Origin of the sequence: Microscilla marina ATCC 23134 (assembly GCF_000169175.1) — a bacterium.
GTDB classification, from domain to species: domain Bacteria; phylum Bacteroidota; class Bacteroidia; order Cytophagales; family Microscillaceae; genus Microscilla; species Microscilla marina.
In genome coordinates, this window is record NZ_AAWS01000067.1 from 1 (window position 1) to 42,016 (window position 42,016).

The 42,016-nt window shown below is 40.9% G+C and carries 26 protein-coding genes and 1 pseudogene; 13 read left to right on the plus strand and 14 right to left on the minus strand.

The features are described from left to right. Window positions 1–76: 76 nt before the first annotated feature. The 5 genes from M23134_RS41535 to M23134_RS33785 form a co-directional block, all read right to left on the minus strand. A complete protein-coding gene (locus tag M23134_RS41535) occupies window positions 77–532 on the minus strand; it encodes a hypothetical protein (RefSeq protein WP_002704629.1) in 456 nt (151 codons plus the stop codon). Beyond that, complete coding sequence (locus tag M23134_RS41540) at window positions 529–999, minus strand: IS110 family transposase (RefSeq protein ID WP_002704631.1); 471 nt, start codon at window positions 997–999, stop codon at window positions 529–531. Before M23134_RS41540 ends, M23134_RS41535 begins: the two co-directional genes overlap by 4 nt. Before the next feature lie 367 nt (window positions 1,000–1,366). Beyond that, window positions 1,367–1,912 carry a transposase gene (locus tag M23134_RS40680; RefSeq protein WP_002705974.1) on the minus strand — a complete coding sequence of 182 codons (546 nt, stop codon included), beginning with the start codon at window positions 1,910–1,912 and terminating at the stop codon, window positions 1,367–1,369. Next, complete coding sequence (locus M23134_RS40685; protein WP_002702293.1) at window positions 1,819–2,742, minus strand: IS110 family RNA-guided transposase; 924 nt, start codon at window positions 2,740–2,742, stop codon at window positions 1,819–1,821. Before M23134_RS40685 ends, M23134_RS40680 begins: the two co-directional genes overlap by 94 nt. A gap of 734 nt (window positions 2,743–3,476) precedes the next feature. Further along, window positions 3,477–5,309 carry an alkaline phosphatase D family protein gene (locus M23134_RS33785; RefSeq protein ID WP_198145129.1) on the minus strand — a complete coding sequence of 611 codons (1,833 nt, stop codon included), beginning with the start codon at window positions 5,307–5,309 and terminating at the stop codon, window positions 3,477–3,479. Between the two features lie 1,099 nt (window positions 5,310–6,408). On the opposite strand from M23134_RS33785, the gene M23134_RS41545 reads away from it, so the two are divergent. From M23134_RS41545 to M23134_RS39370, 7 genes are all read left to right on the plus strand, one after another. Further along, window positions 6,409–6,582 carry a transposase gene (locus M23134_RS41545; RefSeq protein WP_002704637.1) on the plus strand — a complete coding sequence of 58 codons (174 nt, stop codon included), beginning with the start codon at window positions 6,409–6,411 and terminating at the stop codon, window positions 6,580–6,582. A 283-nt stretch (window positions 6,583–6,865) separates the two neighbouring features. Continuing rightward, window positions 6,866–7,534, plus strand: coding sequence for a succinate dehydrogenase cytochrome b subunit (locus M23134_RS33790; protein ID WP_002704640.1), 669 nt, complete (start codon window positions 6,866–6,868; stop codon window positions 7,532–7,534). A gap of 6 nt (window positions 7,535–7,540) precedes the next feature. Continuing rightward, a complete protein-coding gene (locus M23134_RS33795) occupies window positions 7,541–9,451 on the plus strand; it encodes a fumarate reductase/succinate dehydrogenase flavoprotein subunit (protein WP_002704642.1) in 1,911 nt (636 codons plus the stop codon). A 7-nt stretch (window positions 9,452–9,458) separates the two neighbouring features. Further along, the gene (locus M23134_RS33800) at window positions 9,459–10,202 is read left to right on the plus strand and encodes a succinate dehydrogenase/fumarate reductase iron-sulfur subunit (protein ID WP_002704644.1); all 744 of its coding nucleotides are present in this window, start codon (window positions 9,459–9,461) and stop codon (window positions 10,200–10,202) included. Window positions 10,203–10,279: 77 nt separating this feature from the next. Beyond that, window positions 10,280–10,423 (plus strand): hypothetical protein, encoded by a 144-nt coding sequence (locus tag M23134_RS40240; protein ID WP_002704645.1) that lies wholly within the window; start codon window positions 10,280–10,282, stop codon window positions 10,421–10,423. Between the two features lie 13 nt (window positions 10,424–10,436). Then, window positions 10,437–11,855, plus strand: a complete 1,419-nt coding sequence (aspA, locus tag M23134_RS33805; protein ID WP_045114880.1) for an aspartate ammonia-lyase — start codon at window positions 10,437–10,439, stop codon at window positions 11,853–11,855. Between the two features lie 914 nt (window positions 11,856–12,769). Then, window positions 12,770–15,043 carry a WD40 domain-containing protein gene (locus M23134_RS39370; protein WP_262492930.1) on the plus strand — a complete coding sequence of 758 codons (2,274 nt, stop codon included), beginning with the start codon at window positions 12,770–12,772 and terminating at the stop codon, window positions 15,041–15,043. A 182-nt stretch (window positions 15,044–15,225) separates the two neighbouring features. Here M23134_RS39370 and M23134_RS33815 read toward each other — a convergent pair whose 3' ends face one another. From M23134_RS33815 to M23134_RS33845, 7 genes and pseudogenes are all read right to left on the minus strand, one after another. After that, window positions 15,226–17,409 (minus strand): tetratricopeptide repeat protein, encoded by a 2,184-nt coding sequence (locus M23134_RS33815; protein WP_002704655.1) that lies wholly within the window; start codon window positions 17,407–17,409, stop codon window positions 15,226–15,228. A 251-nt stretch (window positions 17,410–17,660) separates the two neighbouring features. After that, window positions 17,661–18,485, minus strand: coding sequence for an MBL fold metallo-hydrolase (locus M23134_RS33820; RefSeq protein WP_002704657.1), 825 nt, complete (start codon window positions 18,483–18,485; stop codon window positions 17,661–17,663). 60 nt (window positions 18,486–18,545) lie between these two features. Next, window positions 18,546–19,535, minus strand: coding sequence for an AAA family ATPase (locus M23134_RS33825; RefSeq protein ID WP_002704659.1), 990 nt, complete (start codon window positions 19,533–19,535; stop codon window positions 18,546–18,548). 100 nt (window positions 19,536–19,635) lie between these two features. Further along, the gene (locus tag M23134_RS33830; protein ID WP_045114881.1) at window positions 19,636–21,150 is read right to left on the minus strand and encodes a GH3 auxin-responsive promoter family protein; all 1,515 of its coding nucleotides are present in this window, start codon (window positions 21,148–21,150) and stop codon (window positions 19,636–19,638) included. A 614-nt stretch (window positions 21,151–21,764) separates the two neighbouring features. Beyond that, a pseudogene (lptB, locus tag M23134_RS33835) lies at window positions 21,765–22,490 on the minus strand (LPS export ABC transporter ATP-binding protein); the annotation flags it as partial. Between the two features lie 406 nt (window positions 22,491–22,896). After that, window positions 22,897–24,606 carry a single-stranded-DNA-specific exonuclease RecJ gene (gene recJ / locus M23134_RS33840; protein WP_002704666.1) on the minus strand — a complete coding sequence of 570 codons (1,710 nt, stop codon included), beginning with the start codon at window positions 24,604–24,606 and terminating at the stop codon, window positions 22,897–22,899. 339 nt (window positions 24,607–24,945) lie between these two features. After that, window positions 24,946–26,604, minus strand: coding sequence for a leucine-rich repeat domain-containing protein (locus M23134_RS33845; RefSeq protein ID WP_002704669.1), 1,659 nt, complete (start codon window positions 26,602–26,604; stop codon window positions 24,946–24,948). An 803-nt stretch (window positions 26,605–27,407) separates the two neighbouring features. Here M23134_RS33845 and M23134_RS33850 point away from each other — a divergent pair. Continuing rightward, entirely contained in the window at window positions 27,408–28,967 is a 1,560-nt protein-coding gene (locus M23134_RS33850) for a hypothetical protein (protein WP_002704670.1), read from the plus strand. Between the two features lie 333 nt (window positions 28,968–29,300). Further along, entirely contained in the window at window positions 29,301–30,233 is a 933-nt protein-coding gene (locus M23134_RS33855; RefSeq protein WP_002704673.1) for a radical SAM protein, read from the plus strand. 136 nt (window positions 30,234–30,369) lie between these two features. Here the strand turns inward: M23134_RS33855 and M23134_RS33860 are convergent, their stop codons facing one another. Continuing rightward, a complete protein-coding gene (locus M23134_RS33860; protein WP_002704675.1) occupies window positions 30,370–31,212 on the minus strand; it encodes an SDR family oxidoreductase in 843 nt (280 codons plus the stop codon). A 375-nt stretch (window positions 31,213–31,587) separates the two neighbouring features. Between M23134_RS33860 and M23134_RS33865 the strand changes: the two genes are divergently transcribed. Then, window positions 31,588–32,037 (plus strand): type I restriction enzyme HsdR N-terminal domain-containing protein, encoded by a 450-nt coding sequence (locus tag M23134_RS33865; protein ID WP_002704677.1) that lies wholly within the window; start codon window positions 31,588–31,590, stop codon window positions 32,035–32,037. A 487-nt stretch (window positions 32,038–32,524) separates the two neighbouring features. Beyond that, window positions 32,525–32,947 (plus strand): T9SS type A sorting domain-containing protein, encoded by a 423-nt coding sequence (locus tag M23134_RS33870; protein ID WP_002704679.1) that lies wholly within the window; start codon window positions 32,525–32,527, stop codon window positions 32,945–32,947. A 322-nt stretch (window positions 32,948–33,269) separates the two neighbouring features. On the opposite strand, the gene M23134_RS39375 is transcribed toward M23134_RS33870, so the two are convergent. Then, entirely contained in the window at window positions 33,270–38,756 is a 5,487-nt protein-coding gene (locus M23134_RS39375; RefSeq protein WP_053337442.1) for a PAS domain S-box protein, read from the minus strand. A gap of 544 nt (window positions 38,757–39,300) precedes the next feature. On the opposite strand from M23134_RS39375, the gene M23134_RS33880 reads away from it, so the two are divergent. Together M23134_RS33880 and M23134_RS33885 are read left to right on the plus strand one after the other, a co-directional pair. Continuing rightward, on the plus strand, window positions 39,301–41,178 hold the full coding sequence (locus M23134_RS33880; RefSeq protein ID WP_045114888.1) for a M1 family metallopeptidase: 1,878 nt from the start codon (window positions 39,301–39,303) through the stop codon (window positions 41,176–41,178). A gap of 592 nt (window positions 41,179–41,770) precedes the next feature. Beyond that, on the plus strand, window positions 41,771–42,016 hold a 246-nt coding region (locus M23134_RS33885), incomplete at its 3' end, for a hypothetical protein (protein WP_002704686.1).

Here is a 42,016-nt window from a genome sequence, read left to right on the forward strand (position 1 = left end):
TTTCCATGACTCATATCAATTCCTGTTTCTGCTAAAATGTTGATAATCGTATTTTCTGAAAAACCATCTACTTCTGTTAAATCGACCCCAGTAATATCTTTGAGATAAGAAGCAGAATCAAATGAATATTCATTCTTCCTCTTTGTTTTTTTTTTACTCGGCTTTGCCAATCTTCCTTTGCCACAATTTCTCCTGTATCCCATTTATGGAGTATTTGCTCTATTTCTGTCTCACATTCATTGATTTGTTTCAGGACAAAATCATAGGCACTAAGCGCTTGTTGGAGAGAAAATAAGTGCGCTTTACGAAAGTTCCCTTCAAGTGATAAAGTAAACTCTTCTTTGGTGGCTTTGAGTGTTTTATTATGAAGTTTTGCCAGTTCTACACTGGAGTGCTCTCCTGCTGCAATAGCACGAATAACCTTCATTCCTAGTTTACCTTCAATATCTGAAATCACATTCTGTATTTTGACATTCATCAGCTGCAAGGCTTTACCTACATGTTGCATGTGTTGCACTTTTTGCTTGGTCATTGTTGCCGCTGGCGTACATAGGTGCGAAACTCTCTGACATCCTGTGTAGGAATAAAAGAAGCAGGCAATAATCCATAACTATGTAATGTATGTATCCAACTACAATCAGAAACATCACTTTTGCGTCCACTTACATTTTTAGGATAACGAGCGTTTACTAAGACCACATCAAAACCTCTGTCCTCAAGAATTTCATATAAACTTTGCCAATATATACCTGTGGCTTCCATTGCCACACTTTCTATCCCCAGTTCACTAAACCAATCTGCCATGCGATGCAAGTCTGCGGTAAAAGCACCAAAGTTTCTGATGTTATCTTTTGTCAGGTGTGGTGAAACAGCTGTATAATGTATATTGTTTGCAATATCTACCCCGGCCACTTTTAACCTAACCTTGGTTAGCTCATCAGACAAATTCACCTTTTTAGAGGCTTTGCTACTTTTTATTTTAGTCTCCGATTTTTTCATCACAGATTAATGCACTAAATTGAACCTTTATTGAGTAAAAAGAGGGTTTGACAATAGGTTATATACATGTAATATTCTTTTAAGCGGGGTAAAGTCTCTGTCAAGACTTTCCACCATTAGGGAATCATTGAACCTATTTGCACAAGCTTTTAAGCGAGCTTTAAAGCATCACTGCACTAACGGTGTCTGACAAACCCTCTTCTTTACAAATATCTATACTATTTGAAGTAATCAAATAATACTGCAACTTAATAAGCTACTTGTCTTGGCTATACGAATCCTTAGGTAGTTGCCTGGGGAACAGGCAAACCTGTCGGGGCTTTTAACTACCGATTTCATAAGTACCCTGTTTATCAGCACTTTAATTTTATATTTTTTCTAGTTTCAAGCCCATTTTTCGGGCTTGTCTTTCTAAGGCTTTGAGTTTTCGTTTTCTGTTTTGCTCTTGATATTCCTCTGCTGTTTTTCCCCGATATGGTGTTTTGTATTTCATCATATTGTAAAAAATAGTAGCTAGTTTTCGGGCAACTGCCTGAACAGCAATCCCTGAACCTTTTCTAAGACTTAGGTTCCGATATAAGGCTCCCAAGTGACATTTGCTATTATTGAGCCCCCAAGCAGCTAATTTAAATGCTTGATGTATCCGACTGTTATTCATATTTTTAAAATGCCCCAAGAGTTTATCTCCTGATATTTTTCTTCTGGGTGCAAGCCCTGCCCAACTCGTGAAATGTTTAGCATTTTTCCAATGACTCATATCAATTCCTGTTTCTGCTAAAATGTTGATAATCGTATTTTCTGAAAAACCATCTACTTCTGTTAAATCGACCCCAGTAATATCTTTGAGATAAGAAGCAGAATCAAATGAATATTCATTCTTCCTCTTTGTTTTTTTTTTACTCGGCTTTGCCAATCTTCCTTTGCCACAATTTCTCCTGTATCCCATTTATGGAGTATTTGCTCTATTTCTGTCTCACATTCATTGATTTGTTTCAGGACAAAATCATAGGCACTAAGCGCTTGTTGGAGAGAAAATAAGTGCGCTTTACGAAAGTTCCCTTCAAGTGATAAAGTAAACTCTTCTTTGGTGGCTTTGAGTGTTTTATTATGAAGTTTTGCCAGTTCTACACTGGAGTGCTCTCCTGCTGCAATAGCACGAATAACCTTCATTCCTAGTTTACCTTCAATATCTGAAATCACATTCTGTATTTTGACATTCATCAGCTGCAAGGCTTTACCTACATGTTGCATGTGTTGCACTTTTTGCTTGGTCAATTGTTGCCGCTGGCGTACATAGGTGCGAAACTCTCTGACATCCTGTGTAGGAATAAAAGAAGCAGGCAATAATCCATAACTATGTAATGTATGTATCCAACTACAATCAGAAACATCACTTTTGCGTCCACTTACATTTTTAGGATAACGAGCGTTTACTAAGACCACATCAAAACCTCTGTCCTCAAGAATTTCATATAAACTTTGCCAATATATACCTGTGGCTTCCATTGCCACACTTTCTATCCCCAGTTCACTAAACCAATCTGCCATGCGATGCAAGTCTGCGGTAAAAGCACCAAAGTTTCTGATGTTATCTTTTGTCAGGTGTGGTGAAACAGCTGTATAATGTATATTGTTTGCAATATCTACCCCGGCCACTTTTAACCTAACCTTGGTTAGCTCATCAGACAAATTCACCTTTTTAGAGGCTTTGCTACTTTTTATTTTAGTCTCCGATTTTTTCATCACAGATTAATGCACTAAATTGAACCTTTATTGAGTAAAAAGAGGGTTTGACAATAGGTTATATACATGTAATATTCTTTTAAGCGGGGTAAAGTCTCTGTCAAGACTTTCCACCATTAGGGGAATCATTGAACCTATTTGCACCAAGCTTTTAAGCGAGCTTTAAAGCATCACTGCACTAACGGTGTCTGACAAACCCTCTTCTTTACAAATATCTATACTATTTGAAGTAATCAAATAATACTGCAACTTAATAAGCTACTTGTCTTGGCTATACGAATCCTTAGGTAGTTGCCTGGGGAACAGGCAAACCTGTCGGGGCTTTTAACTACGCTTTTTGTAAGTTATTGAAAATCAACGTGATACAAAAGTGTAGTTACCTGTGGAACAGGGTCTAGCTTGCGACTTGTCGCTTGAAGCTTGCCCCCTGTCGGGGCTTTTAACTACGCTTTTTGTAAGTTATTGAAAATCAACGTGATACAAAAGTGTAGTTACCTGTGGAACAGGGTCTAGCTTGCGACTTGTCGCTTGAAGCTTGCCCCCTGTCGGGGCTTTTAACTGACTACCCTATCATATAAACAGTTGAAGGCTAAGGCAGCAAATCAGCCCTGCCAGGTATCGAAAGCCTGACAGGGCTAGATAATACCTTCTCGAAGCTGCGTTTCCCCAAGCCAAGTGAGCAAGGCAGGCAATGCAATAGAAAACTGCTTTTTACTTCAAACAAGGTGATTGTACTACTTTACCAACATGTGTTTGACTACCTCTTGCCCATCGGCCAATACTTTTATGTAATATTTACCTGTGGGAAGGTTTTTTATTTTTAGGTTGACCCTTTGAGTGTCTTGTGCACTTTGTTTAAACACCAGTTCTGCCTTATCGTTGTATACCTGTATTTTGATTTGGCTAAACTGTTGGGGTAACCTAATAAAAAACTCCCCTTCATTAGGGTTAGGGAATAACTTTACCTGGCTTCGTTGCAACTTTTCAGTTTGTTTATTAAGCAATGTTTGGGTTGTTCGGGTGTTTTTTAACAAACGTTGGGCAAAAGGAATCTCGGTAGTAGGCGAGTTTACATCGTTATCTTGCCATTTGTCTTTCCCGCTTTTTACCTTTAGGCCTTTGGCAAACTTCTCATTATCTGTCACTTTGTCTTTGTTTACATACCAAAACTCTGCAACGCTTCTATCTGGACGCACATCTAAGATACCATAGCCATGCTTTTGCAAGTCTACATACTTTATGTGGGGGTTAATGGTACGTAAGATTACTTCTGCTGCCCTTAAAGCTGCTACCGCTACCCCTTTTTCATCGCCATTGTCACTGGTAAGACTGGTAGGCAAAAATTCTACTGCTTGCGATTTGCGTTTATCGCTCCAGATGGGAGCCGTATGATCAATAGGTAAATCGTTGGCAATAGACACGTGAGCATCGCCTGTTACTATCATGTTATTGCCCTTGGTGCGCTTTTTAAGGGTACGCATGATTGAGCGGCGCTCCGCAGGGTAAGCGTCCCATCCCTTGTTGTTAAACCACTCAAAGTCATCCCCTACTGCCAAGGTTCCAAACAGTTTTTGGTTACCAATGATTCGCCATTTAGTGGTTGAATTCACCAATTGTTCTTCGAGCCAGGCGCGTTGTTCCTGTCCTAGTGTGGTGCGCTTTTCAGGGTTGGCTACATCTTCTGGGTAATCTCGCTTAGTTTTAATGTCAATCATGACAATGTCGAGCAATGTACCATAATTCAACTTACGGTAAATAATATCAGCTTTGCCCGGCACATCGCGTACAGGTACCCATTCTCGAAAAGCCCGAATAGCATCTCCTATGTTATCTGGGGAGGTTTTGCCGGTAGAGAACAAGTCGTGATTATCCCATACTATAATAAAAGGGTGGTTTTGTTTCGCCCAACGTAAGTCAGGGTCTAACAGATACAATTGATGTCGGGCTCTCCATTCTGCCAAAGTTTCGGGTTTGGTAGGTGCAGGCACCGGAGCTCTAAAATCATCTGGTTTGTTGTAAATATAATCTCCCAAATGAATGACTGCATCAATATCAGTGCGGTGCCCAATACGACGGTACCCATTAAAATACCCGGAAAAAAGATTGGTGCACGATACTACCGCAAAGCGTAGGTTGTTTAACGACTGATTAGCCGCAGGCGCAGTACGTGTTTTACCTGTAACAGAAGTACGTCCGTCAGCGGCAATAAAACGGTAATAGTAATTGTGATAAGGTGCCAGTCCTGTTACATCTACCTTTACGGTCCAGTCACGAGCTGCTGTAGTTTGGGCAGTTCCTGAGCGTACTAATTGAGTAAAATTTGGATCGGTGGCTACCTGCCAGGTCACTGTTTGCTGTGTAACTGATAGGTTGGCTGGCATAACATGTGTCCATATAATCACCCGATCGCTTAACGGGTCACCTGACGCCACCCCATAATAAAAAGGAGCTTGGCCTGGATACATGTTATCTGGCAATGAAATAACACCATCTGGCAGAGGTGATTGTGTATAACCTGTTGCAATGCTTGCTGCCATTAGGCAAAGGATTAAAATGAGCTTTTTCATAAAAAATCTTAAAATGTAATTGTTTTTAGTAAAAATTGGGTAATACAACTTTTGCTTATTTTTTGAAAAAGCGCGCATATTAGCAAAAATTAAACAAGCTATCGAAGTATCGAGGGAGAAACTTTGGGTGTTGACCATTTTTTGAAAGAAAACTAAAACAAAGCACTCTTAGGGTTCAATATAAAGATAGATAGAGTACTAATGCTTTAGTTTCTACTCAATAAGTGTACAATAATTTGGGATGAATTTTGGCAATTGATGCACTTTAAAAAAGCACATAGTTCATTTTCTGAATGCCGATGTATATTGGAACTGTGGCTACATAATTTTTTTGGAGCAAAATGAGTGGTAAATGTTTGCAAAGTGGAGTTGTACAACATAATGGAGGGGGACACTTCAAGGGAGAAATCTTAGCCTGGTATTATCTAAATAATGAATCAGAAGGTCATTTGTACACTATGCTGATAGCATCAGCATCTATGTCGAGTTTATTCAAACGGGCTCATACCTTTACATAGATATTATTTTTCCGATTGTTAGCACAGTCCTTTCTATTTTAAAATGCCTCATTTACGCCAAAATACAGCCCCCACCTCTTGTCATTTATATTATATCCATAAGTCTTGTATTAAACAGGTGAATTTTGTTTTTTTGATCCCCAAAAAGAAGCTATACCAACAAATCATTGCCCGAATAGTGACCAACATTCGCATATCAAATAATTGAGGGAAAAGTTTTCAATTAAGTAATGGTTGAAAAATAAGGTATCCATTTGGAGATAGAGATTTACCACTGAGGCGAGATGGCAACACCCTGTGGATGTTGAGCCAGACCGTGTGACGGTTTTACGAGCAATAACCGATGGCTACAGCTTTGCCAAAGGCTAAAAGTAACGAAGTATCAGTAATAAAGGTCATTTCCTGCATCGAAAGCTTACAGTCCGATGAATCGGGGATTATTTTTTGTCCATTACTAAGCTATAGTTGCCTCAGAAAAGATAGAAACTCAAACCCTCAATGGCATTGCTGTACGAGATATGACACGTGATTTAAAGATGAACAAAATACGGTGGTCAATTATTTGAAAAAAATAGCTAATAATGGCAAACCTCTATCTAATTGGTCAACTGGAAACTGGACAATTAAAAAGTTTAGATGTTGCTCTTTACTATAGTGATGAATTAGATAAGTTTTGGAGGTATGTGGGTAATAAATCTAACCAACGTGGGACTTGGTATGCCATAGAACGGCACAGGGTGCTGCTTACTATTTAAGTAAAAGAACTAACCAGTATTACTATTACCTTGTCTGTAAGTAAAGATAATACCTGGGAAATAGAGCGTGAAAATCTTAATTTTCCGCATTCACATGAAGCACTTGCAACAATGGACTATTTGTTTTTCCAAAAATGACATAATACCTGACAATATCATTGGAATGTATATCAATAAATATTATTTCTGGAAAGGCAGGTTCAGCGAGTCAGTGCCTGTGTAAACAACTCTTTTGATACATTACCAATTGAGCATATACAATCAACTTAAAATCTACGCCCGAATGATGTTAAATAAGCTTTTTTTTAGAAAGTGGATATTGGCAGTCACTGGTCTGTTTCTTTGCTTATTTCTGGTAGTCCATTTGTCTGCCAACTGTTTGCTGTTGCTTCCTCAAAATACAGCAAAAAGCCTATATAATAGCTACTCTGCTACCCTCAGAGAAAGTCCACTTATTAAGGGCATAGCTTACTTGTTATACTTGTCTATTTTACTACATGTGCTATATGCACTTCTAATTACACTAAGTAATCGTAAAGCCAACCCCGTAAAGTATGTAGTAAACAAAACCAGCCAAAATAGCACATGGTCTTCTCAAAATATGGGCATGTTAGGTACATTGGTTCTTATTTTTATTGTGATTCACCTTGTCAATTTTTGGGCAAGAATAAAGCTAGGGCTAGGAGAAGAAGTAACCTATGATAAGTCTGGTAACAAAGATGTATACCAAGTGGCTTATACACTATTTCACAACTTTTATTTTGTGCTGTTTTATACCCTTATGGCTGTCCCATTGGCTTTTCATCTGTATCACGGACTCAAGAGTGGCTTTAAAACATTAGGTTTTTACCATCACCGGGGTTTGCAACTTCTAGCAAAGCTATCACTTTGGTACGCAGTAGTTATGGGCATAGGCTTTGGCATTATTCCGTTGGTAGTCTATTTCAAGTAATGTAATATGAAATTAAATTCAAAGGTTCCTGAGGGGCCATTAGAAGACAAATGGCGTAATTATCAGTTAAAATCCCGACTAATTAATCCCGCCAATCGCAAAAAACTCAAAGTAATAGTAGTAGGTTCTGGTCTCTCAGGAGCGGGGGCAGCTTCTACCCTGGCTGAGTTGGGCTATGATGTACAGTGCTTTTGCTATCAGGATTCTGCCCGGAGAGCTCACTCAGTAGCTGCTCAAGGAGGAATCAATGCTGCTAAAAACTATCAACACGATGGTGACAGCATTTACCGAATGTTTTATGATACACTTAAAGGGGGCGACTTTAGATCCAGAGAAGCCAATACCTATCGTTTGGCTGAGTTATCGGCCCCACTCATTGATCATTTTGTACAGCAAGGAGTGCCATTTGCCAGAGAATATGGAGGCACACTGGTCAACAGGAGTTTTGGAGGAGTGCAGGTACAGCGAACGTTTTATGCCAGAGGGCAAACGGGACAACAGTTATTAATGGCTGCTTATTCCCAACTCTATAAAATGATTCATGCCAAGAAAGTACAAATGTTTACCCGCTGCGAGATGCTGGATTTGGTAGTGATTGATGGACAGGCGAAGGGCATTATTGCCCGGGACTTAACCAATGGCAACCTCAGACGCTTTGCTGCTGATGCAGTGGTGTTGGCTACTGGTGGGTATTCACGAGTATTTCGCTTATCAACTTTAGCCATAGGTTGTAATGGAAGCGCTATTTGGAAAGCCCATAAAAAGGGGGCTTTCTTTGCAGCCCCCAGTTTTACCCAAATACATCCCACTGCTTTGCCTCAGTCTAGTGATTCTCAGTCCAAACTTACCCTAATGTCTGAATCGTTACGAAACGATGGACGTATTTGGGTACCCAAAAGACAAGGTGATACCAGAGAAGCTAATAAAATTCCTGAAAGCGAGCGGGATTATTACCTGGAAAGGCGCTATCCTAGTTTTGGCAACCTTGCCCCCCGTGATATAGCATCCAGAGCAGCCAAGGAGCGGATAGATGCTGGTTATGGGGTGGGTAGATTAAAAAACGCGGTTTATCTCGATTTTAAGCATGCCATAGAGCAATTTGGTCTTGACACCATCAATGACCGGTATGGTAACTTGTTCAAAATGTACCAAAAGATCACAGGCATAGATGCTTACAAAGAACCCATGATGATCTCGCCAGCGGCTCATTTTTCTATGGGGGGGCTTTGGGTAGATTATGAGCTCATGACTACTATACCAGGATTGTACGCTATAGGAGAATGTAATTTTTCGGACCATGGAGCCAATCGTTTAGGGGCAAACTCTCTGCTACAAGCCAGTGTGGATGGTTATTTTATTCTGCCTAATACGATTAATAATTACCTCGCAGGCAAACCCAATGCTCAGGTTCCATCGGTTGAAGCCCCTGCCTTTGTGATTGCTGAGGAAAGAGTACAAGCCCACATTGATCGGATATTGAAAGTAAATGGCAATAAAACAGTAGATCATTTTCACCGTGAGTTAGGAAAGACCATGTGGCAAGAATGTGCCATGAGTCGAAACAAAAGCGGGCTGGTAGAAGCCATTGCCAAAATCAGGCAACTGGAAACAGCGTTTTGGAAAGATGTCCGGGTAACTGGCCATGACAAAGAAGTAAACACAGAGTTAGAAAAGGCCTTACGTGTCATAGATTTTATTGAATTGGCGGCTTTGATGTGTACAGATGCCTTGCAAAGAGAAGAGTCCTGTGGAGCGCATTTTCGGGAGGAGTACCAAACCAAAGAGGGGGAAGCAGTACGGGTAGACGAAACTTTTTTATATGTATCGGCCTGGGAATACAATCAGGGTGATTTTAAGTTACACAAAGAACCCCTCCACTTCGAGTTTGTACAGCCAACCGTAAGGAGCTATAAATAACTATACTATGAACATAATATTTAAAATATGGCGTCAAAATGGCCCAACTGAAAAGGGAGAACTCAAGGAGTACCTAATAGAAGGGCTTACCGAGGACATGTCTTTCCTGGAGGCGCTTGACTATCTCAACGAAGCTTTAGTACTGAAAGGAGAAAAAGTGATTGCCTATGAATATGATTGTCGGGAGGGAATTTGTGGTCAATGTGGGATATTTATTAATGGTCGAGCTCACGGACCTCATGACCACATGACTACTTGTCAACTACACATGCGAAGTTTTAAAGATGGCGAAACGATTGTAGTAGAACCCTGGAGAGCAGCTTCTTTTCCCATCATTAAGGACCTCATTGTAGATCGATCTGCGTTTGATCGTATCATTGAAAAGGGGGCATATATCAGTGCAAGAACCGGAACGGCTCCTGAAGCAAATGCGCTACCGATTCCTAAATTGGTAGCTGATAAAGCAATGGATGCGGCAGCTTGTATAGGCTGTGGAGCTTGTGTAGCTACTTGCAAAAACTCATCTGCGGCCTTGTTTACTGCCGCAAAAATTAACCACCTCAATAGTTTGCCTCAGGGAAAGGCCGAGCAGCACCAACGAGTACAACACATGACTGCTCAAATGGAAGCAGAAGGTTTTGGGAGTTGTACTTTTACGGGAGCCTGTGAAGTAGAGTGTCCTGAAGCAATTTCTATTGCCAATATTGCCGAAATGAATGCCCGAAAGCTTAAGGCCAATCTATTGGGTTAGTTTATAAACCTATAGCCGCTGCTATTGCGTCATTTGCAGCGGTAAGTGCGCTTTTTGTATTACCAACTTATCCCACATTGCTTGCCGCAGTAGAAATGAATGACACAGGTACCACTAAAATTGGAAAATACGTTTTTGACCATTCCTTTATTATTCCTGGTATTGCCACCATTATAGCGGCAGTGATTATTGGATTTGCCCTGGGAAGCATCACTTTATAACAATAAAAAACTTATGACTACAAGAAAAGAAACTGATTTACTAGGAGACCTTGATATCAACGATACACTTTATTATGGGGTACACACCCAGAGAGCAATTGATAACTTCAAAATATCTCATTCTAAAATTGGTGATTACCCCTTTTTTGTAAAAGGGATGGTAATTACCAAAAAGGCCGCTGCTTCGGCCAATAAAGAAATAGGTACCATTCCTGCCGAAAAAGCCGATATGATTATACAGGCCTGCGACGAAATTTTGGACAACCTTGACCAATATGTGCAATATTTTCCCTCAGATGTTTTTCAAGGTGGAGCTGGTACCTCAGTAAACATGAACACAAACGAAGTAATTGCCAATGTGGCTCTTACGCTCAGTGGACATGCTAAAGGGAGCTATGACATATTACACCCCAACGATCATGTAAATATATCCCAATCGACCAATGATGCTTACCCCACAGGTTTTCGGGTATCCATTTATTTTTATATCAACTATCTGCTGGAAAAAATAAACATTCTCAACAATTCGCTGGATAAAAAAGCGGCTGAATTCAAAAAAGTCCTAAAAATGGGTAGAACTCAACTGCAAGATGCAGTACCAATGTCGTTGGGTGATGAGTTTGCGGCCTGGTCGACTAATCTGAAAGAAGAGACCAAAAATTTGAAAAAATCCAGAGATTTGATTCTTGAGGTAAATTTGGGTGCTACTGCGATTGGCACCGGAGTAAATGCTCCCGCAGGTTATTCTGCGTTAGCCATCGGTTATTTGCAACAATTTACCAAAGCAAGCTTTGTAAAAGCAGAGAATTTGATAGAAGCTACCTCTGATTGTGGGGCGTATGTGATGATCTCTGGTGCTTTGAAACGAACAGCCGTAAAACTGTCCAAAATATGCAATGACCTGCGATTATTGTCTTCCGGTCCCAGATGTGGATTAAATGAAATTAACCTTCCTGAAATGCAGGCTGGGTCATCTATTATGCCAGCCAAGGTAAATCCAGTCATTCCCGAAGTAGTCAATCAGGTTTGTTATAAAATTATTGGCAATGATGTTACGATTTCATTTGCAGCCGAAGCCGGGCAATTGCAATTAAACGTGATGGAACCAGTGATAGCGCAGTGTATGTTTGAATCTATCGAGCTGCTCTCGAATGCCTGTGTTACACTGGCCAACAAATGTGTCAAAGGAATTACTGTCAATGCGGAGCATACCAAACAAATGGTGCTCAACTCGGTAGGAATTATCACCTTTCTGAACCCCTTTATTGGTCATCATATGGGAGATGTGATAGGGAAGGAAGCAGTAGCAACTGGTAAAAGCATACGTGAATTGGTACTGGAAAAGGAATTGCTTTCCGAAGCAGAACTGGACAATATTTTAGATCCAAACAACCTGATGAACCCTGAATATAAGGGGGTTTTACATAAATAACAGGTATGAAAAACTTCAGTTACTGGTTGTGTCTGTTATTTTTAGTAGCTAAGCGCTTGTTTAAGTTTTCGTTTATACCATTGCTGGTTCAGCATCTGCGACTACTTCGTCAAGCGACTCATCAGGACAGGTAGGTATACAAACCATGGTCAAGGCAGTGCCTGGGATCAAGAAGATTGCCAACATATCAGGAGAGTAAGTAGGCTCCAAGATATGACAGTAGCTATCTGGCTAAAACTCGCCAATAGAATCAATGGCCTGTTGCCAAGAAATGATGTAGATGAAATTGCGGCGACATAGAGTACAGATACTCAATAAAAAACTGCTTAGGAGCAGTATTTAAATAGTAAATTCATAGCATAGTATTCATCTCTGTGAGAAAATAAGGTAGTGTATAGCTTGATGGTGGATGCTTTAAAATTTAGCAACTACCATTAAGTTACATTATGATGAATAAGTAGTAAAGGTGACCAAAGTAAAAAAAGTATGGGTAAGTGATTGGTAGGGCTATAAAAAAACAAATCCCACCTCTTTGAGGTAGGATTGTCTGCTATTATTTAAAACATTTAAAACTTTCCTTCACTTTTTGGGAGAAAAATGAAGTTTATAAAAGTGCTAACCAGCCTTTGGAGAGTTATACGGCAAGCTTTTTAAAAGGTTGCATTTATTTTAAAAAAAAGGTGAATATTTTTCATTTTTTTAGCCTAAAGCCCAAATTCCCTGTTTTTTATACCAACATTTTCTTACAGCCGAGCAATGTTTTTGTCCTGCCTACCAACTTAAGAGGGCAACGTCTAAAATGTGCCTTTTTGCGCATGCTTATACCTTATCATGCAAACCTATTGTATACTTATGCGTTGTTCAAGTCAAGAAGAGATGTTATTTTTACAGAAAAATGTTTGCCAACCGATACCATGACAAAAACTATCAAACTAAAATTGCTCGCACTCTGCTGTTGCCTGGGTATGATACAGCACTACACCTACGCCCAACAATCATTGCTTACCCTCAGGGGGCACCAAGCCAAAGTTTATTCGGTAGTTTTTAGCCCCAATGGAAAATACCTGGCAAGTGGTGGGGCAGACCGAACCCTGAAGTTGTGGGATGCTGTCAGTGGAAAACTGTTGCATACCTTTGCCGGGCACCGGGGCAGTGTGCTTGCCGTAAAGTTTAGCCCTGACAGTAAAAACATTGCTACCGCAAGCGTGGATGGTACCATTAAAATATGGGGAACCTCAAGTGGGGTGATTATAAAAACCCTGGAGGGGCACGCCGACATGGTAGGCACTATTGACTACAGTGCCGATGGTAAATGGTTGGTGAGTGGTAGCCGCGATAAAACCGTAAAGTTGTGGAATGTAAACAGTGGCCACGTGGTACACACATTTGGCAACCACCCGCGTTTGGTGTATGGGGTTTGTTTTGACCCTACTGGCCAAAGAATTGCAAGTACCAGTGATGTAAACATTAGTGTATGGAATACCAGCACTTTTCAACTAGAGAAAACCTTGAAAGGGCACAAAGACCATGTAATGGCAGTGAGCTTTACTACAGATGGCACCTACCTGATGAGCGGGAGCCGCGATGGTACGCTTAAAAAGTGGGAGGTAGCTTCGGGTAGAATTGCCAAAGAATATGCTGAGCCTTATGCCCTGATTACTTCGCTTGCCATTAGCCCCAATGGATTTTATCTGGTGCGGGGTGGCAAAAACCTGAAGCTATGGGATGCTAAGAATGCCCAAAAAATAACCAGTTTGCGTGGACATTTCAAAAATGTAAACTCGGTAGCTTTTAGCCCTAATGGGCAAATGATTGCCAGCGCCAGTGACGACCAAACCATTAGGCTATGGCGTACGATTGCTTACACCCACCTTGTAAAGTTGTACATAGAGCCTCGCATTAATAAATGGCAAAAGAAAGGCAAGTTTGAGAAAACCGATGATTACCTGGCAAGGGTAAATGAAAGTTCTCGCCGCGAAAAAGTATATGAATATACCCAACAGGCAGTTACCAAAATAGGCCTGGAGCATATAGACTGGGCAAGCGGTAAAAACGAATATGATGCCGATAACGAGAGTTTTAAAATTACCTTCAAAGACTTTCGTCCAATATATGTACATGTGCCTCTTGCCGAAGCAAAACAGTTTGACCAAAATTTCAAGAAATTAAAATATAAGAACGCCAGCTTTACTTTGGCCAACGCCTATGAGTTGGCGGTTTTGCATGTAGACATTGTCAACCCTGCCAATGGTAAAAAATATGTGTACGACAGTCAAAACTATGTAGCATATAATGCATCGAAGCTTACGTTTAATTTTGACCCTATCAGTGTAAACACCAATGGACGCAACAGTGAGGTAGGTAATGCCGATTTTGTGGGTGGCTTTTCGGATGTAGATGTAAAACTACCTAAAACCCAAATGAATAACCCCAATGCTATAGCAGTAGTCATTGGCAATACCAATTATCAGAAAACCAAACGGGTAAAGTATGCCATTAATGATGCCCGTAGCATTAAAAACTACCTGGTAAAAGTATTAGGCTACAAGCCGGGCAATGTGTTTTTGATCAATGATGCTACTTTGGCTGATTTTAAAACGTTTTTTGGCAACGAGCATAACTATAAAGGCAAACTGTATAATTCTATCAAAGCCGATCAGAGCGATGTTTTTGTGTATTACTCAGGACATGGGGCACCCAGCCTTAAAAACAATGCGGCTTATTTTGTTCCTGTAGAGGCCGACCCACAGTATGTAGAGTTGAGTGGCTACCACAGCGATATTTTTTACCGCAACCTTGCCAAGCTTCCGGCAAAGTCGATAACGGTGGTGTTAGATGCTTGTTTTTCGGGAGCAACCGTGTTTGACAATATTTCGCCTATTGTGGTGAAGTCTAAAGGAATCAAAGGAGTAAAGAATGGTGTGTTGTTGTCATCGTCTAGCAAAGACCAGGTGTCGTGCTGGTACAACAAAAAACTGCATGGCATGTTTACTTATTTCTTTTTGAAGGCAATTCATAACAAGAATGCTGACAAAAACAAAGACAATCAATTGACTTATGCAGAAATTTATAAGTATCTGGTAGACAACAACGAAGGGGTCCCTTATTTTGCCCGACGTATCCACGGTATAGAGCAAGTGCCTCGTATTCAGGGCAAAGATTTCCAAAAAGTTTTTGTGAAGTATTAACCGAAGTTAAAGAAAGAAGGTGGCTGTATTGTTTGGTGTTGCATCATAGAGCAATACAGCTGCTTATATAGCTAATGAGTAAATGTAACTATTATCTTTGAATTATCCTTACTTGTAATTTATAGCTAATTGATTGCACCAACACGTATCGGTATCCAAGACTTGCCGCTACTTATAAACCCTTAATCCAACCTTACTCCGCATACCAATACATCATCGGTTTGGGGCATGTTGCCCTTCCATTGTGTAAACTTTTGTTCGACTGATTTTTGTTGAGTTTCCATAGGCAAGTGATGAACCTCGTCCAGTAGTTGGGTCAAGCGTTGTGAACCCATTTTTTTACCGTGTTCACCTCCAAATTGGTCTTGGTAGCCATCCGAAAATAAATAAAAACTAAGTGGGCGATGTAGGTACAACAGGTGTTTGGTAAACCGTCGTTCACTTTCGCGTTGTTCGCCTCCAATAGGCAGTCTGTCGCCTTTAATTGTATGCAAATGCTGGTCTTGTACATACACCAGAGGTCGGCGGGCACCCGCAAACTCCAGGGTGTGGGTTTCTGGCTCTACTACCACCACTGCTATTTCCATTCCGTCGCGGTTATAGTTTTGTTTTTGTTTCAGTGTTTGGCGAATGTTGCGGTGCAGTTCGTTCAATATGAGTTCGGGCGAGTGAATATGCTTGAGTAGTACGGCTTCTTTGAGCAACACGGTGGCTATCAGGCTCATAAAGGCTCCGGGTACCCCATGCCCAGTACAATCGACTACCGCCAACACCTTTTTAGTATAGCTTTTTGTCTGGGCAGTGTTTAGCTCAGCCAGCCAATAAAAATCACCACTTACTATTTCTAAAGGCGTAAAATAAACAAAACTATGGGCAAACACTTGTTGGAGTTTGCCTTCTGCCGGAAATATTGCCTGTTGAATATGTTGGGCGTAGTCAATGCTTGCTGTAATATGTTCATTTTTGGCTTCCAGATTGAGGTTTACTGTTGCCAGTATTTCGTTGGTGGTGAAAATTTCTTCATTTTTTTGCTTAAGCAAATTATTGGTTTTTTGTTTTTGCTGTCTCTGCCTAAACAAGGCAAAAGCAAGCAGGGCAGTGGTCAGTAGACCTATCACTACCAGCAAGGTAATAATTTTTTGCTGCCTGATGGTAGCCTTTTGAGCATTGAGCAGCATTTTTTGCTGGGCTTGTTCGTCTTTCAGCACCTTGTTTTCCAGTTCTTTTTTTTCTGTTTCATACAGTACCTGCATTTTGGCGATTTGCTTCGATGTTTGGCTGTTAAACAAGGAGTCTTTCAGTGCCGTATATTTTTGATGATACTGCAGTGCTTGTTCAAACCTTCCCTGGGCTTGAAACCATTCTGCCAACCCTTGATAACTATCTTGTACCAACTCTCTGGCGTTTATTTTTTGCGCCAGTTGCCTACCCTTTTGTAGCCAGTCTTTGGCTGTGTTGTATTGTTTGAGCTTAGTGTATGCAACGCCCAGGTTGATAGACGTTTCTGTGATGCCGTATTTTTCTCCTATATCTTGGTCTATAGCCAAAGACGCTGTATAGTATTTGATTGCCTGGTTATACTTGTGTTGAGCTAAATATAACTTTCCTATTTGCCCGTAAGAGTTGGCGAGGCCTTTTGGGTGCTTTACTTCTTTTTTTATCTGGGCCGCCTCAAGCGAGTACTTCATGGCGAGGTCATATTTACCTTGTGCCCCATATACTGCCCCAATATTATGAATTGTATTGGCAGTACTTCTTTTGTTGCCCAATGTTCTCTTTATTTTCAGGGCTCTTTGGTAATACTTCAGCGAAAGCGGATAGTTTTTTTGTGTATTATATACCACTCCAATGTTATTGCAGGTAAAGGCTATGCCCCTTTGATCGTCCAGTTTTTCCGATAGTTTCAATGACTTAAGCATATACGCCAAGGCTTGGTTATACACAGCTTGTGAACGGTATATCAGTCCTATATTTAGGTAGATTCTTGCCATTTGTTTTAGTTCTCCGGCGTCCTTGGCAGCCTCCAGGGCAATGTTGTAGTAATGAAGTGCTTTTTTAAAATCACGGGCTGACATATAAGCCAAACCAGTGAACCGATAAGCTTTGATAATGCCTCGTGGGTAATTAAGTTGTTTAGCCAGTTTTAGGGCTTTTTGGGCGTAAGCCCTGGCTTGTTTGGGTGAAGCATGATTGTAAGCCACGCTGCACAGCAAGTCCACTTTTTTGCGGTCGTTGGCAGGGTGTTTTTCTAATTTGGCAAGCAACTTGTCTACGGGGCGTTGCCAGGCAAAGGCAGGCAAGCAGGGTAAAGCACAAAAAGCAATGAGTAATATACCCTTCAGAGCCAGGGGTTTGTTATACAACATATGTCATCATTAAGTTAGCAGTTTTACCAAAATAACCTATGCTATCCAACCTGAATGTTGGTGGTGGCATTTCTTCAAAAAGCACAACACTACATTTTGCTGTGGGGGGCAATAAAGTTGATAGTTACACATAGTGGTAGGGACAAAAACTGAGTATTACAGAGGGTTGCGCTTAAAATACTACTTTTTGCTTGCTATAGCAAAAAACGAGTCAATGAGTTCGATAGCCATTGGTCTTTACTGCGAGGCGGTTAAGTTTGTTCATGCAGTACTTTGTCTTTTAGTATCGAGCGTACCAAATAGTCAACGCCTATGTCGTTAGAAGTGATCAACTTGCCTAGACGTATTTCTTTGCGGTGTAATTTTTTAATAATCTGTTGAACGCCATTGCCTTGGGCGTGCAGTTGATGTATTTTACCACTGAGGTCTTCAAGGTACTGGAGCTTATGGCGCATGTGTTGTTTGCCACTGGTAAGTCGGGGGTGATGGGCACAAAACAAAGTATCGAAATCGTACTGTAATACCTTTTTGATAGAGGCGATCATTTGGGGCACGTTCTCGTCTTGCCTGATATATTTGATCTTTCCTAAGTACAAGTCACCCGAAAAAAGCCAACCTTGTTGTGCCTCATAAAAAGCATAATGATCCTGGGCGTGTCCTGGAGTAAAGATAGGAGTCAGTTGGTATTTATCGGTAGTAATTTGGTCGGGCAAGGGGAGGAGCTGATCGGTAGGAGGCATATTGCCAAATACAAATTTTTGGTAGTTCTTTATTTTGAAGCCACTTGCTACCAATTGACGGGTTTTGTCGCCAGCCCATACAGGAACTTGATAATATTGCTGCAATGCTTTAATATTGCCTGAGTGGTCTTCGTGGTGGTGAGTAAGGGCTATTTGCTGCATAGGTAAGTCTTTGAGCAAAGCCAGCAAATACTTTTGCATTTTTCGTTGTCCACTATCAATGAGTAGCCCATCGAGCCAATACACATGTACCCAAATCAGGGGTTTGCCCCAATAGGCGTGCCCCAACTTGAAAGCTTTTACTCCCTGGTGTTCAAAATGTTTTACCTTACTCATACGGTGCTGCAATTGTAAGATAGCGAATCTATCATTTTGCAATTTTATTATTCAAAAAAACTAATCGTCTTCCTTGGTAATAGGTACTTGCTTTAGAATATTTGCCACAATCTCTGAGGTGCTAATGCCATCGGCTTCAGCCTCATAATTAAGCGAAATACGGTGGTTAAATACATCGTTGGCAATTTCTTTAATATCTTCGGGCAACACATAGTCACGTTCGTCCATATAAGCCAATGCTTTGGCGGCAAGGTTTAAATGGATAGTAGCACGTGGCGACACACCAAACTGAATATAACCAGCTTCTTTTTCCAGTCCGTATTCTTTAGGGCGGCGGGTAGCAAATACCAACTCAATGATGTACCTTTCTAAAGAAGAAGAAATGGTTACTTTGTTGATCTCATCTCGGATGCCAAAAATGTCTGATTTATTCAAAATGGTGCCCACTTGTCCGGCAAAACTCATGTTAGACATTCGGCGCATCATATCCAGCTCTAGTTCTTTGCTGAGGTAGTCTATAGATACCTTCATCATAAAACGGTCTACCTGAGCTTCGGGCAGTGGGTAAGTACCTTCGTGTTCTACGGGGTTTTGGGTGGCAAGCACCAAAAAAGGAGCGTCCAGATAATAGGTAGTTTCGCCAATGGTTACTTGTTTTTCCTGCATAGACTCCAGCAAGGCAGATTGTACCTTTGCCGGGGCACGGTTGATCTCATCGGCAAGAATAAGGTTGGCAAAAATAGGCCCTTTTTTTACTTCAAACTCACTCTCCTTCTGGTTATAAATCATTGTACCTATCAAGTCGGCAGGCAGCAAATCGGGGGTAAACTGAATCCGTTGGAACTTAAGCTGTAAAACCTTTGATAGTGTGCTGATGGTCAGAGTTTTGGCAAGCCCAGGTACTCCCTCAAGCAAGATATGCCCATTGGTAAATAAGCCAATTAACAAGCGGTTTACCATATAGTCTTGTCCTACTACTACTTTGCCTATTTCCTGAAATACTTGTTTAATTTTTTGATGATAGTTTTTGTCTATGTCAGTTTCTTCCACTTCTTGTAGGTTAAGTTTGAGGTGTCTAACTAAAGTTGTTGTAACTTTCGAAGTTTTATACCTGCCAGGTTTTTGAAACCTGGCAGGTGTTGTAATCTTTTTAAAAGCGAGAGTTTACCAGGTTAAGAATTTCGTCCAAGTAGACGCGCGAGTTGGCAAGGCGGGGCACTTTTATTTGCCCACCAATTTTACCTCGTTGTTTGAGCCATTCATAAAACGTACCTTCGGGCACATTGTGTACTACAGGCTTTATCAATGCCATATCTAAATGCCTTTTGGCGTCATAGTCAGAGTTGACCTCCCTCAGTGTTTGGTCAAGCACTGTCGAGAAGGTATCCATGCTCGAAGGGTTTTCGGCAAACTCAATGATCCATTCGTGTCCGCCTTTACTTTGGCTGCCCAGGTAAATAGGACCAGCCGTAAAGTTATTCAATACTGCACCAGTGGCGTTGCAGGCAGCAGTTATGGCGGTTTCGGCATTTTCTATGATTACTTCTTCGCCAAAGGCATTGATAAAGTGCTTGGTACGCCCCGTGATTTTTACCCGAAAGGGGCTCAAAGAGGTAAACTTTACTGTATCGCCTATTTTGTAGCGCCATAGCCCCGAACTATTAGAAATGATAATGGCGTAGTTTTTATCCAGCTCTACTTGGTCTAGAGTCAGGGTTTGCGGGTGTTCTTTGTCTACCTCCGACAAAGGGATAAACTCATAAAACATGTCATAGTCGAGCATCAACAGCATATCATCACGGCTGAGGTCGTCCTGTAGCCCAAAGAAACCCTCCGAAGCATTATAAGTTTCCATATAACTAATGCCTGGAGCAAGGCTATCAAATAGTTCACGATAGGGCTGAAAAGCTACTGCCCCGTGAACAAATATCTCAAAGTCAGGCCAAACCTCTTTGATGTGTTTGGCGCCGGTAATTTCTAAAATTCTTTTGAAAAGGACAATCGTCCAGGTGGGCACTCCCAGGGCACTGGTAATGTTCAAGGGAATGGCTTCGGCTGCCATAGCCTCTATTTTTTCTTCCCAGTTGGGCATTAGAGCGGTTTCTAAACTTGGTGCGCGCAGGTATTGCGCCCAACGTGGCATGTGGTGCATAATTACTGCCGATACATCGCCATAATAAGTACCTTGCCAATGAGGGTTAGGCGATAAAGAGCCTCCTACCGACAAGCCCTTGCCTCTGAAAAAACGTGTATCAGGTTTGTTTACTACTACTAACGAGAGCATGTCGCGCCCGCCTCTAAAATGACATTTCTGGAGGGTTTCGCGCGATACAGGTATAAACTTACTGCGGGCGTTGGTAGTGCCCGATGATTTGGCAAACCAGTTGATTTTAGAAGACCATAATACGTTTTGTTCGCCCTTGAGCATGCGTTCAATATAGGGGTATAAGTCTTCGTAGCTTGAAATGGGCACTCTTTCTTGAAACTGTTCGAATCTTCGAATGTCTTTGTAATGGTATTTCTTACCCCATTCGGTGTTTTTTGCCAGCTCCACTAGTTTAGTGAACATACGTTTTTGTACTTCGTCAGGATGTTGCATAAAGTGCTTGATCTTTGGCCAGCGCCTTTTCAACCCCCATTTGATAACATTATCGACTATGCTCATATTATATACTTAAATTGAACTCTACAGGTAAATGACAAAATCAGTCTAAATCGCTGTGGTTGCCAAAAGCGTACAGTGAGATTCAGATAGCCCTTTTGCAGTTCCCTTCATCAGTATAACAACTCATCATACAAACGACTTGTTGCCAAAAATAGATTTTGGGCATTTTTTGCCATTGTATCACTCAAATATAAAATTTACTTTCGAATGATTGGCAAATTTAGACATAATTATGATAGTGTTCAGCTATTTCTGCACAAATATCTTGGCTTAAGATACAAAAAAACAACCACAGAATCTCTATAACCAAGAGATAGTTGTGGTTGTTTTGGCAATACACTCAAGCGCTGTGTTACTTTATTTGTTTATGGTTGTACTTTTTCTTCCGAATCGTTGGTGTCGTTGCTTTGAGACTTACTTTCGGCTGCTTCATCTTTGGCGTTGATACTCTCCGATGGAGAGGGAACCTGGTCATTTTTACCCATCATTTCGGGCTTTTTCAATGCAGGGTCGTTTCCTTTACTGATGTACTCATCCGGAATAGGAGCTTTGTCTTTGTATTTGGCGTTAATTTGCCCCGGCTCGGCGTCTAGTTTTACATCTTCTTTGATAAACTTACGTACCAACACATAGTTTTTGCCCAAGTAGTGTTCTTTTACCAAGGGGTTTTGCACCAACTCTTCGGGTGGTCCATCGGCAAAACGTTTACCCAATGACATTACATAAGAACGGTCGGTAATAGACAGTATAGCATCAGCGTTGTGGTCGGTAATTAAAATACCAATGTTTTTGTGCTTGAGGTGATAGATAATATTTTGGATTTCTTCTACCGCCAATGGGTCTACTCCGGCAAAGGGCTCATCGAGCAATACAAACTTTGGATCTACGGCCAGGGTACGGGCAATTTCGGTACGCCTGCGTTCCCCCCCTGAAAGCACCTTACCAGGGCTTTTGCGCACTTTGTGCAGGTTAAATTCATCGATGAGTTCGTCTACCTTTTCGCGTTGTTGGGCTACCGAGAGCTTGGTCATTTGTAATACTGCCCTTATATTTTCTTCTACAGTCAGCCCTCGAAAGACCGACTCGTCCTGAGCCAGATAACCAATGCCTTTGCGGGCACGCTTATACACGGGTAGTTTAGTAATGTCCTCATCTCCTAATAACACCTTGCCTGTATTGGGTTTTACCAGACCTACTACCATATAAAAGGTGGTAGTTTTTCCGGCCCCGTTGGGTCCCAGCATGCCCACAATTTCTCCTTGGTTTACTTCAATAGATACATTGTTTACTACTGCCTTACCCTTGTATTTTTTTACTAAATTTACTGCGGTTAATTTCATGGAAGTAATTACGAATGATTAAATTACGAATAAATATAAGTTGTTGATCACAATAGTCCATAGTATTTAGTCGATAGTCCGTAGCCGATTCGAGTAAATGTTCACCTTATTAAATGCTGTAAACCAGCATTTTATATTAAGATTGCGTACTCGCTTTATTTTTAAAAGTGTTTCGGTTGTATGCCTAAACACCCAATTAAATAGTTTTTAAATTCATCAATAACTGATCACCAGCAAACAACTTTGACTAAAATCACTGCGGAGTATTGGATCAACAACCAGCTTCATTCATTAGTTACGCTTAATTTTGACTTGGTTTGTAGCCGACCTGGTAACCGATATTGTTTGTATAAGCCCCCTATATACCAAAGCGTCTCAATGCCTGATCAGGCGTAAATGAAGCTTATTACTCATAAAACTTAATATCTTTGATCTTCAACTGAAGCGATGTTTGTCCCCGGTAACGATTCTCGTCTATGTTGTAACACAAGGCAAAACGTTCGCCACTGGCAATTCGTTCGTAGTGTTCAGGCATACCAAAGCCAATGGCATCAAAAAAAGCATCAGAACCCTCTTGCCGAGTACGAAATTTTACGTGTTTTTCTTTCAGTAACTTTGGGTAATCAGCATACAAATGCTCACTTACAAACACTGGGCGCATATTAGCCGGGCCAAAGGGGGCAAATTGCTGCAAGATACGATAAAATTTTCCGGTAATATCTTTCAGTTCTATTTTTGCGTCAATCTCAATCAAAGGGGTCAGCTGTTCCTCGTCAATTTGTTTGGCTACAATGTTTTCAAACTTTTGCCGAAAAGGCTCTATTTTATCCAGTGTAAGGGTAAGCCCCGCAGCGTGGGTATGCCCACCAAATTGTTCCAGCAAATCAGCGCAAGCGTCAATCGCCTCGTACAAGTCAAAGCCGGGTACCGACCTTGCCGACCCAGTGGCTTTGCCATTGTGTTGGGTCAATATGACAGTGGGACGGTGGTAAGTTTCTATGCAACGCGATGCCACAATACCTATGACCCCTTTATGCCAGTTTTCTTTGAACAATACGGTTGTTTTAGATTTTTCCAGTCGGTTTTGCTCTATCATAGACAAAGCTTCTTCAGTAATACTGGAATCCAGGTCGCGGCGCTGTAAATTATCTTTATTGATTAACTCTGCTACATAGTCTGCTTCTTTTTTGTTATTTGACACGAGCAACATCACTGCTTTTTTGGCGTGTTGAATACGCCCGGCAGCATTAATGCGAGGTCCTAACCCAAACACTACGTTTGATATATCCAGTACGGTATCATCACTAAACTTTGCTACATCAATGAGCGCCTTTATGCCAGTACGTTGGGTTTGGTTGAGTTGGCGCAAGCCATAAAAAGCCATGACCCGGTTTTCGCCAATGATTGGCACAATGTCACAGGCAATGCTAATGACCAGTAAATCAAGGAAAGGATAGAGTTTTTCCAGGTCAATGTTGTTGCGTAAGCAATATGCCTGCATGAGCTTGAAACCCACCCCACATCCCGACAATTCTTTGAAAGGATAGGCGCAGTCTTTTCGTTTGGGGTCAAGTACCGCGTGGGCACGTGGAATCTCCTGACCTGGCATATGGTGGTCGCATATAATATAATCAACGCCCTGTTCATTGGCGTAGTCCATCAGTTCAACTGACTTAATGCCACAGTCAAGTGCAATTACCAGCGTAATGCCTTGTTCTTTTGCCCAGTCAATAGAAATTTTTGAGATACCATAGCCCTCCAGGTAACGATCGGGGATGTAGTAGTCGAGCAATGAATGATAATTTTGTAAAAAGCCATATACCAAAGCCACCGAGGTAGTACCATCTACATCGTAGTCGCCATAAATCATCATTTTTTCCTTATGCTCAATGGCTTTTTCAAGTCTGATTACTGCCTTTTCCATATCTTGCATCAAAAACGGATCATGTAGGTGGTTTTTTAACGAAGGGCGGAAGAAATCTTTAGCGGCATCAAAAGTTTTGATGTCCCTTTGCACCAACAGGGTTGCCATAGACTCGCTTATCTCTAGAGAACTTGCCAATTGGTTGACTAGTTGAGGGTCAGGTGTTTCTTTAAAAATCCATCTTTTTTGCATATTGGGTCATTTTTTTATGGGAACTTGTCTCTACTTTTATATAATGAGTGGCAAATCGTTCATTTTGTCCATTGACTTCAAAAGCTTTTCATCATTCAACAAAAGCAAGGGTTTTCGCAAATAGTTAAAAATAGAGGCGAGTTCTCGCAACAAAAGCAGTTGTGTTGTTGGCTCAGTATGCCAGCGCTTGTTTAAATTTGCATATTTTTAAAAAACGTCATTTGTAATTGACTTAACTCATGATTAAATTTATCAAAAAAATTTACCAAAAATACCAAAATTACATCAAAGTCGATTTGTTGATGTATTTGTTTATGATCTTGTTTATTATTATTCTTTTTATATTTTTTTAGTATAAAAAAGCTCCATCACTTTATCATCTGTACTGATAGACATCCCCTCATAAAACTCTATAGTCTGGTAGTACATATCTATTTGGTCAGGTGTCCATTGGTTGCTTTTCATCAGTTGCGCAGCAAGGGCTTGGTAGCTTTTGTCTGACGACACCATCAAAGGGTAAATTTCTTGTATAGCAGGCAGTTCAGCTTCTTTCTGGAGGTCATACACAAACTCACCTTGGCAACAAGCCAACACAAAAGCCATGGGCAGGTATGACAAACTTTTAGGGTTTAGTCTTATTACCCCTAATTCAGGTAGATCAACTAAAGGCGTCACATCTTTTATATGATTACCTCCAATGTCGAGTACCCTCAGTTTTGACAAGTGCTTGAGGCTCTCTATCTCTTTAATGCGATTGTTGCTCATCATTAAAAACAACAGGTTGTCTAACAATTGCAGGCAATCAATATTTTCAATTTGGTTATTGTTAATATTCAACCATTGCAGGTTGGTTAGCCCCCACAAGTCATCAATATTTTCAATTTCATTATTGCTTAGGTTGAGCATTTGTAATTGAGGCATATACTTAAAAAGATCAAGACTTTCCAGGTCATTGTCGTCCAGGTTGAGCCTTTTGAGCTGCTTAAAATCCTTTAAAAAAAGAATATCTTCGGTGTCTAATGCCCCTGAATACAAATCGAGTGTTTCTAACGACTTGAGGTTTTTGAGGGGCGCAATGTCTAACCCCCCATTATCACTTACATCTAAATACCGCAATTGAGTGAGTTGAGCAATGGGCGATAAGTCCTCAACCAAATTGTCTTTAACTGAAAGTAACTCAAGCTGGGGAAGGTGTTGAAGTGGGTCAAGTTCATCTAATAAGTTGCCTTCAAGGTTGAGGTGGCGAAGGTTGGATAAATGTTCGATGCCATCTAACTCATGTATTTCATTATTTTGCAATTGCAGGGCTTCTAGCTGAGGAAAATGCTTAAGTGAGGTGAGGTCAGGCAAATGATTGTTTGCCACATAAAAAGAGGTCAGTTTACTTAAGCTTGAAAACGAACTAAGGTCTGTGAGATAATTGTAAGAAAAGTCAACGTGCCGAAGGTTTTTGAGCGTTTTCAAAAAAGCCAAATTGTTGTTTCCCAGACCGCAATTATGCATTGTCAAAGACTTCAGGTTATCAAGTTTGCCAATCACAGGGGGTTTTTCCATCAAAAGCTCGCTCAAGTCAAGCTCTTGCAATTGGGGTAAATCCTGCAAAAAAGACAGATCATCTAATACACAGCTATATAAATGCAATACACGCAAATGTTTAAGTTGACTAATGGCTTGAGTATTTTTCAGCTCCCACCTCTGTGCTCCTTGCGTGACTTTGCCCAAAACTAACTTTTGCAACGAAGTGGGCAGCTGTGAGGGCACGTGCGTAATACGGCTAGACGGGCCCTTATTTGTGGTATTAGATATCATAAAATTGCCACTCAATTCATTGTAAATGGTGCATTCATCTGACAAAATCAATGTGTGCAAATGATCAGCTTCCGCCAATCTCGTAAAGAGGGATTCTTCAGTACCATCGAGTCCACAACACCCCAAGTCGAGCTCAGGGTCTTTGGTTACCAGGTTTATCTCAATCAATTGCTGAGCAAGTTCACTCATATTGTGTTATCCATTATTATAATACCAAAATATAGCCTTCAAATATACGGCAGGTTGAGAGCCCCTGCAAGGTGATGGGAGTTTGGTTCTGGGACTGGGGTTTTACAAGACTATATAGTCGCTTGATTTTGAGTGACTTATAAGATCAGTAGATGAAAGATTAGGTAATTAATCAGCCTCTACAATTGTTGGTAGCAAAACATGTTGTAAATTATAGTCGATAGCTTCTACAGCCTAAAGCTATTAGCCTTTAGCCATTAGCCATTAGCTTTAGGCTGGTTTGCAAGCCTGCTACCTGTTTTATAATACATTGACTTTTAATGGTTTATAAAATCGATAGATGGAAGTTTAGAGCAACGATAGGGTTTTGTGGACTGGATGCTAGATGCCCTGTTTTTCAAGTTTGGGGTTGCATTGCTCAGGTCTCCCTGCGGTAAGACCTTCACGAGAGGAAGAGCTCCCTGTGATCGGTTCATAATTTAGTCCATGTGCTGTTTCCTTAAGGATTGAGCATTAAAAAAACAGACCGTGAGCCATCTGTGACAGGCTAAAGCTAAAAGCTTTGTTAAGGAACCGAATGTAGTGAGCTCAACGTAAGTTAAACAGCATTGGTCAGTAATCCGTAGACGATAGCTTTTTAGCTTCGCGTTGCGACCATTAGCTAAAGCAGAGCTCCCTTTGGTCGGTTCGTAATTTAGTCCAGAGTCAGTAGTCCGTAGACAATAGCTTTTTAGCTTCACGTTGTGGCCATTCGCAATTAACCAAGGAAGAGAATAAAAATCAAAAACTAACAAAAATTTACTATGAAAAAAAATACCTTATTCATTACCACACTGGCTTTGCTGGTGACGCTGGCAACGCTGGCAACACACGCCCAGCAAAACGTAGCTGTATTTAAAAATGGATCAGCTTTTTTTGTGAACAAAATGCGGGTAAATGCCAGTAAAGGATATTATTTGCTTGATAAAGTGCCTGCTGCTACTTTTGGCACGTTGTGGTTTATAGCCGACAACAACACCATCAAAGGCACACGTAGCTATATGGAAAGTGTACGTAAAAAGCAAAAGGTAAAAAATAAAATGGATGCGCTCAGGGCAAATCAAGGCAAAATGATTACGCTTACACTAAGTAATAATAAAACTTATACAGGAGTAGTGCAACGGCTCGATGGCAACATGGTCGTGTTTAGCACTGGGGGCAAATGGATGACTTTTACCCCCAATAATGTAGAAATGGTGGTGTTTAACCAGGCGCCTGCTGCTGAGTATACCCAAAAACAAAAAAAACGGGTGCTTAAAATTGACTTTGCCAAAGCCAATGCCAATCAAACCTTTGAGATGATGTACCTGCAAAAAGGCATTAGTTGGGTGCCCAATTATGCAGTGGCATTGCGCGATAATAAAAAAGCGGTGATTACCCTCAAGGCCAACCTAATGAACGATGTTGAGGACTTAAAAAATGCCAGTATCAACTTTGTGGTAGGAGTGCCCAATTTTGCCTATGATTACCTACAGTCTCCAGTAGCTTCTACCCAGCGGGTCAGTGACTTTATAAGTCGTCTCAATCGCAACAGCAATAGGTCTAGCTCGAGACTCCGCAACCGAGCCGATATAACCACGCAACGTTTGTCTAATTTTGCTCCCCGATCGTTTAATGGTAACATGAGTGGCATACGAGGGCTCAAAGGGCAAAGTGCCGAAGATCTCTACTTTTACAATACTTCTAACATTACCCTCAAAAAAGGCGACCGGGCTTTTTATGAAATATTTAAGGCAAACGTAGACTATGAAGACATTTATGAGGTATCGCTCACTGCCAATAGTAGTAGCCGATCTAGCTACTCTAAGTCGTATGCCCAAAGTGACCAAAGCATAGGGAAGGTATGGCACTCTATTCGTTTGCAAAACAAAACATCTTACCCCTGGACTACAGGCACAGTGCTAATTACCAAGAAAATAAGTGGTGTAGCCAAGCCCCTGAGCCAAGACAAGCTCAACTATACTCCGCCAGGTAGCAAAACTAAACTTAAAATGACTATTTCGCCTAACATCAATGTGAAATCGGCAGAGCGCGAGGTATCGCGCGAAGAGAAAAAAACCCGTAAAGATCGCTATACTTATGATTTACTCACCGTGGAGAGTAAAATTGACATTAAAAACTATCATAATAAAGACATTAAGTTGAGCGTGTGTCGTACCATTACGGGCGAACCAATTAAATGTAATATCCCCTGGAAAACCAACAAAAAATTTAGTGTATACAACAATATCAACCTGAGCCACGACCTTGACTGGGAGGTGAAACTGAAAAAAGGTGAGAAGAAAACCATTACTTACCAATATAAGATTTATGTGCGGAGGTAAGCGTTATAATCGATGAGTTTCTTTGTAAGGCAGGCAAACACCTGGTTGGGTTTGCCTGTTTTTAGGGGTGTTATCTGATAAGTTTTGAACTGTTGACGATTTTTTGGCGTTGGTAGTTTTAGGGAGCAAACAAGAAATAATCTACCCATTTTGCAGCTGCTCTTTTGCCCCGATACTTTGTTACTTTTTGCAGCCGTAGCTCTGCTATGACTTTAAAAAGTGCCGCGTCTCAGAATAAAATAGCTATCAAAGAACGGGTATCCTATTTTTTAATTGCTCCCTTACTTGCGAAACAGTGAGACTTTTGATGGATAGATTTGGCAAATAAAAAATATGAAAGCAAGCTTTGAACATATAGAATCGGTTTATTGGGTATTTACTCAATTGTGCAACGACCAGTGTGCCCATTGTTATAACTTATCGGGACCTAAAGGGGCAAAAATGAGTGAGGAGGAATGTATGCAAATCATTGAAAACTTACCGCCTAAAATAGACCGAATCATTTTATCAGGAGGAGAACCATTGGCCGAAAGGCAAAAATTATACGCCATTCTTGATCGTCTGAAGCAGCGTTATCCTGCCCATACCCAACTAATGCTACAAACCAATGGTGACTTGTTGACCGAAGAAATTTTAGATACACTGATTGCCAAAGGGGTGACTCGCTTTGACATTGCCAGTATTGATCGTTTTCATAAAAATGCAGGCGCCAGGTTAACGGAGCTTGCCGATATGTTTGCATCGCGTGGGGTAAATGGCGATGATAAAGACCCATTGGTAGATAAAGATAATTATTTGCACGGACACCCGCTAAGTTGGGGGTATTGGGGGGCAACCGATGATATGTGGCTAGGGGGCAACTGGGCACGGGGCAGGGCTATAAAAAAAGGAGTGTGGAAAAAAGACCCTGCACATAATTTTTGTACTATACTTTCGGGTGCCCGCAATTTTTTAGGAGGGTACGATGATATTCCTCAGGAGATTTCTATTCAATTGTGGCAAATCAACCCTTGTTGTCCTGGTACTAAAAAAGCGTTGGGCGATGCCCGACACCAAAAAGTAGCAGACGCAATGATGCAAGCTTCCCAATCGCCAATGTGGCAAAAGCTTAACGAGGGCAACCCTTGGCAAATGGGCGAGCATTTGGGCGTTAGTGAGGCGCATGCCAAAGCCCGTACTCAAGCGCTTAAAAATGTGTGTTTGTGGTGTGACGAGTTTTTTGAACAGTATTGTAAGGCATCAGCTCATCAAGTAGTTGAAAACTGAGCATCACAAAAAGATAGGGACTCATTGAGTAATGTTTGAACGCTCATGAGTTAGGTTCCCAAATCAAAATATAGCAACCTGCTGTAGAGCGTTCAAAAAAATTGTGCGCATAGTTGTTACTCAAAGGGCAAATGCTTTACCTTTTCTTCATTATTTTCTTAAAAAAACCATCAATTACGCGGTCGGGTAAAAGCCGGGGCAATGTCCAGTTTTTAAATTTTTGGGGTACAATAGCGTAGCGGGTTTTGGGTGTGCGTTTCTCAAAAATACGGGCAATACGCTTGCCCAAATGCTCCACTGTTAAGCCCTTGTTGGCGCCATCTTGTGCCATTTGGGCAAACGCGTGCAAAGCTGTTTCGTAATCAGTGTCGTCATAAGGTGCAGGGTTGATACCTTTGTCCCAAATGGGTGTTTTTACTGAACCAGGACCTATCAATATTACGTCTATACCGTACAGCAGCAATTCGCGCCGCCAACTTTGTGACAAACCCTCTACAGCGTGTTTGGTGGCAACATAAGCCCCTATAAAAGGTGCCCCAACCTTACCACCTACCGAGCTTATATTGAGTATTTTACCTGGAGCAACGGGGTGGTTTTTACGAGCACCCAACAAGGGTAAAAAAGCTTGGGTTACTTGAATAAGACCAAATACGTTTACCTCAAAGTGTTGGCGAATATCGCTCATAGGTTGTAGTGCCAACGGTCCACCCAAGGCAATGCCTGCATTATTGATCAAACCTGCCAAACCTTGCTCATTGCCCAGTATTTGTTCTACTTGTTGCACGGCTTGCTGTATAGCTTCTGGGTTGCTTACATCAAACAACAAAGGGATAAAGCGATCTCCAAACTCACTACTTAATTTATCGGCATCAGCTTGTTTGCGTACACTACCTAATACTTGATAGCCTCGTTGGTGAAATTCTTTGACGCAACCGTAGCCTATGCCAGTAGATGCGCCTGTAATCAGGATTGTTTTCATGGATATGATGTTCTTTAGTATATAAGTACCAAGGTAAAATTAAATATGACTGATGAGTAGGTATAACAGCGATATTATGAGCAAGTTACCCTTACTTGTAGCTTATGGCTAATTACTTGCTGCTACTTAATTGGGTTGTTTGGGCAAAAGGGTGGCCTATGGCTCTTTTAATGCTTATGAAGCATACATTTGTTGTAAATCAACCATTTGGGTTAGAGGAGTTTTGTTGTTTTAGGGAGTAACCAACAAATAGTATACACCAAAACCTCTCACTGAAAACACGTACTTTATTTACTGGTTGCTCCCTTACTAAGTACAATGGAACAAAAGTTTTCATAAATTTGCCTTTTATTTTGCTCTAAAACTAACAAATATATGCAAGAACTCAATATGCCTGAGTTTGATCATCAGGTAAAAAAACGAGATGACAAGCTATGGATTTTTGATATTCTGCGAAAGAAACACATTTTCTTGACTCCAGAAGAGTGGGTACGCCAAAACCTGATTCATTACCTGATCAATTACCTTGGTTATCCCAAGTCGTTGATTAAGGTAGAAACCGGGCTAAAATATGACAGGCGTCAAAAGCGTTCTGATGTGTTGGTGTATGATCGTGAGGGACAAGTGTTTTTGTTGGTAGAATGTAAAGCCATGCATATCAAAATTGGACAAGATACCCTTGAGCAAGTATCAGTGTATAATCACGTGCTCAAGGCACAACACATAATGATTACCAATGGTCATCATTATTTGGTGTACGCTACCAACCACGAGGCAAAACAGTATGAGTTGATACCAAACATCCCTGTTTTTCCTGGAGTTTAAGTTTTGTGCTAAAACGAAAAAGGTAAAATGTTTCAAGTAAAAAACATTCCTGTTTATGGTATCAAATAGTGAACAAATCAGTGCTTGCCAAAGGGTGGATGCCAAGAATTTTGACCTCTTTTACTGCATACCCTTTTGTTATTTAGGAAGTTTTTTTGGCTACTTGTACAGGAATTGAAATATTTTTCTGAAAAAGTAATACATTTTTTATACCCCCTCATGTTTACTTTATGTTTTCGTGGGTTAATATATAAATACTTGTTTGTCAGTGTTTTGGTAAGTTTTGCTTAGTCTTGTAAATATAGGTGTTTACCTAGGTGTCTCCTCGTTGTACACCGTGTATACTTTTTGTAACCGCGGTTTTTTTGCCCTCCATTTCTAAACTTTTATACTCGCTCAGCTTTTAAAAAACAGTATGTCCTGCTAATGATGATTTAATACCTTCATAACAACAATAATTATTAATCATCTAAACTTGTATTATACAATGAAAAGTAAGCTTTTATTAAGTGCCATGTTCACTTTTGTATTTAGCTTTAGTGCCTGGGCACAACAAACAAATACAACTACAACCAAAAGCAGTGTGACTGTTAACAGCAGTAGTTTGAATGCTGTAAAGCAGATCAATGATCATTCTGTAAATAATGCCCGTAAGTCTACCAAGGCATTGAGCAATAAAAATTCCGTTGTGATTTTTCCCAACCCGGCTCGTCACACTTTAAGTGTGCGGTCTTCGGGAGGCAAAGAAACGTTTGATCGTACCATGATTTTTACTACTTATGGTAAATTGATCAAGAGTGCAGGGAAAGGAAGTACCAAAATCGATATTAGAAGTTTACCCGCAGGTACTTACTTTGTAAGAGTACAGAGCAACGGCAACACCATCACGAAAAAACTAATTAAAGAATAAAACAGAGTAGTAACAGACAAATCAATAAAGCGAAAAGGTCACTCATTATTTGGGTGGCCTTTTTTAGGTATGTTGAGAAAGTAAGCGACCGATTTAGAGGGGGAGAGGTCTTCTTTTGAGCTAAGGTATTTTTGGTCGAAGTGAGCATTCGGCACAGTAAACAGAGTTCATTTTTTAAATTTCGATACCTGTCAGAACCTGGACTGTAGTAGCCTGTTGCAGGGGACAGTCTTTAGAGAAGTACGCCTGCCAGAGGGGTGAACTGCGCAACGCTTGAGCTTCGTGCTGTGCTTAGTTGAGTTTTGTAGGTTTACTTAAAAAATCAGATTTCTTTCTTGAGACCAGCCACAATATACTGCACCATACGGTTAATTTGATCAATCAAAGGAATCATTTTGTTCTGGCTGGCATTGTTTAACGAAAGCTCTCTTACCTCGGTCAGGGCGCCAAGTAGCTTTTCGGTGCCAAACAACACGCTTGACGACTTAAGGTTGTGTACAACTACCTTCATTGGTTCAGGGTTGTAAGCAAGGGCTGCCTGCGTAAAGTTATTGATTGCTGGAGTGAGCTCGTCTACAAAAGTGCGGATGAGTTCGAGGCGCATTTCCTGATCATCCTGACAAATATCATCTACATTGCTTAGGTTATAATAACTTTCTGTGTCCATGGCAGGTTCTTCAGGGGTCTGAATATTTTGATCACTCAGTAAATTTGCCGATGATTTATTCACATATTTAATAATTTTATGATACAACTCATTGGGATTGAAGGGCTTTGATACAAAATCGTTCATTTGTACCGCAAAAGCTTTTTCCCGTTCCTGGCTCAAGGTAGAGGCCGACAGTGCAATAATGGGAGTGTCTTGGTAGTGAGCCAGGTTTCTGATTTTTCTTGCCGCAGCAAATCCATCCATTTTAGGCATCAATAAGTCCATTAAGATAATATCGTATTGACGGGTTTGCACTTTTTTTACTGCTTCTTCGCCATTATAGGCAAAATCTACCTCTACCCCCCAACGACGCAAAAACTTAGAGGCAACCATTCGGTTAATCTTGCGGTCTTCTACCAACAACAGCACTACATTGCCCAGGTTAGAAGAGGCATTGCTTTGGTTTTCAGAAATAATTCCATTGAGGTGCTTGAGTTTACTTACCTGAAAATTGAGGAAAAAATAAAACTCTGAGCCTTTGCCCAGTTCGCTGTGCAGCCCTATTTCTCCACCTTGGTGCTCTATGAGGTACTTGGTAATAGATAAGCCCAACCCAGTACCACCAAAGCGGCGGGTAGTGTCCGAGTCGGCTTGAGTAAACCGCTCAAATATGGTAGATTGTTTGTCGGGAGCAATGCCAATGCCTGAATCTTTGACACTAAACAGTAAAGAAACTTCTTGATGTGGAATATTTTGTTTGTCGGGCAATGTTTCTTGAAGCTGTACCTTTACCACGACAAAACCCTTGTCAGTAAACTTGATGGCATTGCCTAATAAGTTGGTCAATATTTGGTTGAGCCTTACTGGGTCACCAATCAACAAGTTGGGTACGTCGCGCTCTACATAAAACTCTAGTTCAATGCCTTTTTCGGCTGCCTGATAGTTAAAAGCGTGTTTGATATTGTTGATAAACTCTCGCAGGTTAAAGTCTACCCGTTCGAAACTGATCTTACCAGCTTCTATTTTGTTATAATCCAGTATATCGTTGATCAGCGCCAATAAGTTCTCCGCCGAAAACTTCAGCGTTTTCAGGTTTTCCAGTTGTTCGGGTTTATGGTCTTCCTCCAACAACAAATGCGTAATTCCTATCACAGCGTTCATAGGAGTACGTATTTCGTGGCTCATCGTTGACAAAAACTGTTCTTTGGCCTGAAGCGCTTTTTCAGCATCTTGTTTTGCTTGAATAAGTTCTTCTTCAAAGTTTTTACTATCGGTAATATTTTGTACTACGCCCAGGATTTGAGTTACCCTGCCCTCTACATTGATCTTAAAAGGAACCAAACGATCGTATACCCATACATACTTTTGCCCCTCCTGGTGTAGTTGGGTAGGGTCGAGTGATTGGTGAGTTTTGCCTTTTTTATTGTTTAAGTTGCAGGCAAGACGGTAGCTCATTTCATACATATCTTCACCACCTTTGTATACCTCTTCAAATATAGCTTTGATCTCTGGCAGGTCATTTGGATGAATCATGTCCCATATCCTTTCCAAGCCACCCCGGTCCACCTCTTTGATCGTAAAACCCGAATGTTTGAAGTACTGCGTATTGGTATATACATACCTTTCTTGTTCAAGGTCATACACATACACATCGTTAGGAATGGCGTCTGCAATGCTTTTGATAAAATACCTGCTTTCGTTGAGCTCTTGTTCTATGGTAAATTGCTCTGATACATCCTGGGTAAAAGTAACTACTCCCTCTACCTCATTATAATCGTTTTTGATCGGAAAGATAATCAGGTTAAGACACACTTCTTTTTGAATCGCCTTGCCTTCCTCTTCTTTAATTACAAGCTCGGTTTCCAAGCGGGGTAAAAATATACTTTCGCCCCCATAAGCGGCTTTATAAAAAAAGTCTAACCCTGCCTCTTGCGAACGTTCGTCTTGTAAAATATTGAACTTGGGGGTTTCTTGGCTATCTAACCCTAAAATCCGTTTTTGGGCGTCATTCATTTGCAACGAAAACCCTTGCTTGTCATAAATTTGGATGCCAATGGGCGAGTTTTCTAAAAATGCCTCAAATAAGCGATTTTGTTCTAAAATAGCTCTTTCAGCTTGGTTGCGTTCGGTCACATCCTGCAAAAAACTACGAGTAAGCAAGGGTTTACCGTCTTTGCGTATGTTGATACTGCCCTCCAGCATAAGGGTTTTACCATCTTTGGTAATCAAACGTGTACTAATTTGTTGGGCTCCTCCTTCGGTTTTGAGGTGTTGTAGCAATGCCCGGTAATCTTCTTGCTCTTCGGGTACCACCAAATCTATCAGGTTGGTACGCAATGCCTCGGCTTTAGAGTAGCCCAGCTTCTTACACCAATACTTATTTACATAATGAACGGTACCTTCCAGGTCTACACTTTGAATAAGGATAGAGGCATTGTCCAGAAAATCCTGCAATTGTTCCTCACTTTGACGGAGGCGTCGCTGGGCGGTTTTGTGTGAAGTAACATCGGTTACCAGTACCGACACTCCCGCCTGGCGTTCCGATGTTTCGGGCAGGTAGTTGATGGTACACGAATACCACGATTTCACCCCATTTTGTACTGAGGGATATTCAATAATTTTGGAGGTTTTATTGTCGAGTACGTGCCTAAGCGAGCTGGCAAAATAACTCCGCATGGGGTCGTCCATGACCTTGGTTACCTTTTTGCCCAAAAAGTCTTGATCGTCAAAGAACAACTTGTCTTTATCGCCCCAAAAATTGGTGAAAATCAGGTTTTGATTAATCTCAAAAACAATGTCATTAAAAGACGTTAGAATAGCCTTCAGGCTTCGTTCGTTATTGGCGAGTCGTTCTTCGGCCGTTTTTTGTTGGGTAATGTCCCTGATAACCCCCACCAGTACTTTCTGGTTTTTATCGTCTCTAAAAATATCAATTTTTACCAGAATGTGCCTTTTTTCACCATTGAGGTTGGTAATTACCCGTTGATACTCAGCGGTGTTTCCGGTGCTAAATACTTGACTGTCTTTTTCTCTGAGCGTATGAGCATCTTCAGAAGCAAATATATCATAGTCGGTCTTGAGCAAAACCTGTTCGCGGGGTTTGCCTACCAATTCGCAGTAGGCTTCATTGACCGAAATAAACTCATACCTTTCGTTTTTTACAAACACTGGGTCTGGTATATGGTCGAGTACCTCAATCAAATAATCGCGGGTTTGCTTAAGAGTAAATTCTGATTGTTTTCGCTCGGTAATGTTGCGGGTATTACCCTGTACATGCTTTAGCTTGCCTGCATCATCATAGACTGGAAACAGGTGGGTTTCTAACCATACCAACTCTCCATTTTTATGTTTAAACCTATACTCCAAAATCTGTAAAGCCCGGCTTTTGAGTACTTTGTGCCATACACTTATCACATACGCCTGGTCTTCTTCGTATACCCATTCAATCACCTTTTGATGCATCATTTCCCCGTCTTTGTACCCAGTTAGCCCTTCTACAGAAGGCGATATGTAGGAAAAAAAACCTTCGTAGGTGTGCAGGCAAATCAGGTCATTGGTATTGTTGGCAATCAGGCGATACTTGGCTTCACTCTCGTGTAATTGCAGTTGTGTTTCTTTGAGGGGGGTAATTTCAAATGAATAGCCCAGCAAATAATGGGTGTTTTGCATGGGCAAAGGAATCAAACATTTGCCTGTTCTGAAAAAGTGACGGTGATTGTCTACTTCTATCTCTTCCTCCCAATTATCAGGCAAGTCGCCTTTTTTCAATAGTTCATCATCATCAAAAAACTTATCTGCCACTTTAGAAGGAAATATCTCCGCATCAGTTTTGCCAATTAACTGTTCAGGTTTTTTTCGCAGAAAATCTAGCATTGTTTGGTTTACAAACAACAATCTGCTGTTTTCATCTTTGATAAATACGTGAATAGGCAGGGTATTTAGAATACTTTCCAGCATTTGTTTTTGTTCCTGCAGCTCAATTTCTACCCTTTTTCGATCGGTAATTTCAAGCCCCACCGACTGGAACTCTACCAGCTGGCCCTTTTCATCAAAAATAGGATAATCTGTCCAGCGCAACCAGATGTCTTCGGTTTGGTCTTCTACCATTACTTTATACTCTTGAGTAATGGGGCGTTTCTCTTGAGCAATTTTTTTGAGCCGTTTTTTTACTGATGCGTGGTTTTCGGCGGGCACCATTTCCAGAAATGGAGTATTGATGAGATCGTCAGCTGTTTTATTAAAAAACTGGCAATATGCTTCATTGACAAAAGTAAGGGTAGTATCAGGTAAAAACCTGCAGAGAATCTCTTGCTGTGTATTAATCACTGCCCGATAAAGTGCCTCGCTTTGCAATAGTTTTTGATTGGCTTCTTTGATTTCGGTAATATCGCGGGCAAGCCCCAATACCTGAGTTACCTCACCCGATGCTTCCTGAGTAAACACTACATCTTTGGCCAATAGCCAGGCATAGCTACCTTCTTTGGTTTTAATCCGGTACTCTACAAAGTCTATTTCGCCCTTCTTGAGCGATACAAGCCCTTGGCGATAAGCAATGAGTTGAGAGAGGTCGTCAGGGTGGATCACTGATTTGAGCTGATCTAAAGGCAAAAAAGGTGCTTGATCAAGGGCAAACTTATTGTCATAAATACGGTTGCTATACACTAGTGACTCTTCGCGTAGATCATATACATAAATTAGGTCAGGGGTAGTTTGCAAAACCCCTTTCAAAAAATTGTGGTGAATGATGAGGTCATCTTTGCGTGCCTTTATTTGGGTCATATCGTGCAACATGACCACGTAGTTGCCGTGTGCTTCTTTATTTAGTATAAGTTGGCACTTCCATAGTTTTTCATCTTTGGTAGACACAGTCAATTGCTCAATACAAGGAGAAGCTTGAACCACTTTGTTTTCCAGAATAGCAAATAATGTTGTCGGGCTTGGTTGAGTGAGGTTGTTTTCTGCCAAATCCAATAATTCAAAATCCAGCAAAAAATGAGTGAGGTTAAGTTTGTTCACTACTTCGCTGCACGTATACCCCAGTTTATTTTCGGCTCCTTTGTTAAAAAACAGAATAGTTCCCTGGGCATCAGTTACTATCACAGGCGTAGTAGTGAGAGCGTTTAATATCGTGTCTGTGTGTAAATGATTATTTACTGACATTACTGAGTTTATATAATGATTATTGAATTATTTATTTGCTATATTGTCTGTGGTATTGAGCATAGTAAAACAATATCAGCATCCACTCATTTGGCAATCCCTAATTACAGAATACTTCGATTACTCAATATGGTATTTAGCTGTTTAAATTCCTATTATTTAAGCAGAAACTACTACAAGGAGAGACCATTTGAGCAAACTTGTGGTAGCCTCCTTTATTACTTGTTTGGGCGGTCAATTGTTTTTGCTAAATCTGTGACAAATCCTGCTAATTTTACCACAATTTCGTTTTTGCAGATAAAATTATATAAACTTGAGCTTTGAAACTTTCTGTAGACAAGTAGTCACAAGTGATTAGCGGCAAACGACAAGTACCAACAAGTGATCAATATTAGTATTTTGTTCCAATTTGTCAGTTGAAGCACCAATGGTGATGCTATGAGCAAATTAGACTTGCCTGTAGCTGATGACTAAGCGCTTGTTGTTGTATTACTCAAAGCAGAAAGTAATAACAGTTGTCAATAAATTAATTTTTTATATCATAATGAATAAATACATAATATACGGGTGGTTGTTGCTGCTAATCAGCACAGCTCAAACTTATGCACAACGTTCGGGCGGCTACTGGCAACAGCAGGTTGACTATAAGATGGAGATTGATTTCGATGCAACTACTCATCGTTTTACAGGCAAACAAAAAATAGTGTATACCAACAACTCGCCTGATGAACTGACACAGGTTTTTTATCATTTGTACTTCAATGCTTTTCAGCCAGGTAGTATGATGGATGTGCGCTCGCGTACCATCAAAGACCCCGACGGACGTGTAACAGATCGTATTTTTTACCTTAAACCCAATGAAATTGGTTACCAGAAAATTAAGTCACTCAAACAAGATGGCAAAGCCCTTACTTATAAAGTAGAAGGAACCATACTTGAGGTAAAGCTGAACAAAGCCATTCAGCCGGGAAAGAAAACCACTTTTGAGATGGAGTTTGAAGGGCAAGTACCTAAGCAAATCCGTCGCTCAGGACGCGACAACCGCGAAGGAGTAGCTTATTCTATGACTCAATGGTACCCTAAACTTGCCGAGTACGACCACCAGGGCTGGCACGCCAATCCTTACGTAGGTCGTGAGTTTCACGGGGTATGGGGCGATTTTGATGTGAAAATTACCATGGATTCTTCTTATGTAATTGCTGCTTCAGGATACTTGCAAAACCCGGAAAAAATAGGGCATGGATATACTACCAAGAAAGTAAAAAGAGACAAGGGAGCCAAGCTTACCTGGCATTTCAAAGCGCCCAATGTGCACGACTTTGCCTGGGCTGCCGACAAAGAGTACATTCACGATACTGCACCAGGACCTCATGGAGTTACTTTACACTTCTTTTATAAGAAAAGCCTGGCAGACCGCTACAAAAGCACTTGGAAAAAACTACCTGACTATACCGCCAAGGCGATGGCTTATGTAGGCAAAAACTTTGGGCAATATCCTTATAAGCAGTATTCGGTGATACAAGGTGGTGATGGTGGAATGGAATACGCCATGGCTACGCTCATTACCGGAAAACGACAGCTGGGCAGTTTGGTAGGAGTAACAGTACACGAAATGGTACATAGTTGGTATCAGATGGTGTTGGGTACCAACGAGAGCCTGTATTCCTGGATGGATGAGGGGTTCAATACTTATGTAACCAACCTTACCATGCAACACTTGTTTAGAGGCAGTGTAAAATTAAACCCCAGTGGTTATCGTAGCTACCGAAGGTTGGTGGAGTCAGGAAAAGAAGAAGCACTTTCTACCCACGCTGACCACTTTAACACCAACCTTGCTTATGGTGCGGCGGCTTATACCAAAGGAAGCATTTTTGTAAATCAACTGAACTATATCATTGGCGAAGAAAATACAGCCAAAGGAATGTTGGAGTATTTCAATGCCTGGAAGTTTAAACACCCAACTGACATAGACTTTGTAAGAGTAATGGAGAAGGTGTCGGGACTAGAGTTAGACTGGTACCGTGAGTATTGGGTATTGAGCACCCATACTATAGACTATGGCATAAAAACAGTACAGGACAAAGGCGATAAGACCGAGGTGGTGCTGGAGCGCATAGGTAAGATGCCCATGCCAATAGAGGTAGTAGTGACCTACAACGATGGCAGCAAAGAAAAATACTACATGCCGTTGCGGATCATGCGTGGTGAAAAGCCCCAGGGCGATAAGAATATGAAACGTACTATTAAACCCGACTGGCCCTGGACATTCCCCACGTATAGTTTAACCATTGATCGTAAACGAGGTGATATTGCCAAAATAGAAATTGACCCAAGTCTGTTGATGGCAGACATTGATCGTAAGAACAATGTATACCCTAAGAAAATAGATAGCCAAACTACTTTCCCTTCTGACAAGAAGTAGGGGCAGTGAATGAAAGCCATAAAAAACCGTTGTGTGGCCACATAAAACGCATAGCGGTTTTTTATTTATATTACTGACCTTTCGCAGTACGTATTTTTGTTTTTAAGCAAAAAAATACAGTTTAGGACTAAGGTTGCGTCAGCTGGATTCAGCCTTAGTTTGTTGCCGTTAAGAATCTGTGAAACGAAGCCGAAAAGGCAGAGCCCCGAATCAAGTTCGGGATTTTAAAACTTGGGCTTCGCCCTGCGGTTCGGCGTAGTGCAACAGATTTAGGCGAAACAAACTACAGCTGCGGGTTTTAGCCGAAAAGGCAGAGCTCGCCCCCAAAAAGGCTTCGGTTTTGATTACTTTTTTACCTGTAGAAAATCCATGATCCCGAACTTGATTCGGGGAAGTAATGGCTCACAGATACTCGAATCATTGCTTTTTATGAGCATATTTTGCTGAGTGGTATTTTTTCACAGAAAACAAATTTTTAACCTGCGAAAGGTCAGTTATATTACCTAATCAAGAGGGGCTATTTTGGGAGACATTGCCCAATAAATACACAAAATGAATAACAATTGAATACTAATTAAGAAGCCATAGGTCTATGATGAAAATCTTTCAAAGAATAAGCTATGCGATGTGGGTGTTTTTGCTGCTGAGCTGTAGCAACCAAAAAAAAGAATTGTCCTTTTGGGAAAAGAAACACGACTTGCCCGAACTTAGACAAATTCAGAACAGACTAGACGCCTTACTGGATAAATACCAGCTAAAACCACGTTTTTTGAATGATACTACTGATGTATATACTGCGCTAGACGCACACAAGACAAAGTATCCAGGCAATGTAAAA

What these genes read in the sequence shown, in the direction of transcription:
- recJ (WP_002704666.1), bottom strand. Translation starts at nt 24,606, where the DNA reads ATGCAAAAAAGATGGATTTTTAAAGAAACACCTGACCCTCAACTAGTC.
- M23134_RS33795 (WP_002704642.1), top strand. Translation starts at nt 7,541, where the DNA reads ATGAAATTAAATTCAAAGGTTCCTGAGGGGCCATTAGAAGACAAATGG.
- M23134_RS33845 (WP_002704669.1), bottom strand. Translation starts at nt 26,604, where the DNA reads ATGAGTGAACTTGCTCAGCAATTGATTGAGATAAACCTGGTAACCAAA.
- M23134_RS41545 (WP_002704637.1), top strand. Translation starts at nt 6,409, where the DNA reads ATGGCAAACCTCTATCTAATTGGTCAACTGGAAACTGGACAATTAAAA.
- M23134_RS33855 (WP_002704673.1), top strand. Translation starts at nt 29,301, where the DNA reads ATGAAAGCAAGCTTTGAACATATAGAATCGGTTTATTGGGTATTTACT.
- M23134_RS33820 (WP_002704657.1), bottom strand. Translation starts at nt 18,485, where the DNA reads ATGAGTAAGGTAAAACATTTTGAACACCAGGGAGTAAAAGCTTTCAAG.
- M23134_RS33815 (WP_002704655.1), bottom strand. Translation starts at nt 17,409, where the DNA reads ATGTTGTATAACAAACCCCTGGCTCTGAAGGGTATATTACTCATTGCT.
- M23134_RS33850 (WP_002704670.1), top strand. Translation starts at nt 27,408, where the DNA reads ATGAAAAAAAATACCTTATTCATTACCACACTGGCTTTGCTGGTGACG.
- M23134_RS33785 (WP_198145129.1), bottom strand. Translation starts at nt 5,309, where the DNA reads ATGAAAAAGCTCATTTTAATCCTTTGCCTAATGGCAGCAAGCATTGCA.
- M23134_RS33865 (WP_002704677.1), top strand. Translation starts at nt 31,588, where the DNA reads ATGCAAGAACTCAATATGCCTGAGTTTGATCATCAGGTAAAAAAACGA.
- M23134_RS33880 (WP_045114888.1), top strand. Translation starts at nt 39,301, where the DNA reads ATGAATAAATACATAATATACGGGTGGTTGTTGCTGCTAATCAGCACA.
- M23134_RS33860 (WP_002704675.1), bottom strand. Translation starts at nt 31,212, where the DNA reads ATGAAAACAATCCTGATTACAGGCGCATCTACTGGCATAGGCTACGGT.
- M23134_RS33870 (WP_002704679.1), top strand. Translation starts at nt 32,525, where the DNA reads ATGAAAAGTAAGCTTTTATTAAGTGCCATGTTCACTTTTGTATTTAGC.
- M23134_RS41535 (WP_002704629.1), bottom strand. Translation starts at nt 532, where the DNA reads ATGACCAAGCAAAAAGTGCAACACATGCAACATGTAGGTAAAGCCTTG.
- M23134_RS39375 (WP_053337442.1), bottom strand. Translation starts at nt 38,756, where the DNA reads ATGTCAGTAAATAATCATTTACACACAGACACGATATTAAACGCTCTC.
- M23134_RS33830 (WP_045114881.1), bottom strand. Translation starts at nt 21,150, where the DNA reads ATGAGCATAGTCGATAATGTTATCAAATGGGGGTTGAAAAGGCGCTGG.
- M23134_RS40685 (WP_002702293.1), bottom strand. Translation starts at nt 2,742, where the DNA reads ATGAAAAAATCGGAGACTAAAATAAAAAGTAGCAAAGCCTCTAAAAAG.
- aspA (WP_045114880.1), top strand. Translation starts at nt 10,437, where the DNA reads ATGACTACAAGAAAAGAAACTGATTTACTAGGAGACCTTGATATCAAC.
- M23134_RS41540 (WP_002704631.1), bottom strand. Translation starts at nt 999, where the DNA reads ATGAAAAAATCGGAGACTAAAATAAAAAGTAGCAAAGCCTCTAAAAAG.
- M23134_RS33790 (WP_002704640.1), top strand. Translation starts at nt 6,866, where the DNA reads ATGATGTTAAATAAGCTTTTTTTTAGAAAGTGGATATTGGCAGTCACT.
- M23134_RS33800 (WP_002704644.1), top strand. Translation starts at nt 9,459, where the DNA reads ATGAACATAATATTTAAAATATGGCGTCAAAATGGCCCAACTGAAAAG.
- M23134_RS39370 (WP_262492930.1), top strand. Translation starts at nt 12,770, where the DNA reads ATGACAAAAACTATCAAACTAAAATTGCTCGCACTCTGCTGTTGCCTG.